This window comes from Leclercia adecarboxylata (genome assembly GCF_006171285.1).
GTDB classification, from domain to species: domain Bacteria; phylum Pseudomonadota; class Gammaproteobacteria; order Enterobacterales; family Enterobacteriaceae; genus Enterobacter; species Enterobacter barmai.
In genome coordinates, this window is the sequence record NZ_CP040889.1 from 1 (window position 1) to 56,748 (window position 56,748).

Here is a 56,748-nt window from a genome sequence, read left to right on the forward strand (position 1 = left end):
AATATGTGTGAAAACGCCGTTCGAAATAACCTCAATCGATATTAAACAAAGCGGAAATAAAGGGTTAGCAACTCTTAAATCAATATCCGATGGCCTTTAAGATAATTGCAGAATTATAAAGAGGTCTTCATCGTGTCAAATACCATCCTGCCTGTTGAGGTGCCATCAGCGCACCGTTCTTCTGTGATCATCGCCCTGGCGAAGGGTGAACTGATGCCGGGTCCGCTGTGGCATAAACGCGACTACCGGCTGAAATTCTTCCTGCGCACGTTGCTGTTCTGGTCATCCACTACCCGTATGCTGGAGACGCTCTCCCGTCGCGACGATTTTTCCCTGTTACTGCGAGCACAGAGCACCCTGCCGGTGAAAACCCAGCGTCAGTATCTGACCCGTGGGTTAAGTGCAGGGGAGCGTGCCGACGCCATTCTCCATCATTACGCCTGGGTTGATGCGCTGCCGGACGCCAGCCTGGCCCGCATCTTTACCAGCCCGACGCCGCTTGCGCTACTGCAGTTCGCCACCAAAGACGACGCCAGTTACACGATCTACGCCACCAGCGCGGTTAAGGCTGAACGCGAGGGGGAAACCACGCTCTGGCTACGCGCCGGGGATAATACCCTGCTGGCGAGCCTGACCTTCAGCGTTACCCGCGATAACGGGCAAAGCGCGCTGGTGATTGGCGGCCTGCAGGGACCGCGCCGGGATGTCGGCCGGGAGACGATCAAGAATGCCACCCGCGCCTGCTATGGCCTGTTCCCTAAACGTATTCTGTTGGAAGCGATCTTCAATCTGGCGAAACAGTCAGGCATCAGCGCTATTTACGGCGTCAGCGATGCAGGCCACGTTTTGCGTGCCCTGCGCTATCGCTTCAGTAAAGGGCGTCATCTTCACGCCAGCTACGAAGAATTCTGGCAATCGCTGGGCGCAACACCGTGCGGAGCTTTCCGCTGGACCTTGCCAGCCGGTATGGAGCGTAAATCACTGGAGAGCATTGCCAGTAAAAAACGCGCCGAATACCGCCGCCGTTTTCAACTGCTTGATGAGATTGAACTGGCCTTAAGCCAGCGGTTTAGCCGCTAATACCTGCTTTCACCCCTGACAGGCAAAAATTTAACACAACCGCTAAAAAGCGCTGGACTTCCGCCGGGCGTAGTGTGGTATGGTTTAGCGAAGAACAGAGAATGTTGCCCAACTGTTAAAGTCCGCACAAGGAAAAGGCGTTGACTTTCAACAGATAAAAAGAGACCGAATACGATTCCTGTATTCGGTCCAGGGAAATGGCTCTTGGGAGAGAGCCGTGCGCTAAAAGTTGGCATTAATGCAGGCTAAGTCGCCTTGCACTTTAAGAATAGATGACGACGCCAGGTTTTCCAGTCCGCATCAAAAGTGGCCTGAAAAAAAGCGTTAGCCTGTCCTTAAACACAAAAACCGCAATGCTTCCGAAGAGAAGCCTGCGGTTTTTTTTATTGGAAGCGGGATGCTAGCAGAGCGTATTCGCGCGCTCGATAAACGGCGCCAGGCTCATCTTCTGCCCCGGGTTTGCCGGGTCATCAATCTGGATAATCGCGATCGGCTGGCCGTTGCTCTTACCGCTGTCGACCTGCTGCTGCGCCACGTCGTTCAGGGGATACTGCACCAGGGTGCTGGGATTAATGGCATACAGGGCATGGCCCGGACGGCAGGTCAGCATCACCTCTTCGCGGTTGAACGCCCATTTGTCTTTGCCCACTTCAAACCGGCTGACGGTAATCACCTGCGGTGCTGCCAGCGCCGTGCCGGAGCAGGCCAGCAATAATAAAGAAAGTACTGTTTTTTTCATTGTGTTCCACCTCGTCAGAAGGGTTCCCAGGTCGCGAACAGGCTGACTGCCGCCAGAACCAGCGCCCCCAGCACAACCTCAGTCTGCGTCATCCTGATAAAATACCGTTGCGCACGTCCGTCGTCAGAACGAAACCGCGGCACCAGAACATACCGATTCACCAGGGCAATTACCACCATCATTGCCACCAGCGCACATTTCAACAACAGCATACGTCCCCAGGCGGAGTGCCACGGCAGCGCCCAGCCCTGGATCAGCAGCGTATTCATCACCCCGGTGAGCACCACGCCCGCCACCGCCAGATGGCCGTAGCGAGAAAAACGCATCATGGTGTATACGGCGGCACGCTGCCAGCGTCCGCGGGACAGGCGCAGGCAAAAGAGCAGCGGTAACAGGCCGCCCAGCCAGCCTGCGGCACATAAAAGATGCAGACCCTGATTGCTGCGCTGGAACAGGCCCGTCACGCCATCATGCAACGCCGCATGTCCGGTTCCTGCCAGCAGGAAAAACTGCGCGGCGGTGAACAGCAAAATCAGCGACACGGCTTTTCGCGGCTGCAGCCAGGCGATCCAGAGGGTGATCAGAGCCAGGATCATCTGCCATAGCCAGATCTGGCCAAACTGTGTCGTGAGCACCGCTTGCCAGATGGACGGGTTAATCACATCCGGCCAGCCGTTGCCCATCATTCCCCCCTGTAGCGCCAGCAGCAGCATCGCGGCGAGCAGACTGGCGAGCGCGACCTTTTTTTGCTGTTCGCGAAAACGACGCGCCATGACACGCCGCAGCGAAACAGGCGCCAGCCATGCGCCGTACAGGGCATTGCCAAACAACACCATCAGGGCGGCAAAATGGGCGAAGCGCAGCGCGACGTAGCAGAACGCCAGCATCTTATTTCACGCTAAAACGGTAGCTACCCTCGGTCTTGTGACCATCCACGGAGACGACGTGCCACTTCACCGTATAGCTCCCTGGCGTCAGCGGAGCGGCCATCGGCACAATCATCTGGGTCGGATCCTTCTCGTTGCGTTTTACCGCCCCAAGCGCGACGGGTTGCTGTTTTTCATCCGTGACGCTCACGCCGCTGAACCGGGGCTCAATCCCCTCGGAGAAGTTGAGCGTCAGCGCCTGGGGTGCCGCGTCAACGGCGGCATCTGCAGCGGGATATTGATGCTGCAGATGGGCATGAGCAAAGACAGTCGGGGTCGCGAGAGAGGTCAGCAGCAATGTAAGAGTGCTGAACGTACGGGAAAGGCGGAGTGCCATCGCATATATTCCTTTTTGTTATGCCTGATTGTCAGAGGATAACTCTGTATAATGATCCAGTCGAGGATCATCCCGTCCGGACTTGTCAACGCCCCGCCGTTTGGGTAACGTTGGCCCGCAAATGAAGGAGACGGTTATGCATATTAATCTCGCCACCCTCCCCCAGGAGGAGATGGACAAAGTGAATGTCGATTTGGCCGCCGCAGGTGTGGCATTCAAAGAGCGCTACAACATGCCGGTGATCGCCGAAGTGGTAGAGCGCGAGCAGCCCTCGCATCTGCGCGACTGGTTTCGCGAGCGGCTCATTGCTCACCGATTAACCTCCGTCAACCTTTCGCGCCTGCCGTGGGAGCCGAAAGTTAAATAAACTTACCCGCGGTTACAGTTCCTTACACTGTTTATGCCAGGATGAAAACCCCTGATACATTCAGGGGCTTTATGAATCTCTGCGACTCCGTGTATAAGGAAATCACGATGTCCCACTGGAATATTGCTGCCGCACAGTACCGTCCAAATCATCATTGCGTTGATGACCATATCACGCACCATCTACGTTTTATAACCGCCGCCGCTCGCCTGCAGTGCAATTTAGTGCTCTTTCCGGAGCTGTCGTTAACCGGCCCGGCCCTGCCCGATGGCCAGCTTCCTGCACCGCCTGACGCTCAGCAGCTGACGCCTCTTATTGATGCCGCCCATACCCATAACGTCTCGGTGATTGCCGGGATCACCGTGGAAGTCAGGGGCAAGCGCCAGCCCGGACTGGCCTGGTTTACCCCGAACCAGCCCCGGGCCACGTTTTACCCCCATGGTGCCGGTGCCTGTCTGGAGAGCAGGCTCGGCGGCCTGAGTATCGTTGATTCTCAGCCCGATCAACCCAATATTGCCCCTGATGCCGCCCTGTTCACCCGGGGCATGGCGGTGAGTGAAACCGGCTGGTCTGCCACGTTTTCGCAGTTGCAGCGTTTTGCCCATCGCTATGCTATCGCTGTTCTGATGGCGAACCGCGACGGCGGAAGCGCCCTGTGGGATGCTAAAGGGCAATTAATCGTCCGCGCCGATCGTGGCGAGCTGTTATTGACCGGGCGCTTTGTTGAGCAGGGTTGGCAAGGTGAGATCATTCCATTACGCTAAACCTTTTACGGCCAGGAGAGAGCCATGCTACGTGTCATCGACACCGAAACCTGTGACCTGCAGGGGGGCATTGTGGAAGTCGCCTCTGTCGACGTTGTGAACGGGCAGATCGTCAATCCACGCAGCCATCTGGTCCGTCCGGATCGCCCTATCAGCCCGCAGGCGATGGCTATCCACCGCATCACCGAGGCGATGGTCGCCGATAAACCCTGGATTGAAGAGGTGATCCCGCACTACCACGGCAGCCCATGGTATGTGGCGCATAACGCCAGCTTCGATCGCCGCGTGCTGCCCGAAATGCCCGGGGAGTGGATCTGCACCATGAAGCTGGCGCGGCGCTTATGGCCGGGGATCAAATACAGCAATATGGCGCTCTACAAGTCGCGCAAGCTCAGCGTAAGAACGCCGGAAGGGTTGCACCACCACCGGGCCCTGTACGACTGCTATATCACCGCCGCGTTGCTCATCGACATCATGAACACCACCGGCTGGACCCCGGACGAGATGGCCGACATCACCGGACGCCCGGCGCTGCTGACCACCTTTACCTTCGGGAAATATCGCGGCAAAGCGGTGGCGGAAATCGCGGATAAGGATCCGGGCTATCTCCGCTGGCTGTATAACAACCTCGAGCGGATGAGCCCGGAGCTGCGTCTGACGCTGAAGCACTACCTGGGTGGATCCTGATCGACCTCTGCCGCCTGGCTGGTTAACGTCTCCTGAGCCAGGCCCACCAGAAACGCGTACTCCAGGGCTACCCCTTCATAGGATTTGAAGCGTCCGGACTTCCCGCCATGCCCGGCGTCCATGTCGGTGCAGAGCAGCAGTAAATTATCGTCGGTTTTCATTTCGCGCAGCTTCGCCACCCACTTCGCGGGCTCCCAGTACTGCACCTGGGAGTCATGCAAACCGGTGGTGACCAGCATGTGCGGATAGGCCTTCGCCCCGACGTTGTCGTAGGGACTGTAGTCTTTCATGTAGCGATAGTAGGTCTCATCCTGCGGATTGCCCCATTCTTCGTATTCGCCGATGGTCAGCGGGATGGACTCGTCCAGCATGGTGGTCAGGACATCCACAAACGGCACCTGGGCGATCACTCCTTTAAACAGCCCCGGGCGTTCGTTAATCACGGTGCCCATCAGCATCCCGCCCGCGCTGCCACCCATCGCAAAGCACTGTTTACGATCGCCATAGCCCAGCCCCAGCAGCCCCTCGCAGACGTCGAGGTAGTCATTGAAGGTGTTTTTCTTTTTCAGGAATTTGCCGTCTTCGTACCATTTTTGACCCAGCTCGCCGCCGCCCCGGATATGGGCGATAGCGAAGACAAATCCCCGGTCGAGCAGGCTTAAGCGGCTACCGCTGAAATCCGCGTCGATGCTGGAGCCGTAGGAGCCATAGCCGTAGATCAGGATCGGGTTTTTGCCCTTGCGGAAATGGTGCTTGTGGTAGACCAGCGAGACCGGAACTTCGGTGCCGTCGCGGGCGACAATCCACACGTGCTCGCTGCGATAAAGTTCGGCGTCAAACCCTTTCACCTCGGCCTGCTTCAGCACCCGGCGCTGTCCGGTGTCCATATCCAGCTCAAACAGGGTGTCAGGCGTGGTCATGGAGGAGTAGCCGTAGCGCAGACGTGAGGTTTCCGGCTCGGGGTTGTAGCCAATCCAGGTGACGTAGGCGGGATCGTCGAAGGCGATACCAATCACTTCCCGGGTTTTGCGGTTGATCTGCCGCAGGCTGGTGAGCCCGCGCTGGCGCTCTTCCACCACCAGCCAGTCGGTAAACAGGGTGAACCCTTCGAGCATCACCTGATCCCTGGGCGGGATCAGCACTTCCCATTTGCGTTCATCGCGCACCTTGGTTTTGTAGAGGCCAAAGTTTTTGCCTTCCCGGTTGGAGCGCAGATAGAAGGTGTGCTGGAAGTGATCGAGACTGTACTCGTGATCCTTGCGCCGCGGCATAAAGCACAGCGGCTGGGCGTCCGGCAGTTCGGCATCCAGCAGCAGCACTTCGGTGGTGGTGGCGCTGGCAAGGAAGATAATCACATAGTGTTTTGAGGTGGTCTTATGCAGGCTGACGTAAAAGGTTTCGTCTTTCTCCTCATACACCAGTTCGTCGCTTTTCGACGGCGTGCCCACCGTGTGCCGCCAGACCTGATAAGGGTGCAGGGTGGTGGCGTGCTTTTTGATGTAGTAGATCGTTTCGGAATCGTTGGCCCAGATAAAGTCGGGTGAGACGTTATCAAGCATCTCCGGGAACCAGTTCCCGGTCTCGAGATTGCGAAAACGCAGGCCATACTGCCGTCGGGAGAGGTAATCTTCGGCCAGTGCCATAGTGGCGTTATCCGGCGATACCGCCATTCCGCCCAGGGTATAAAACTCGCTGTGCGCCGCGCGCTGGTTCGCATCCAGCAGCGTCTCCCAGTCCTCCCACTCGGCGCAGAGTACCGACTGGCGCTGATAGATGGCGTATTCGTTACCGGGTTCATAAACGTGCCGGTAACGATAGCCATTTCGACTCCAGGGGGCTGAGACGTCACGCTGCGGGACGCGTTCGACCATTTCACCAAGCAGGCGATCCTGCAGCGCCTGCTGCGTCGCCATGACCCTGCGGCCATAGTCGTTTTCCGCGTGGAGGTAGTCCAGCACCTCCGGCTGCGAGCGGGTGTCGTCCCGCAACCAGTAATAGTTGTCGATACGCGTGTCACCGTGCGCGGTGAGAGCGTGCGGTATGCGTTGGGCTTTAGGTGGCATGGCGGTATGATTCTTTTACGTTTAACACCCTATAAGGTTGGCAAAACATGCGCACGATGCAAGCGAAACGGTGCTGACAGGGGTAAAAAACTAGCCGGGTAGCGCTTGTTTTTGCTGGCGAATATCCTGCTCAATCCCTTCCCGCACGTCCGCCGGGATTTTCAGCGCATCGCCCAGCGCATTGAGATAGCTGCGCTCCATAAAGTGATCGATATCGATGGCTGCACAGCTCAGGAAGTAGAGTTCCAGGGCCTCCTCTTCATTCTGGATCCCCTGAGCCAGACGCGCAGGATCGAGCGGTTGTTCGATGGCGCGCGCCACCAGCGCCCTGCCCTGCTCCTCCACGCCCGCTTCCCGCAGCTGCTGTTCAATGGCGGCCCGCTCCTGGTCGTCGATATGGCCGTCACTCTTGGCGGCAAAGACCAGCGCCAGGATCAGCCTTTCGGTGCGCACGTCCAGCGGCGAGGCCTGCTGTCCAAACTGTGGCTCGTCCTGGTGCGCGCTGCGTATTCTGTCTTTGTACTTGTTCCACAGCACGGTACCGGCAATGGCACCACCGCCGGCAAGCAGGGCACCGGTGCCGTATTTGCTGAATAACTTACGCGAGGATTTATTCGCCACCAGCAGCCCGGCGAGGCCGCCAAGCGCGCCCGGCGTCAGCATTTTGCTTAAGCCTTCACCGGACGATGACGACCCTTTCTGCCCGAGCAGAGACTGTAGTTGATTCAACCAGTTTGACATGTTTACCCTCACTAAACGGTGGATGAATTTCTCAGCGTAAGCGAGGGGATGTCAGGAAATGTCTGCGTCAGCAAAAGAAGCGAAAATTCATCTCTTCGACGACAAATACTGCGCGCTGCCCGCTTTACAGTCGATCTTAACCTGATAGTGAATATCGGTATTTTTGCCGCGCACCGTCAGCGGTACCGTCCAATGGTCGTTCTCCCCTTTCACCTGCTTAGGATTGATCCAGGCGACCGGATCGGCCTGGCCCAGCGTTTTCTGATCGTCCGCCCAGCGCACAATGCGGTTTTGCAGATAATCCCGCTTCACGCTGGCGGCAATCCCTTCGGCATCCTGACCTTCGCAGGCCGGAAATTTCACGGTTTTTTCATCTGCAGCCTGGGCCGTCAGGCTGGCGGCCAGCAGTGCTATCGCTACCCCTGTTTTGTTCATCATGCTCTCCTGTTTTGGTTCAACAAAAGCATGGTCGAAAAATGGCGCGATGCAAATAACCGCCTGTCAGCCTGATGGATTTTCGCAACACAAGACAGACGCAAACGTTTTCGTTTATACTGCGCGCAACTTTTTCAGGGGAATTATTATGACTCGTTTAGGAACTGCGCTGCGTCCGGCAGCGACGCGTGTGATGCTGCTGGGCTCGGGTGAACTGGGCAAAGAGGTGGCCATTGAGTGCCAGCGTCTGGGTGTCGAAGTGATCGCCGTTGACCGCTATGCCGATGCGCCAGCGATGCACGTTGCTCACCGCTCACACGTCATTAATATGCTAGATGGCGATGCCCTGCGCGCCCTGATCGCCAAAGAGCAGCCGCACTTTGTGGTGCCGGAAATCGAAGCTATCGCCACCGACACCCTGCTGGCGCTGGAAGCTGAAGGCCAGCGCGTGGTGCCCTGCGCCCGCGCCGCGAAGCTGACCATGAACCGGGAAGGTATTCGTCGTCTGGCGGCGGAAGAGCTGGCTCTGCCCACCTCAAGCTACCGTTTCGCCGACAGCAAAGCTGATTTTCTGCAGGCCGTCGCCGAAATTGGCTACCCGTGCATCATTAAGCCGGTGATGAGCTCCTCCGGTAAAGGGCAGAGCTTTGTGCGCAGCCCAGAGCAGCTGGATAAAGCCTGGGATTACGCCCAACAGGGCGGCCGCGCCGGGGCCGGACGCGTGATCGTTGAGGGGGTGGTGAAGTTTGATTTTGAGATCACCCTCCTGACCGTCAGCGCCGTCGATGGCGTCCATTTCTGCGATCCTATTGGTCATCGCCAGGAAGATGGCGACTACCGTGAATCCTGGCAGCCGCAGCAGATGAGCCCGCTGGCCCGGGAACGGGCCGAGGAGATCTCCCGCAAAGTGGTGCTGGCCCTGGGCGGCCACGGCCTGTTTGGCGTGGAGCTGTTCGTCTGCGGTGACGAGGTGATCTTCAGCGAAGTCTCTCCGCGTCCGCACGACACCGGTATGGTGACCTTAATTTCGCAGGATCTCTCTGAGTTTGCCCTGCACGTTCGTGCTTTCCTCGGCCTGCCGGTCGGCGGCGTGCGTCAGTACGGCCCGGCGGCGTCGGCGGTGATCCTGCCGCAGCTGACCAGCCAGAACGTCACCTTTGATAACGTCGATGCCGCAGTGGGCGCAGGCCTGCAGCTGCGTCTGTTCGGTAAGCCGGAGATCGAGGGCTCGCGTCGTCTGGGCGTGGCGCTGGCAACGGCCGACAGCGTAGAAGACGCCGTTGAGCGGGCAAAAAAAGCCGCCGCCAGCGTGCAGGTTGCAGGATAAAAAAACGGGCCGCCTGGCCCGTTTTTATTGGCGTAGGCCGGGTAAGGCGAAGCCGCCACCCGGCAAAACAAAACCTTACTGCTGCGCGCCTTCTACCGCTTCGCGCGCCAGCTTGGTGATGCGATCCCAGTCGCCCGCTTCCATCGCGTCCGCCGGAACCAGCCAGGAGCCGCCGATGCACAGCACGCTCTTCAGCGCCAGGTAGTCACGGTAGTTCGCCGGAGAGATACCGCCAGTCGGGCAGAAACGGACGTTAGCGAACGGACCTGCGATAGCCTGCAGCGCTTTGGTGCCGCCGTTGGCTTCCGCCGGGAAGAATTTGAACTCCTGCAGGCCGTAGTCCAGACCCAGCATCAGCTCAGACACGGTGCTGATGCCCGGGATCAGCGGGATAGAGCCTTCGGTAGCGGCTTTCAGCAGAGGCTCGGTCAGGCCCGGGCTGATGGCGAACTGCGCACCGGCTTCGGTCACTTCAGCCAGCTGCTGCGGGTTCAGGACGGTGCCTGCACCGATGATCGCTTCCGGTACTTCTTTGGCGATGGCGCGAATGGCATCCATTGCACAGGCAGTACGCAGCGTGACTTCCAGTACGCGTACACCGCCCGCAACCAGCGCTTTCGCCATCGGGACTGCGTGTTCCAGCTTATTAATCACGATAACCGGCACTACCGGGCCAGTTTTCAGGATTGCTTCTGCACTTGTATTCCAGTTTTTCATCAGAGTTTTTCTCTCGCCAGATCGATAATTCTTGTCGTCTTAAAACGTAATACAGGTCGCGCCCTGTTCTGCACCCGAGAAGTTCTCGCGTAACGCGCTGAACATTTCGCGTCCCGTTCCCACGCGCGATGCGCTCAGGTCAGGAATATGCGGCTTACGTGCGGCCAGTACCGCCTCATCCACCAGTAAGGTCAACTCGCCTGTCTGACCGTTAACGCGGATGATATCGCCATCGTACACTTTCGCCAGCAGTCCACCGTCATAAGCTTCCGGGGTGACGTGGATGGCGGAAGGCACTTTACCCGATGCACCGGAGAGGCGTCCATCGGTAACTAACGCAATTTTGAAACGGCGGTCCAATAATACACCAAGTGGCGGCATTAGTTTATGTAATTCTGGCATTCCGTTCGCTTTGGGTCCCTGATGACGGACAACAACGACGCAATCTTTGTCCAGCAGACCGGCTTCAAAGGCTGGCAGCACGTCATGCTGGCTTTCGAAAACAACCGCCGGGGCTTCAATAACCTGATTTTCCACAGGAACCGCAGAAGTCTTCATCACCGCACGGCCCAGGTTGCCGTTCAGCACTTTGGTGCCGCCGTGGTGGGAGAAGGGCTTGTCAAAGGTGGCTATTACGCTGTCATCCAGCGAGGCCTGCGCCCCTTCGCGCCAGTCCAGCTCGCCGTCGTTCAGCCACGGCTCTAAGGTGTAGCGTTTCAGGCCGAAACCGGCCACAGTGTTAACATCTTCATGCAGCAGGCCGCCTTTCATCAGCTCACGCATCAGCACCGGGACGCCGCCCGCGGCCTGGAAATGGTTGATATCGGCCGGGCCATTCGGATACAGACGGGTCATCAGCGGAACCACTTCAGACAGGTCAGAGAAATCATCCCAGTTGATCTGGATCCCGGCCGCACGCGCCATCGCCACCATGTGCATGGTGTGGTTCGTAGAGCCGCCCGTCGCCAGCAGGGCCACGATACCGTTCACCACCACTTTCTCGTCGACCATTTTACCGAGCGGCATCCACTCGTTGCCGTTACCGGTCAGACGGGTCACCTGGCGGGCAGCGGCTGCGGTCAGCGCTTCGCGCAACGGGGCGTCAGGATGGACAAACGACGAACCCGGCAGCTGCATCCCCATAAACTCCACCACCATCTGGTTGGTGTTGGCGGTGCCGTAGAAGGTACAGGTACCCGGAGCATGGTAGGAGGCGGCCTCGGACTCCAGCAGCGCCATGCGATCCACTTTGCCTTCGGCATAGAGCTGGCGAATACGCACTTTCTCTTTGTTGGCAAGGCCGCTCGCCATCGGGCCTGACGGTACGAACAGCGCAGGCAGATGACCAAACGACAGCGCCGCCATCGTCAGGCCCGGGACAATCTTGTCGCACACGCCGAGGTAGAGCGCGCCATCAAACATGTTATGGGACAGCCCCACCGCCGTGGACATGGCGATCACTTCGCGGCTCAGCAGGGACAGCTCCATCCCGTCCTGGCCTTGAGTTACACCGTCGCACATGGCAGGCACACCGCCCGCGACCTGGCCTACCGCATTGGCCTGGTGCAGCGCTTTACGAATGATATCCGGGTAGGTCTCATACGGCTGGTGCGCCGAGAGCATGTCGTTGTAGGAGGTGATGATGGCGATATTGTTACGCAGCATGCTTTTCAGCGAGGCTTTATCTTCTGGCTGGCAGGCAGCAAAACCGTGCGCCAGATTGCCGCAGGCCAGCTGCGAACGATGAACCGTATCGGACTTCGCCTGCTGGATGCGAGCGAGGTAGGCAGAACGGGTCTGTTTTGAACGCTCAACGATGCGTTGTGTTACCCGTAACAATGTCGAATTCATAGAAGCTCCTGTCATTTATCTGTCCGCGCTCTGGAATTAACAAAGTGTTTAGCAGGTAGTAACATCGCTGAAACGCTTGATTGCCGGAGCTCTGGGGCAAAATCGCTGCAGGCAGTGTAATAAAAAAAGCTCCGGGTGGAAATCCACCCGGAGCTTAAATGATTAATTATTGTGCGCTGGCCTGAGCCAGATCATGTTACCGGTAAAATACCCCGTAGGGATTAGCGGTAAACCTTATTCGAACTCGTTCCAGGAACGGCCATCACGGGTGATCATCGCCACCGAGGCAACCGGTCCCCAGGTGCCCGCCTGATACGGTTTCGGTGCGTCCTGATCCGCCGCCCATGCTTCAGTGATGGAGTCGACCCACTTCCACGCCTCTTCCACTTCGTCACGGCGTACGAACAGCGCCTGAATACCGCGCATGGTTTCCAGCAGCAGACGCTCGTAAGCATCCGCCAGATGCGTCTGGTTGAAGGTTTCGGAGTAGCTCAGATCCAGCTTGGTGGTCTGAAGGTTGTGCTTGTGGTCCAGACCCGGCACCTTGTTCAGTACCTGGATGTCCACGCCTTCGTCCGGCTGCAGACGGATGGTCAGTTTGTTCTGCGGCAGCTCCTGCCAGGACTCTTTGAACAGGTTCAGTTCCGGGTTTTTGAAATACACGACCACTTCAGAGCATTTCGCAGGCAGACGTTTACCGGTACGCAGGTAGAACGGAACGCCCGCCCAGCGCCAGTCATCAATATCCACGCGGATCGCCACAAACGTCTCGGTGTTGCTGGTTTTGTTCGCGCCCTCTTCCTCAAGGTAGCCCGGTACTTTTTTGCCCTGGGCAAAGCCGGCGGTGTACTGGCCGCGGACCGTTTTTTCGCGCACGTTGGAGCGATCGATACGGCGCAGGGACTTCAGGACTTTCACTTTCGCGTCGCGGATGCTGTCCGCGCTGAGATCCGACGGCGGAGACATGGCAATCATGCACAGAACCTGCAGCAGGTGGTTCTGGATCATGTCGCGCATCTGACCGGCCTGGTCGAAGTAGCCCCAGCGCCCTTCAATACCCACCTCTTCCGCTACCGTGATCTCCACATGATCGATAGTGCGGTTATCCCAGTTATTCACGAACAGGGAGTTGGCAAAGCGCAGCGCCAGCAGGTTCAGTACCGTCTCTTTACCGAGATAGTGGTCAATACGGTAAACCTGGCACTCTTCAAAGTATTCGCCGACCTGATCGTTGATTTCGCGGGAGGTCGCCAGCGAGGTGCCCAGCGGCTTTTCCATCACCACGCGCGCAGGCTTGGCGTTCAGCTTCGCTTCGCCCAGCCCTTTGCAGATGGCGCCGAAGGTGCTTGGCGGCATGGCGAAGTAGTTAATGGTGACGCGATTTTTTTGATCGAGCATTGCGCTCAGGTTGGCAAATGCCGACGTGTCGTTCACGTCGAGGTTGCAGAAATCGAGACGTCCGCTCAGCGTATCCCACAAACTTTCATCGATTTTCTCTTTCATGAAAGTTTCCAGCGCTTCACGCACGATTTTGGTATACGCGTCTTTATCCCAGTCCGCACGGCCTACGCCCAGGATGCGGGTGTCCGGGTGGATTTGACCCGCTTTTTCCAGTTGATACAGGGAAGGCAGCAATTTACGGCGTGCAAGATCGCCTTTCGCGCCGAAAATGACCAGGTCACATGCCTGGGCTGTTTGCGTTACCGCCATGTCATTCTCCTCAGTTGGATACCCTGGTGCTTTTGCCAGAATATCGTTGTAATTTTATTACATGCACTGTACTGCTTTTACGTCATTCCCGAAACCATTTGCGCTTATCCTCGCGTGCGATACGGCGATATTTCGCCCGCGGCGCGCATCGGGTCGGGTCATGGCGGTGAAACAGGTGAAACTTTGTTCTGCCAGGCCGTTGCTAAAATCCGACAGCGATCAAGTAATGAAAAAAAACAACAACATTTTTTCCACGGTTTGACCCTTTCGGCATATCACAGGCGTATATTCTTGCTAATTCGAATCGCGATTTCACCCATTAATGAAATCGCTTCCACCGATGAGCGTCGTGTTAAAAATGAACATGCTGGAAAAAATCCAGTTTCAACTGGAACACCTTAGCAAATCCGAGCGAAAAGTGGCTGAAGTAATTCTCGCCGCCCCCGCTCAGGCCATTCATTCCAGCATTGCCGCCCTGGCGCAGGAGTCCGGGGTTAGCGAACCGACCGTCAACCGGTTCTGCCGCAGCATGGAGACACGTGGATTCCCTGATTTTAAACTGCATCTGGCGCAAAGTCTGGCGAACGGTACGCCTTATGTGAACCGTAACGTTGATGAAGACGACAGCGTGGAGGCATATACCGGCAAGATTTTCGAATCGGCCATGGCGACGCTGGATCAGGTGCGCCAGTCGCTGGATATGACCTCGGTTAACCGCGCTGTGGATCTGCTGACCCAGGCAAAGAAAATTGCCTTCTTTGGCCTCGGGTCATCCGCCGCGGTCGCCCACGATGCGATGAACAAATTTTTTCGTTTTAACGTCCCGGTTATCTATTCTGACGACATCGTGCTGCAACGCATGAGCTGTATGAATTGTAACGAAGATGACGTAGTGGTTCTGATATCGCATACTGGCCGCACCAAAAGTCTGGTTGAACTGGCGCAGCTGGCGCGTGAAAACGATGCCATGGTGATCGCGCTCACCACCACCGGTACACCGCTGGCGCGTGAAGCGACCCTGGCGATCACCCTCGACGTGCCCGAAGACACCGATATCTATATGCCGATGGTGTCGCGTCTGGCGCAGCTTACCGTCATCGATGTGCTCGCCACCGGCTTTACCCTGCGCCGCGGGGCGAAATTCAGAGATAACTTGAAGCGCGTCAAGGAAGCGCTTAAGGAATCGCGTTTTGATAAAGAATTGTTCATTAAGGGCGATGTTCCCTGATCGTCAATAACTTAGTTGTTTCTTTTTTCGGCATTCGGTAAGTTTCCAGTTTCAATAAAGACGGACAACGTGCCGAATCATCGTTCACGCAACACCAGGTTGTTTCAGACAACGGAGTATTACATGTCCAGAAGGCTTCGCAGAACCAAGATCGTTACTACCTTAGGCCCGGCAACTGACCGCGATAATAACCTCGAGAAAATCATCGCCGCAGGCGCCAACGTAGTGCGTATGAACTTCTCTCACGGTACGCCGGAAGATCATAAATTACGTGCAGACAAGGTCCGTGAGATCGCGGCAAAACTGGGACGTCATGTTGCTATCCTCGGTGATCTGCAGGGTCCAAAGATTCGTGTTTCCACCTTTAAAGAGGGCAAAGTTTTCCTCAACATCGGTGATAAGTTCCTGCTCGACGCCAACCTGAGCAAAGGCGAAGGCGATAAAGAGAAAGTCGGGATCGACTATAAAGGACTGCCTGCTGACGTGGTGCCGGGCGATATCCTGCTGCTCGACGACGGCCGCGTTCAGTTGAAAGTGCTGGAAGTGAATGGCATGAAGGTCTTCACCGAAGTGACCGTTGGCGGCCCGCTCTCTAACAATAAAGGCATTAACAAGCTGGGCGGCGGCCTCTCTGCCGAAGCCCTGACCGAAAAAGACAAAGCTGACATCATCACCGCCGCTGAAATCGGCGTGGATTACCTGGCCGTCTCCTTCCCGCGCTGCGGCGAAGATCTGAACTATGCCCGCCGCCTGGCGCGCGATGCAGGCTGCGATGCCAAAATCGTGGCAAAAGTAGAGCGTGCTGAAGCGGTCTGTAGTCAGGATGCGATGGATGACATCATCCTGGCCTCCGACGTGGTGATGGTAGCCCGTGGTGACCTGGGCGTTGAAATTGGCGACCCGGAACTGGTCGGGATCCAGAAGGCGCTGATCCGCCGCGCGCGTCAGCTTAACCGCTCTGTGATCACCGCGACCCAGATGATGGAGTCGATGATCACTAACCCAATGCCGACCCGTGCGGAAGTTATGGACGTGGCGAACGCCGTGCTCGACGGCACCGATGCCGTGATGCTGTCAGCCGAAACCGCTGCAGGTCAGTATCCGGCAGAGACCGTGGCCGCGATGGCGCGTGTCTGCCTGGGTGCAGAGAAGATCCCAAGCATCAACGTCTCCAAGCACCGTCTGGACATTCAGTTCGACAACGTGGAAGAAGCGATTGCAATGTCCGCCATGTATGCGGCAAACCACCTGAAGGGCGTTACCGCCATCATCACCATGACCGAATCCGGCCGCACCGCGCTAATGACCTCCCGTATCAGCTCCGGCCTGCCGATCTTCGCTATGTCCCGTCATGAGCGCACCCTGAACCTGACCGCCCTGTACCGTGGCGTGACGCCGGTGTTCTTCGACAGCAACAGCGACGGCGTGGCTGCGGCCAACGACGCCGTGAACCTGCTGCGCGATAAAGGCTATCTGGTCTCCGGGGATATCGTTATCGTGACTCAGGGCGATGTGATGAGCACCATCGGTTCGACCAACACCACCCGCGTGATGACCGTCGAGTAATTCGACGGTTTTGCCGGGTGGCGCTGCGCTTACCCGGCCAGGTGACTCTTCCCTCTCCCCTATGGGGAGAGGGTCAGGGTGAGGGGTATTTTTATTTCTTCATTTCTTTATTTCTTCGGATACAGCTCTTTGCGCTTGTACGGCTCTTTCTCGCCGGGCTTACGCGTCTTCAACAGCTTCAGGATCCAGGTGTACTGCTCCGCATGCGGCCCCACCAGAATCTCCACCTCTTCGTTCATCCGGCGCGCAATCGTATTGTCGTCAGCGGTGAGCAGGTCATCCATCGGCGGGCGCACTTCAATCGTCAGGCGATGGGTTTTGCCATCGTAAATCGGGAATAACGGGATCACCCGCGCCTGGCATACTTTCATTAACCGGCCAATGGCGGGCAGGGTCGCCTTATAGGTAGCAAAGAAATCAACAAACTCGCTGTGTTCAGGCCCGTGATCCTGGTCCGGCAGATAATAGCCCCAGTAGCCCTGGCGAACAGACTTAATAAAGGGTTTGATGCCGTCGTTACGGGCATGCAGGCGGCCGCCAAAGCGACGGCGCACCGTGTTCCATACGTAATCGAAGACCTTGTTCCCCTGATTGTGAAACATCGCCGCCATTTTCTGCCCCTGGGAGGCCATCAGCATCGCCGGGATATCCACGCCCCAGCCGTGCGGCACCAGGAAAATCACCTTTTCGTCGTTGCGACGCATCTCCTCAATGATCTCCAGCCCTTTCCAGTCGACACGGCTGGCCACTTTTTCTGGCCCGCGAATAGCCAGCTCGCCCATCATCGCCATCGCCTGCGGCGCGGTGGTGAACATCTCATCGATGATCGCTTCACGCTCCGCTTCGCTCTTCTCCGGGAAGCAGTAGAAGAGGTTGATCTGCGCGCGACGGCGGGCGCTTTTACCCAGCCTGCCCGTCAGGCGCCCTACTTTACCGAGGAGAGGATCGCGCACGGACGCCGGGAGCATCGCAATACCCGCAAAGGCATAGACACCCAGCCAGGCGCCCCAGAAGCGCGGGTGACGAAAGGATTTCTCAAATTCCGGAATGTATTCACTGTTGTTTTTTTGGGTTTCCATGCTTTTTCCAGGGCGGGTGATGCTTAAAAGAGTAATGCGTTAGTTTAGCGAGGCCATGCGCAAGGCACAAAAGAAAAAGCCGGTGCAGTCATGCACCGGCTTTGATTGCTGCAGAATTAATCCAGCATCAGCTGCGGAATAACCTCTTTGACCTGCGCCAGATAATCGCTGCGGTCTTTGCCGGTCAGCCCTTCCGTACGCGGCAGCTTGGCCGTTAACGGGTTGACCGCCTGCTGGTTGATCCATACTTCATAATGCAGGTGCGGACCGGTTGAACGGCCGGTATTACCGGAGAGCGCAATACGGTCGCCACGTTTAACCTTCTGGCCCGGCTTCACCAGCAGCTTACGCAGGTGCATATAGCGGGTGGTATAGGTGCGCCCGTGACGGACGGCGACATAATAGCCTGCCGCGCCGCTGCGTTTTGCCATTACCACTTCGCCGTCACCGACTGCCAGAACCGGCGTGCCCTGCGGCATGGCGAAGTCCACGCCACGGTGCGGCGCAACGCGACCGGTGACCGGATTCAGACGACGCGGGTTAAAGTTCGAAGAGACACGGAACTGTTTTGAGGTCGGGAAGCGTAAGAAGCCTTTCGCCAGACCGGTACCGTTACGATCGTAGAATTTACCGTCTTCGGCGCGGATGGCGTAATAATCTTTACCGTCCGAGCGTAAACGAACCCCCAGCAGCTGGCTCTGCTCGCGCTTGCCGTCCAGCATTTCGCGGGACATCAGCACCGAGTATGAATCGCCTTTTTTCAGCTTACGGAAGTCCATCTGCCACTGCATGGCTTTGATCACGGAACTGATTTCACCGCTGGTGAGCCCTGCGTCACGGGCGCTGGCAACAAAGCTGCCGTTGCCTAAGGTGCCTTTGATGGCGCTGTTAACCCAGTCGCCCTGCTGCATTTCGCTGCTCATCTTGAAACCGTTTTCAACGCGATCGTAGGTACGGGTTTCACGACGGGATACTTCCCAGGTCAGGCGCTGTAAATCACCGCTGTCGGTGAGGGTCCAGGAGAGCTGCTGGCCAATTTTCAGGTTTCGCAGATCTTTATCAGAGGCAGCAAGACGGCTGATTTCACCCATATCGATACCGTACTGATTCAGCACGCTGCTTAAGGTATCGCCCGTTGACACGACATATTCGTGCACGCCGACTTCGGCTTCGGTTTTTTCATCCAGCTCATCCTGAGGGATGGCTTCTTCTTCCTGTGGCGCCTGATCGATAGGTTCACTGGCTTCCGGCAGCAGCGAGCGGATTTCGTTCTTTTCCAGCTCGATGGTCCTGATAACCGGTGCGGAATTAGGATGATAGACAAAGGGTCGCCAGACGGCGACCGCTAAGGTGAGAACTGTAAGCGACCCCAGCATGACGCGGTGGGGCCGGGGCAGATTGTTAAATGCCAGGGCGACAGAGCGGGCTATCTGTTGCACGTAATCACTTCCTCGTTAATCTCCTTTCAGGCAGCTCGCATACTGGTTCGCCAGTTGGCTGAGGAACTGCGAATAGCTCGCTTTGCTCAACTGGATAGAGGTTCCCAGTGGGTCAAGGGTGCCCATACGCACGGACGTACCCCTTGCCACGGCTTCAACGACCGCTGGCCTGAACTGTGGCTCAGCAAAAACGCAGGTCGCTTTTTGCTCAACCAACTGTGTTCTGATTTCATGTAAACGCTGCGCACCAGGTTGAATTTCTGGATTCACGGTGAAGTGACCAAGCGGCGTAAGACCGTAGTGTTTTTCGTAGTAGCCGTAGGCATCATGAAAAACGAAATATCCTTTACCTTTCAATGGTGCGAGCTCGGTACCCACCTGCTTGTCGGTTGCGGCAAGTTGTGCCTCAAAATCCTTCAGGTTGGCGTCTAGTTTGGCTCGACTTTGCGGCATAAGTTCCACTAATTTTTCGTGGATTGCAACCGCCGAAAGCCGCGCTATTTCTGGTGAGAGCCAGAGGTGCATATTGTACTCACCATGATGGTGATGCTCGTCACCTTTTTCCGCGCTACCATGGTCATGATCGTGGTCGTGATCGTCGTCGTCGTCCCCTTTCATGAGAAGCGGTTTCACGCCTGCCAGATTAGAAATATTAACCTGTTTAGCCTCAGGCAACTGATTCGCTGACTTCTGCATGAAGGCTTCCATGTCGGGACCAATCCAAACAACTAAGTCCGCGTTTTGTAAGCGTTTTACATCGGAAGGACGCAGGGAATAGTCGTGTTCTGAGGCGCCATCAGGCAGTAAAACCTGCGTTTCAGTGACCCCATCAGCGATAGCTGAGGCGATAAAACCGAGCGGTTTAAGCGAAGCGACTACGGCGGCGTTAACATCTTGTGCTGTTGAACCCCAAAGTGCAGCGGATAGTGCTGCGAAAAGAAGCGTACTTTTCTGTAACATAATGCGACTTATCATCGTAATGAACGTGTGGAATGTGATATTATAACATTCGATGACTTCTGCAAGCATAAATTGACATGACGAATCTGGTATCTCTCGAAAATATTTCGGTTTCATTTGGTCAGCGCCGCGTCCTCTCTGACGTTTCGCTGGATCTGAAACCCGGCAAAATTCTGACGCTTCTGGGTCCAAACGGTGCGGGTAAGTCCACGCTGGTGCGGGTTGTACTCGGCCTGGTAGCACCGGACTCAGGCCTGATCAAGCGTGACCGGCAGCTGCGTATTGGCTATGTGCCTCAGAAGCTGCACCTTGACGCCACGCTGCCGCTGACGGTCAGCCGCTTTCTGAGACTGCGCCCCGATACGCGCAAAGAGGATATTCTTCCGGCGCTTAAGCGTGTGCAGGCCGGGCATCTGATTGAAGCGCCCCTGCAAAAGCTCTCCGGCGGCGAGACCCAACGCGTGCTGCTGGCCCGTGCGCTTTTGAACAAACCGCAGCTGCTGGTGCTCGATGAACCGACTCAGGGTGTGGATGTTAACGGACAGGTTGCGCTGTATGATCTGATCGATCAGCTGCGTAAAGAGCTGGACTGCGCCGTGCTGATGGTGTCCCACGACCTGCATCTGGTGATGGCGAAAACCGACGAAGTGCTCTGCCTGAACCACCACATCTGCTGCTCCGGCACGCCGGAAGTGGTCTCCATGCATCCCGAATTTATCTCGATGTTTGGCCCACGCGGCGCTGAACAGCTGGGCATTTATCGCCACCATCACAACCACCGCCATGATTTGCAGGGACGCATTGTCCTTCGCCGGGGAAACGGTAACTCATGATTGAACTATTACTGCCCGGCTGTCTGGCCGGGATAATGCTCGCCTGCGCGGCGGGTCCACTGGGCTCGTTTGTCGTCTGGCGCCGGATGTCCTACTTTGGCGATACGCTGGCCCATGCTTCTCTGCTGGGGGTGGCGTTTGGTTTACTGCTGGATGTGAATCCTTTTTACGCGGTGATTGCGGTGACGCTGCTGCTGGCGGCGGGTCTGGTGTGGCTTGAAAAACGCCCGCACCTTGCGGTGGATACGCTGCTTGGGATCATGGCCCACAGCGCCCTGTCGCTGGGTCTGGTGGTGGTGAGCCTGATGTCCAACATCCGCGTGGATCTGATGGCCTATCTGTTTGGCGATCTGCTGGCGGTCACGCCGGACGACCTGATTGCCATCGCCATCGGAGTGGTGATTGTTCTGGCTATCCTGCTGTGGCAGTGGCGCAACCTGCTGGCAATGACCATCAGCCCGGATTTAGCCTTTGTTGATGGCGTGAAACTGCAGCGCGTAAAACTGCTGCTGATGCTGGTGACCGCGTTGACCATTGGCGTGGCGATGAAGTTTGTCGGGGCGCTGATCATCACCTCCCTGTTGATTATCCCTGCCGCCACCGCACGTCGTTTTGCCCGTACGCCGGAGCAGATGGCCGGTGTGGCTGTGGGTGTGGGGATGATCGCGGTGACCGGCGGATTAACCTTCTCGGCATTTTATGACACCCCTGCCGGGCCGTCCGTGGTGCTGTGTGCGGCTACGCTGTTTATCTTCAGTATGATGAAGAAGCCTGCCAGCTGAGGTATTGCCCGGTGGCGCTACGCTTACCGGGCCTACGGAATTGTGCTTTTGTAGGCCGGGTAAGGCGCAGCCGCCACCCGGCAATGTCCAAAGTGATTAAGGCATCTGCGGCGGCGTAATGCCAAAGTGGTCCCAGGCTCTTACCGTCGCCATGCGCCCGCGCGGCGTACGCTGCAAAAAGCCCTGCTGGATCAGATACGGCTCCAGCACATCCTCGATAGTTTCCCGCTCTTCACCAATCGCCGCCGCCAGGTTATCCAGCCCCACCGGCCCGCCGAAGAACTTGTCCAGCACCGCCAGCAGCAGCTTACGGTCCATATAGTCAAACCCTTCGGCATCGACGTTCAGCATATCCAGCGCCTGGGCAGCAATATCCAGCGAGATGGTGCCGTCGTGCTTCACTTCGGCAAAATCGCGCACCCTGCGCAGTAGGCGGTTGGCGATACGCGGCGTGCCGCGGGAGCGCTTCGCCACTTCGAAAGCCCCCTCTTCGCTCATATCCAGCCCCATGTAGCGCGCGCTTCGGCTCACAATATGCTGGAGATCGGGCACCTGGTAAAACTCAAGGCGCTGCACGATGCCGAAACGATCGCGCAGCGGCGAGGTTAAGGAACCCGCGCGGGTGGTGGCGCCAATCAGGGTGAAAGGCGGGAGGTCGATTTTAATCGAACGCGCGGCCGGGCCTTCGCCAATCATGATATCCAGCTGGTAGTCTTCCATCGCCGGATAGAGCACCTCTTCCACCACCGGTGACAGGCGATGGATCTCATCGATAAACAGCACATCGTGGGGTTCGAGGTTGGTCAGCATCGCCGCCAGATCGCCCGCCTTTTCCAGCACCGGGCCGGAGGTGGTGCGCAGATTGACGCCCATCTCGTTGGCGACGATATTGGCGAGGGTGGTTTTCCCGAGCCCTGGCGGGCCGAAAATCAGCAGGTGATCGAGGGCGTCGCCGCGAAGTTTCGCCGCCTGGATGAAGATCTCCATCTGCGAGCGCACCTGCGGCTGGCCAATATACTCATCAAGCAGCTTCGGGCGGATCGCCCTGTCCACCAGATCTTCTGTCTGAACGCTGCCTGCTGAGACCAGACGGTCTGCTTCAATCATCCTTTACCTCACAATGCGGCGCGCAGCGCTTCACGAATCAGGGTTTCACTGGTAGCGTCCGGTTTAGCCACTTTACTGACCATTCGGCTCGCTTCCTGAGGTTTATAGCCCAGCGCCACCAGCGCGGCAACCGCTTCCTGTTCCGCATCATCTGTTGCCGGGCCCGCCGGCGAAGTCAGCACGAGGTCGGCAGCAGGGGTAAACAGATCGCCATGCAGACCTTTGAAGCGATCTTTCATCTCGACAATCAGGCGCTCGGCCGTTTTCTTACCAATGCCCGGAAGTTTAATCAGGGCGGCGGGATCTTCACGCTCAACGGCGTTAACGAACTGCGCAGCCGACATCCCGGAGAGGATCGCCAGCGCCAGCTTTGGCCCCACGCCGTTGGTTTTGATCAGCTCTTTAAACAGGGTGCGTTCCTGCTTGTTGTTAAAGCCAAACAGCAGCTGGGCATCTTCACGCACCACGAAGTGAGTAAAGATAATCGCCTCTTTGCCCGCGTCCGGCAACTCATAGAAGCAGGTCATCGGCATGTGCACTTCATAGCCCACGCCTGCGGCCTCAAGCAGCACTATCGGGGGTTGTTTTTCTAAGATGATGCCTCTGAGTCTGCCTATCACGTGACGCTCCTGCGTTAAGGGCTAAAAGTTACCGCTGCCATAATAAAAAAAGGCTGGATAAACATCCAGCCTGATTTCACACATTTAGCGTAATCGACCGCGCGCCAGGTTGAGCCGCGACTCGCTAATCTGCATCGCGTTCTGGCTAACGTGGCAATGGGTAATGGCAATTGCCAGCGCATCAGCGGCATCCGCCTGTGGATTGGCGGGCAGTTTTAGCAGGGTACGCACCATGTGCTGCACCTGGCTTTTATCTGCCCCACCGTTCCCCACCACGGTCTGCTTGACCTGCCGCGCGGCGTATTCAAACACCGGCAGATCCTGGTTCACCGCGGCGACAATCGCCACGCCGCGCGCCTGACCCAGCTTCAGCGCCGAGTCGGCGTTCTTCGCCATAAACACCTGTTCGATGGCGAAATAGTCCGGCTGGAACTGAGTGATAATCTCCGTCACGCCCGCGTAAATAAGCTTCAGGCGCGACGGCAGATCGTCCACTTTTGTACGGATACAGCCGCTGCCCAGGTAGGTTAACTGACGCCCGACCTGGCGGATAACGCCATAACCGGTGATGCGTGAGCCCGGGTCAATACCGAGAATAATCGCCATCACGCCGCTCCGGTTATCGGTTTAGGTTGGGCCATTACAGCGTAGCCGCAACCTCGTCGGAGATTTCACCGTTGTGATAAACTTCCTGCACATCGTCGCAATCTTCAAGCATGTCGATCAGACGCAGCAGTTTCGGTGCGGTTTCCGCATCCATATCCGCTTTGGTGGATGGGATCATGGTGACTTCGGCTGCGTCGGCTTTCAGGCCAGCGGCTTCCAGCGCATCACGCACGGCACCCATCTCTTCCCATGCGGTATAGACGTCAATCGCGCCGTCGTCATAGGTCACAACGTCTTCAGCACCGGCTTCCAGCGCCGCTTCCATGATCGCGTCTTCGTCGCCTTTCTCGAAGGAGATCACGCCTTTCTTGCTGAACAGGTACGCAACGGAACCGTCAGTGCCCAGGTTACCACCGGTTTTGGTGAAGGCATGACGCACTTCGGCCACGGTACGGTTACGGTTGTCGGACAAGCATTCAATCATCACCGCCGTGCCGCCAGGACCGTAACCTTCATAAATGATGGTTTCCATGTTCGCGTCTTCATCGCCGCCTACGCCACGGGCAATAGCACGGTTCAGGGTGTCACGGGTCATGTTGTTGCTCAGCGCTTTATCGATCGCTGCGCGCAGACGCGGGTTAGAGCCGGCATCGCCGCCGCCCAGACGAGCTGCGGTAACCAGCTCACGAATGATTTTGGTGAAGATCTTACCGCGTTTGGCATCCTGTGCCGCTTTGCGGTGTTTGGTGTTGGCCCACTTACTATGACCTGCCATAAAAAACTCTCCAAAAAGCGCGCCCTTTCAGGCGGCGTTAATTACAAATTCTTCAATCGCCTGCCGGTTGCTCCACGACTTGGTTAACGCTGCGGCTTCGGCTGCATTAACCCAGCGGTAGGTCAAATGTTCGGTGAACACGATCTCCCGCTCGTGGGGAAGCGCAAGGCAGAACCAGGATTCTGTATTGCGTTCGGTCCCCGGCGCATAGCGATGACGTAAATGGCTAAAGATTTCAAAATCCACCGTGCGCTGACAGTCCTTCAGGGTCAGTTGCTCGCGAGCAACATCAATGGCGACCTCTTCCTTTACTTCACGCGCGGCGGCCTGCAACGCGGTTTCACCCTCCTCCAGGCTGCCGGTAACCGACTGCCAGAAGGCGGGATCGTCGCGTCGCTGCAACATCAGCACCCGCTTCGTGTCTTCTGCATAAATGATCACTAACACGGAAACGGGAAGCTTATATGCCATATCAGTTTTTCTCTTCCTTTTTCACCACTTCGATACCCAGTTCGCTCAGGGAAGCCGGGTTAGCGAAGCTTGGCGCTTCGGTCATCAGACACGCAGCGGCGGTGGTTTTCGGGAAGGCGATAACATCACGAATGTTGTCGGTGCCGGTCAGCAGCATGGTCAGACGATCCAGACCAAACGCCAGACCTGCGTGCGGCGGTGTACCGTACTTCAGGGCATCCAGCAGGAAGCCAAACTTCTCGCGCTGTTCCTGTTCGTTAATGCCCAGAATACCAAATACGGTCTGCTGCATGTCGCCGCTGTGGATACGCACGGAACCGCCGCCCACTTCGTAGCCGTTGATCACCATGTCGTAGGCGTTAGCGACTGCCTCTTCCGGTGCTGCTTGCAGCTCTGCCGCGCTCATCTCTTTCGGGGAGGTGAACGGGTGGTGCATCGCGGTCAGACCGCCTTCGCCGTCATCTTCGAACATCGGGAAGTCGATAACCCACAGCGGCGCCCATTTGGCTTCGTCAGTGAGGTTCAGATCTTTGCCCAGCTTCAGACGCAGTGCGCCCAGCGCGTCGGCAACCACTTTCTTGTTGTCCGCGCCGAAGAAGATCATGTCGCCGTCCTGGGCTTCAGTACGCGCCAGAATGGATTCAACGATCTCAGCATTCAGGAATTTCGCCACCGGGCTGGTGATGCCTTCGATGCCTTTCGCACGCTCGGTGACTTTGATGTAAGCCAGGCCTTTCGCGCCATAAATTTTGATGAAGTTGCCGTAGTCGTCAATCTGCTTACGGCTTAAGGCAGCACCGCCAGGTACGCGCAGCGCGGCGACGCGGCCTTTCGGATCGTTAGCCGGGCCAGAGAAGACCGCGAACTCCACGCCTTTCAGCAGGTCGGCAACGTCCACCAGCTCCATCGGGTTACGCAGGTCTGGTTTGTCAGAGCCGTAGCGACGTTCCGCTTCAGCGAAGGTCATGATTGGGAAGTCGCCCAGATCCACGCCCTTCACGTCCAGCCACAGGCTGCGTACCAGCGCTTCCATCACTTCACGCACCTGCTCAGCGGTCATGAAGGAGGTCTCGACGTCGATCTGGGTAAATTCTGGCTGACGGTCAGCACGCAGGTCTTCGTCACGGAAGCATTTCACAATCTGATAGTAGCGGTCGAAACCGGACATCATCAGCAGCTGTTTGAACAGCTGAGGGGACTGTGGCAGCGCGTAGAATTTGCCTTTATGGACGCGGGATGGCACGAGGTAGTCACGCGCGCCTTCCGGGGTCGCTTTGGTCAGCATCGGGGTTTCGATATCGAGGAAACCGTGATCGTCCATAAAGCGGCGCACCAGGCTGGTGATTTTCGCGCGGGTTTTCAGGCGATCGGCCATTTCCGGGCGACGCAGATCAAGATAGCGGAATTTCAGACGCGCTTCTTCGGTGTTGACGTGGTTGAAATCCAGCGGCAGTGAGTCTGAACGGTTAATGATGGTCAGATCGGTCGCCAGCACTTCGATTTCACCGGTCGCCATGTCGCTGTTGATGTTCTTTTCGTCACGCGCACGCACGGTACCGGTCACCTGGATGCAGAACTCATTACGCAGTTCAGCTGCCAGCTTTAACGCATCGGCGCGGTCTGGATCGAAAAACACCTGCACGATGCCTTCGCGGTCGCGCATATCGATAAAGATAAGGCTGCCAAGATCACGACGACGGTTGACCCAACCACACAGGGTCACCTGCTGTCCGACGTGGGACTGACGCAGCTGCCCGCAATATTCTGTACGCATGAGATATCCCTTAACTTAGCCGCAGGCTACAAGGTCGCAGCTTTCTGTATATCAAACTGGATGAAAAAAGGCGGCTATTATACTGGAAATTCCGCCAGACGATAAGAGAGAAGCGCGCCAGACGCGCGTTTGCTGCTCGCATCTTGCATATTCTCACAAAATTTAACAAAAATATCAGACCTGGAACATGCTGGCTCAGCGTAAGGTATTAGCAAGGCTAACTATTTAACAGGAATAACCATGTTCACACTCGACGCCGCCCGTACCGCCCTTGTGGTGATTGATTTACAGGAAGGGATCCTGCCCTTTGCCGGTGGTCCGCATACCGCCCAGGATGTGGTCAGCCGCAGCGCACGTCTGGCCGAAAAATGCCGCGCCAGCGGATCGCCCGTGGTGATGGTCCGCGTGGGCTGGTCCGCCGATTTCGCCGAGGCGCTGAAACAGCCGGTGGATGCCCAGGCGCCCGCCCATGCCCTGCCGGAAAACTGGTGGCACTACCCGCTGTCTCTCGGCAAACGCGATAGCGATATCGAGGTGACCAAACGCCAGTGGGGCGCATTCTACGGCACCGACCTGGAGTTACAGCTGCGTCGTCGCGGTATCGATACTATTATTCTGTGTGGGATCTCCACCAACATCGGCGTTGAGTCCACCGCGCGTAACGCCTGGGAGCTGGGCTTTAATCTGGTGATCGCCGAAGACGCCTGCAGCGCGGCCTCGGCCGACCAGCATCTCGGCAGCATGACCAATATCTTCCCGCGCATTGGCCGGGTACGCAGCACCGACGAGATTATCAGCGCACTATGATCTATCTGGGGTTACCCCAATGGTCGCATCCGAAATGGGTGCGGCTGGGGATTACCGGTCTTGAAGAGTATGCCCGCCACTTTAACTGCATGACGCGGTAATTTTTCAAATCACTAAAGAACGCCCAAGAGCATGAGTTTTCTTTAATTTAATCAACGCATTATAAACACTCCTCATATGAAATTCGGTAAAGTTCATATGAGTTAAAATGTCCCAACCATGCCCCAAAACTGGCCTTTATGCCCCATCCCTGCCCCATAAAACACTTCAAAAATCCACGCTTCACACCGTTTACACTGTATAAAAAAACAGTATAAATTGCGTGGTAAATCATTGCTGTTTTGGAGACGTTATGTTCCTCGAACTAGTTTATGACAAACGAAATGTTGAAGGATTGGCGGGTGCCAGAGATATCATCCATGCCGAACTGACTAAGCGAGTGCACCGGATCTTTCCGGATGCAGAAGTGAAGGTTAAGCCGATGCAGGCGAATGGCTTAAACAGCGATGCCAGCAAAAGTGATCGGAAAAAGCTGAACCGAATGCTGGAGGAAATGTTTGAAGAGTCAGATATGTGGGAAGCTGAGGCTCGATTACTAACAAGCCGGATAACCGCACTATATGAAACCAAGGGGTTCATAGCGGCTATACACAGAAAAAATTAAACCATTATCCCTTTATCAAGAACGAATCTATGTTGCCTTTCGCCTAAAGGAATGCAAAGATCCGAAAAATCTTAGGTCGCCATCCTTCTTGTAAAGGATCTTATAGTTCAATAACTCCTCACTTTTATTGTGGGTACTAACGGTAGGTATAATGGAATAAACATGGATATTAAAAATTTAACAATCACCCAAGAAGATAAACCTTTAATATACACAATCATTGTTTCATTAACAATTGTATATGGCTATTCATTAGCTAATTATTCAATGTCAATTGATAATGAATTTACCGAGTTTTTTGCACAAAAACTCAGTATTGGGCGATGGGGCGGAGCATTCTTAAAAGAAACGATACTGCCAAATCCATACGCTCCATTTTTCACAAATCTAATATTCTGCATATTTCTTGGCTTTTCTGCCTTTACCACATCGAAGCTTCTTTCTTTTAAAAGAAATAAGGCTATTTTGTTTTCTGTCTTATGTATATCTTATCCTGCAATTTTTTATCAAGCTGATTTTATCATGCAAAGTGATGCGGTTAGCATTGGCATGTTTGTGGGCGTTATTTCTGCATACCTAGTGATATGTAGCTTAGAAAAAATTGATTCCACACCGAGAAAAATAGGCATATATATATTGTCAGCTTTATTCTATTGCTTTTCAATTTCCGTTTATCAGTCCATATTTAATACGGCATTAGGCATTATTGCAATTTTTTATGCTCATAATTATTATGAAGGAAGAAAAACACTTACAATCTGTAAGTTACTTGCATACATATGTTGGATTATCTCTGCTCTTTCTTTGTATGTCATTTGTACAAAGGCCCTTCAAGCTATATATCACATCGAGGGTGCCTCTTATTTAATAAATCAGATCGGATGGTTACATAATTCTTTAACAGTTAACATAACAACGATCTTAGCAGCCCTATATAAACTTACAACAGGATCTTCGTATTATGGAGCAGCTATATTTAGACTTGCTTCAGTTTGCTTCGTTTTACACGTAGTCATGTGCTTTTGGAAAAGAAGGGGGGCAGTAAGCATAATTATGGCTTTGCTGGCTTATTTATCACCTTTTGTTCTGGTAATTGCTTTAGCATCAGATGCTCCCCCTCGCACTTTTACCTTCCAACCGTTTATCCATGCTTTTTTTATTTGCACTATAGTTTTTTCATACTTTAAGGAATCAACCGCTAATTATGTCACTTATATTTTATGCATCATTGGCGTATGGTTTGGCTCAAGTACTTATAGCAAGCTTATGTTTTCTGACCATATGATTTGGCAATCTGACAAAATTACTGCTGCAGAAATCATCAGCACCATCAGGAATAAAATACCTCAATACAGTGAAGGCGAGACGCCTATTTATTTTTATGGTGCACTTAATAAAAATAATATATGGAAGCCCGGAAACTCAGATATATTTGGTAGTTCCTTTTTCGCCTGGGATGGTGGTAACTCTGAGCGAATTATTGCTTTCTATCGTTCAAATTTGATTGCTGATATCAAACCTGTTACTTATGCTCAGGCAATGAGCATAAATGATAAGATTAAAGAAGTGAAACCATGGCCGTCACGTGAGGCTATTTTCATGGAAAATGGCATCGTTGTTGTTAAATTGAGTAATAATGAAGGTTTCACAGGTAACCTTAGTAGGTAATTATGCGTACATTTTCAAAATATATTGGCATAGGCATAATTAATACTTTGTCTACTTTAGTAATCATTATTTCACTGACTGCATTTGGCGTTGACTTATACGCTGCTAATGCATGTGGATATGTTGCCGGAATACTAATCAGTTATTTATTAAACTGTACATTTACTTTTAAAAAAAATTATGCTTTCAAAAGCATATTTTTATTTTCACTTGTTTCAGCAGTATGCTATTTTGCTAACGTAATAACAATTTACCTATCTATTTCAATTGGCTCCGGGCCTTATATAGCTCAGGTAGTAGGTATGTGTGTATACACTATTACTGGATTCCTTTTAAATAAATACGTTACATTTAAATAAGGAGTAAATTAACGATGAAAAATGGTTCCAAATTAATTATCGTAGTACCTTGCTACAATGAAAGCGAGGTTTTTGAAAACACGCATCTTACTTTGCAGTCCGTTATCAATGAATTAATTGTAGATGAACTAATATCTGATAATAGTGGAATATTTTATGTGGACGATGGTAGTAAAGATGATACTTGGGAAAAAATAGCTCATGTATGCAAAATGGAAGGTTCTGGTGGGCTCAAATTGTCAAGAAATTGTGGGCACCAGGTAGCTGTAATCGCAGGCCTTCAGGAAGTTGATGCAGATGCCGTAATTACTATCGATGCTGATCTACAAGATGACGTTAAAGCAATAAAAGAAATGGTTATAAAATTTAATGAAGGTTTTGACGTTGTTTATGGTGTACGAGATGATAGAACCACTGATTCTTTTTTCAAAAGGCAGTCAGCAAAAGCATTTTATAATTTAATGTCTAAAATTGGCGTAGAACAAATTAATAATCATGCTGACTTTAGGTTGTTGAGTAGAAGAGCTAAAGAAGCCCTTCTTTCCTACAAAGAAAGTAATCTGTATCTAAGAGGTATTGTGCCAACTATCGGATTTAAAACATCCATTGTATATTATAAACGTTTAGAAAGATTAGCCGGGCAATCAAAATATCCTTTCAGAAAGATGCTAGCTTTAGCTGTTCAGGGAATTACCTCAAACACAGTATTCCCTCTACGAGCTATCGCCTTTATTGGACTACTCATTTCTTTTACATCATTCTTATTCCTCATATTTATTATTCTTAATAAGTTATTTGGAAATACTTTCCCAGGGTGGGCATCAATAAGCGCGGGCATTTACTTTTTAGGGGGGGTGCAAATGTTTTCTATCGGTATAATTGGTGAATATGTTGGAAAAATATATATTGAAACAAAAAAGCGCCCAAGATATTTTATCGAAAATAAATACGATGTTTAACCAATGCAAAAGATACGACATACATTGAACTTTGATTGTATTAAAATATAGTAAAAACTAAAGGCGTTAGCGCAAATAGATAACCAACCACGTGGAAATGGAATTATTTGCGCTACTCACCTCAAGGTTACATATTAAAATTTCTCAGCGCTATAAACGATAAAAAATTGATTGCATTAATATTTATCACTACTTATAGTCACTTGCATTGCCCCTCACATTCTAATTGAAAAAATTTCATATGGCTTACACCCTTCAATATAATTGGTTTTTTTGCTATAAAGTCATAAAGCCTAGGTTACTAAAAAAACTGACGTCTTATTTCATCTATTCAATTATGGTTTTTATGAAAATAATTAATTAATATTAATTAGTGGTTTCTCAACATCATTATAATCCCCCCCCCCTTAATTTATGGAGATAAAGGACTCGCTCTCAGGCTACGTTGATGATCCTTACTTTTTTCCCGTTTTACACCTCAGCATTCGTGCTGATATGGCAAGGGAGCTGGCACATGCATTACTCAAGTGCGCTGATAATATTGATGCGGGATTGACCCAACCCACAATTAAGTTTGTTCGATGAGCTTATCAGCAACAAAGCGGTACGCCGGGCGATAGATAACGATCCCCAAGTGTTTCACATTTGTAACGAAATTAAAAAAGTACAGACCAATAGACGGCAATCTGGGAGGCGGTAACAAATCGCAGCATCAGGAAAATAGAGATTAACTTGAGAGATACATTGCAGAAAGGACGATTATTAGCGTAACCAGAGCAACGCTAATGAGCATCAGCGGGTGCTTCGCCAGCCAAGCATCCCATCGGCCTGCTGCTTATTTATAGCCTGCTTATGTCGGTCGTAAGAATCATCAAAAAGGTCCATAAAATACTCCGTGATAATGTTTACCCGGACTATAGCAGGGTCTTTTTGACCAGGTGAACAAAAACAGTCTAAGGTTGCGACGCACTGGCATAAAGGGACACCACCGAACGAAGGGTTTGCCCTATCACATAACCCTGTCATCCTGGAGCGTGCTGTTGATGAAGTACATCAGCCTTCCATGTCCTCCACCTCTTCCGCCGCCTCCTCCTCGATCTCTTCGCCATCATCCGTGATTAGGACCCTGCCCCACAGCTTCACGAACTGCGTTCGTTCACCTGACAGAATCAGCATAACCTGAATCTGGTGACCGGTTCGATAACCGAGTATCCATATGGTCGACATGGAGCATTAAGTTTATTAAATGTACGAAAAATGTATTTATAAACATTGGATTTACTGAATAATTTGATCGAGTACGCTGTAAAATGTGTAAAATTATCGGGTAAAAGCATCGGCTTATCGATGTGAAAAGTACGTATATAAAATGGCCTGACGAGCAAGTCAGGCGATTGCTCTTAATGAGTAAATCCCAATGTCACCGCAAATTTTAAGGAATAGTAATGGACCTTCTCCAGTCGCTGCGCGCAAAAATAATCAGCTATAAGGAAAGGAAATTTATCAAGGCATTGATAGAAGAGTTGCCAGATGTCTGGCTTTCTGTCACAAAAGAAACCAGTACTGTGCGAGTCTCTAATCCGGGATTCATCCGCCCTGAAGAGTATCCAAGGGCTGTTGTTTCTGACGCTAAAGACAAGAACAACAAAATCTATTTTCTTTTCACTTTTGTGATCGGTGATGTGGATATGGAATGTGCAGAATTTTTGGTGCCCATGTGTTATGAAAAAGTGGGCAACGTTGTTTACGCATACATAGGTGAATCATCAGAACATCTTGTTGTAGATGCCGCAAACTATGAAGAGATTGTTCGCCACATCGTTAATTATGCAGAAAATCAATAGATACCGATTTTAACAGAAGCTAAAGCGTCCACCTAGCTGAAATACCAGCATACGTATCCAGCTCACGGATGAAGTTTTCCGTCCGTAAGCGCTGGTAGCCTTTGGAGTTTTGCTGTATTGCAGCCACAAATGCGGCGTGAATTTCGTATAGGCGGGGCATGATTTGCACTCCTTTCACTATTTTTATATACAGTGTTTTTAAAAGAGTGCAGCACAAAGTGGCTCTGCCTATTGATAATTACTGCTGAACATCCGGCTGTTCGTCCTGAACTGCTTCAGCCATAGCAGCCGCGGCCTCCAGCTGGTGCTGATTCCAGATGCTGTCCACCGGCATCTCCACACGGATGGAGACATACTGATCCGCTGGGATGTCGATTGGGTCACCTTCGTTAAAACCTTCCCGTTCGTTACGGGCGAACTCCGGCGCGCCCGGGTGAGTCCGATGATACGTTTTCACCAGCACTGAACCATCCGGGTTCACTTTGTAATCCAGCCAGATCAACGGCTGGCGATTGCGGTCCTTCGGTATATCAAACCCGCCATCGATACCACCCCACGCCGCATCAGCATTAAGCCCGAGACAGCCCGTGATGAGATAAACGCCTTCCCCCTGGCGCGTTACGGTCACGCCCTCAGATTCATAGTTCGTTTCCGAAGAGCCATCGGCATAAACTTTGACGATTGGGGATGCTGACTTTAACGTGCCATCTGCTGCTTTGGTGGTATTAGAATCGGTGTATACCTTACAGATTTTCCCGTCATACGTTGGAGATGAACTGAGCAACCTCAGGTATAACTCAGGCGGTACATCCAGGCGCGCCGGAAAACAAAACTGGAATGCGGTTGAGGCATCAAAGGGCATGCCCAGCACTGCAGTATTGTTGTCGATGCCGCCCAGCAGCATCTTGGCGTTATAAGCCCCAAACCCTTTGCGATCACCCTGGCTGATGCTCACCAAATTACTGCTGCCCAGTCCAAAAGCACCGACCTCCATCACGTTTCCCGAGGACGTTCCCACATCCCGCTGCGCAGCTGACTTCAGCCCAGAGATGTCCGCAGCGGCCAGGCTAATAGTATCTTTTCTGTTTGCCATGTTGTGCTCCTTATGCCCATATCCGGTACGGGCTGTCAGGGAAAACCCCAAAGGCATCAAACGATGCCAGTTCCAGCGAATCGTCTGTCACGCGCAAATTAGCGTGATATCCGGGCAGGCTGACGTATTTGATAACTTCGTTTTCCTGTCCCGGATTTGTAATTTCGCTGGGTACTGTAATAACGCCAACGACATCCAGACTGATATCAGGGTGATACAAAACACCCTGCTCTTCATCATCCACAAACCCCGCAGCGATTAATTGGATGCGCATTTCAGCAGCGTCGTTAAAACGGAGATATAAGTCTTTCATTAGCGGAGTCCATTAATTTGGTTAGGAGTTAACAGTCGATGCCATATACGGAAATTGCGAATGTGATAAACAAATCTCACAGATAGCGATTGGTTTATATTTCCTATGTAAGAAACGCCCTGAGTAGTACCGTTTGGAGGGCTGGTTTTTGAGTTAGTTGCTCCGCTGTAATAACTGGATATCTTATTTCCTTCCGTCGTATGGACAAATACGCCGTTTCCACCCTGAGGGCAAGGTACACTTATACCTCCGCCATCACGGTATGACTTGATAGTATTGTCATTGACCCACCTACAAATAATGTCATTACTTGGACCCTGAACTTTTACAACCTCGACATAACCCGCAGCGCTTTGCAAATATTTAGGGGAAAACTCAAACGCTAAAGTTCTATTAAATAAACTTGCGAGAGACGGATATCCGCAGTTTTCTTTTGGTATTTGCCATAAATCAACCCCTCTTGTAACTGTAGACTCTGCTGTTGGGATATAGGATGTTGGAAAGGAGCTATCCTCTAATTGCGCGCCCCATACATATAAGCCTGAATTCCCATCACCGGTGTAGCTTGCTGTTACTCCATTGGCCAATTGAAGACGAATAACTGTGCTCTGGCTTGCAGCGGCGGTAAACGCCATCCAGACACGATAGACACCATTACCAATATCCTCGAATCCGCGATCAACATAATCAGCCCCGCCAGCATTACCAGACCATGCTCCTGTTGCCGGGTTAAAGAAGGATTGAGACGTGCTTCCAGATGCTACGCGCAAATATAAATTTCGTGGGCTTGTATGGGCTTTAACAAAAACGGAAAAGCAATAAGTTGTTCCTGCCGTTAAAACAATATTGCGATCCTGTGTGTAGTGCTCCGCTCCAGCAGAATCCTCAATCACTAGCGCCATCGTTTTATCACCACGTGGTGAATTAGCACTATTGTTCGTCGTGGTAACTCTTGAACCCGCCCCCCACTGCTCAGAATAGGAATAAAGGTTCGTAATTTGAGGCTCAATTAAAAGCCCCTCTTTCTCGAAACGAGGTTCATTAATATCCGCGTTTCGCATTATTCCGGATTTATCGATATAAGTTGCGACAGTTGACCGGGTGAATGTTGCAGACTTCGATGATATTTCCACCATCTTTCCGGAAATAGTCAAAGTATCGTAAGGTGCGATACCTTCCATTTTCAAACTATCGTTGAATGGCACCCACACATCCGGGTACGGCGCGGCCTCATAGGGCACAGACGTCAGCAACTGCGCGGCGGCCAGTGATGCTGCGGCACTGCTGGCGCTAGCGGCGGCGTTGGTCTCCGACGTTTTGGCATTCGTCTCAGAGGTTTTCGCGGCGCTCTTTGATGCACTCGCACTGAGCGCGTCGGCAGCAGCCTGGGTTGCGTTGGCCTGAGTAGCACTCGCCAGCAACTGAATCGCACTCAAATCGGAAGCGTTAATGAGATCAGTTATTTTTTTCCATGAGGGTCCAGCTATTGGGCGGCCCGCGGGTGATCCATCAGGGAGCGTAACAGTGATATCACCAGTGCCAGTGTAGAAAGCCTGCCAGTTCGCGTTCTCCTGCAGCACCCGGCGCACTGACTCGGCAGTTTGAGCGGCCAGTGCGGCGGTAATGCGGTTGAGCGTCAGCTGCGGCACTGCAACCCAGGCCAGCCCTGACGTGGTCGGCCCGGTGAATGGATCGGTCAGTGTTAGAGCTGTGTTACTCGCCACGGCGTTAACAAACAGCGTGAAGAATACACCCCCTACTGTTGCGGTAATAACATCACCGGTTTTCAAATCTGAGGTGAAGGCTGTGCCGGTACCGACTACTGCAGTAGAGCCGTTAGTAAGCTTGATTGTGCCTGCGGACATATTTGCTCCATAAAAAAACCCAGCCTGAGCTGGGTTCTGTAAGTCGAATAAAATTGAGGAAAAGAGTACTGTTCTGGCTTAATCGTATGCTGCGGTATTAATGGCGGTGATTGTCCTGCCCGTATTGGTGCCACCTGCACCACTACCCTGGCCGATCTCGTTCGCCTGTGCGTTAATTCTCGTCGTGCTGCCGTTGAACATTGCACCGGTGTAACCCGTAACGCTGATAATGACAGGCTGGCCCTGAACGGTAACTTGATATAAGGCAGAGCCAAGGATCGTAGGGGCGACGGCATAAGAACCATTCAGCGTCTGATCGATGTTAATGCCCCCGCCAGCGCCGACCGTCCCGATGGTCACAAGATCGCTAAGTACCCGGCTTTCATTCGTCAGCACCAGCTTTCCTTGAGCATCCCACACAGCCATGCCCCAGGTGGGCTTTGTTTGCGGGAAGATGGCAAACACGTAAACGGTCAGCGTGTGCGCGTATCCGTTCGGACTCCCGGACCCGGCCCGGATAACCCCGCCGACGCGAGTCGCGGAAACGGTGGCGTAGTTAGATGTCTTGCAGAACACTATCGCCGGATAGCTCGGGTCAATCGGTATGTCAACGTTGGCAACCTGAGCACTGCCGGAAGCCGAAGAGCCAACCGCAACGCGCTGGTAAAGACAAAACGGCGTTGATTGCGGGGTTACAAAGGGGTTTCCATTTTCCAGGGAGATCATTGCACCGTAAGCCATTATGCCCTCTCCATGAACACAATAAGCTCACACTGGGACGCGGCATAGTTACCGATCCCTATTCCTGACGCTGGCGATACGGTGATGGTGTTCCCGGATACCTCAATATGACGGCCAACAGTCGTACCGCCAGCATCAAGCGATATTGCAAAGCCAACTTTCATCCCCGCTGGCACCGTATAGGGCCAGCTACCGGAAGTTTGCCCGGAAGCCAGAGGGATGACTCCAAGCACTGAAACAGGCTTGATCCCGTAGTTGTTTGGACGCCCTGCGGCGTCCCATGTCTGAACACCAAAAGCCATCAGAATACCCCGTCGAGATAACCGATCTGGACCCGCAAAACGCCGTTAGCGTCCTTCACCGAAATTTTCTGGTTTGTCTGCCGCATCGATCCTTGTCCCGCCACCGAACCGTTGTTTTCAAAACTGCCCCCCTTATCCAGTCGCCAGCCAACCGAGCCGGCGACGTAGTTATTCGACTGGATATAGCCTGCAATCATGGCGCTGGTGATCGTTCCTTCCTGGATGAATGCGCTGTTCAGGAAGACCTGGCCCCCGACGATAGCGAACGGCGAGTACATATTTGCGGTTCCGTTGCCGGACAGCATCACGAACTCGTTGGCATTAATCGCTACACGGGTAGTAATGGCACTTCCACTCGCAAGGACTGCAACACTTATCCCGGCGTCATAGTAATTGCCGTTATATTTCACCCCAGCCTTCAGGGTATAAATTGCATTGGCACTTCCCGCATCTGCGTACGCCGTCATCTTCTCGTTAATGGCTGACTGCTGATCAGAAAACTTAGCCGTTACCTGCTGCTGGTATTGTGCAAATGCCTGGTCCGCGCTGGCCTGAGCCTGCTGAATTGTGGTGATGCTGCTGTTAACGCCCTTGAAGTCTGCCGCCACAGTGAGCTTATATTCAGCAAAAGCTTGATCAGCCGTCGCCTGCGCCGTTTTAACTTCATCAATTTCTGCGGCATTATCGGCAAACTGAACAGCAACAAGCTCCCGGAACTGCGCAAATGCCTGATTAGCATCGGCAATCAGGATCTGCGCATTTGAGATTTCCGCATACGCCGCGCCGAACTGCTGGAAGGTAATTTTTGCCCCCTGAATGCCGTACAGGGTGTTCTGCAGGACACCTGCGATGTTGAAGTCGATTTGCTCCGTTAATGCTTTGCCATCCTCCGCCGACAGCACTTCGTCTTTAATGGCGTCCAGGTAATCGCTGGCCTGATCGCTCGACATTCCACGCACCCAGTCGGTGTACCCAGATTCATTACCCGTCCGATCAACCAGCTGCGCGCGGTACCAGAATATCTGTCCTGCCTTAAGGCCCATCTGCTGGTATTTGCGCTGCGGGTAAGGCACATCAGCCAGCAACATGGCATTCTCATCGCTCCCGGTCGGGCTGTACTGGATTTCAGTTTTCAGCGTATCGTCCGTATTGGCCGGGAATCCCCAGTTCAGCTCAATCCCGAAAAGAACATTGTCTGATGCTGTAAACCCTACCGGCTTTGGCGGATTGCCCACTTTCCCCGTCAGCGTTTTCTCTTCTGAATAACCCCATCCGGAGGAAATTTCGGCGGCGTTGATGGCGCGCACGCGCACCAGGTAGCGTCCGGAATAAATCCCCGGCACGTCGAAAGACGTGGTGGAGCTGCGCGGCACGTTGACCCAGTTTCCGTCGTTGCGTCGCCACTGGGCTTCATAGGCGATAGCGTTCTGCGCCTGGTCCCAGCTCACGCGCATGGTTTCGACACTGATATTCTGCTGAACCACCGAGAAAGAGCTGATCACGATGTTAGCTGGCGGCGACTGGTTCCCCGGTGGTATGACACTCACCGGCCGCTGGTCGATAATGGCTCCCGTATCGATGCGGGCATACTTATCCGGATCGTGAGCCGCGCCGGTAACAGTAAACGTTCCGTCGTTATTGTCGCTGATGCTGATCACCCGGTACTGCTGGGCGTATAGTTCGTCGGATTCCGCCACCCAGACGCTCTCTGCCTGCGGCGTCTCGCTGTAGGCGGTGCTGACCGTTACTGCTTTCCCGTTCACTGCCTGGATTGTACGGGCCTGCGATGCACCTGACGGGAGGTTGAGAATGAGGCGGTGACCTGCCTTTGCATCCGGCGCGCGGTCCAGGGTGATCACACGTCCATTCACTGAACTGATGCGCCCTCCGGTGACCTTACCGGACAGCATTTCATCGGCCACGGCGATGATGTAACCGGGTTGAGGAATGTTGCCATCCAGACCGACATCAAACGAAACGACGCGATCCTTGTTGTTGGTGAGAATGCCCCAGCGGCCTTTGCGGTTCGCCTCTGACTGCCGGGTGCAGCCGATGGCCGTCATTTCCAGCTGGTTAAACCCATAGCGCGCCACCAGCGCCTGCTCGAATACCGGTTCCATCGCGTCAGCGTAGGCGTTAGCGGGATCGGACCAGGACACCAGCGCCGTGGTATAACGCGTTTTCGTGGTACTGCTGGCGTAGGTAAAGCGGCCATCAATGACGTTGGCGCGGGTATAGCTGTAATCCACATCCCGGGGCATATCCGCCAGGGCAACAATCTGATCGCCTCCCCAGTAAGTCATACCCCGGAATATGGCCGCAAAGTCACGGAGAACGGTATAGGCGTCGTTCCGGTCCTGAATGTACACGTTGCAGATGTACCGCGGCTCGGTACCGCTGCCGCCCTTCCCGTCCGGTACCGGCTGATCGCAATACTGGGCCACCTGGTACAGCGTCCATTTGTCGATATTCGCCGCGGTGAGCCGGTGACCCAGGCCGAACCGGTCGGAAACCACCAGGTCGTAAAAAATCCACGCCGGGTTATCGGTCCACGCCCACTTAAACGCCCCGGTCCATGTTCCGGTGTAGGTACGGGTTTCCGGGTTGTAGGTGTCAGGTACACGTATCACACGCCCGCGCGGCTCGCAGGAGATCTGCGGGATAGAGCCGTTGAACTGGCTTGAGTCGAATTCGATATACAGCAGCGCGGTGTTCGGGTAGCGCAGTTTGGCATCTATCACCTCGGTGAAGCTCTGCAGCGTCATCGTGTCGCCGATCTTCGCGCTGTTTGCATCAGCGGTAAGCTTGCGCAGGCGAATGGTCCAGGTTTTGCCCGACTGCGGGAGATCGATACGGTGGCTGCGCTCATAGCCGGATGTGGTTTTACCGGTTACGCTGGTATTCAGCACCGTCTGCCAGGTACCGCCGTCGGTCTGCAGGTCAATCGCGTAGTTAACCGAGTTCCCGACCAGATCGCCGTCGTTCTCCTGTTTGAACAGCGAGGGCCACTTCAGGCGAAGGCGAACGGCTGAAAGCTGGGTATTGGTAAAGGTGCGCGTCCAGGCGGTGGTGCTGGAAACTTCGGTGCCCACGCTGATTTCATTTTCAGTACCGGGTATGCCCTGAATGTATTTTTGCGCCTGGGTACCGGGACGAAACTCCCACGTCACGCCGCTGAAGTTTTGCGAGCCGTCTGCGTTCTCAAGCGCCGTGCCATCGAGATAAATATTTTTGCCGGTGAGCTGGCCGGAAAACTCCCCCTCTCCCAGCGCTATCAGAATTTTGGCCTTCGCTACAGACTGGAGATCATCGGGTTGTTCGGTGGGTGTGCGTGATTTAGAGCCACCGCCTTTGCGGCCCCTGATAGCGGTTGCGTTTACCATATTGCGCCCATAAAAAAACCACCCTGAGGTGACCTGAATGAAAGGGTTATTTTTACTGCTGATCTTCGACGTAAATGCCTGCGGAGATGATCGCGCCGCCGATGCGCCGACGTCCGTAAAGCAGGGGAACCGGATAACCCTGTGCTGCGGTGTTCGTTACCCCGCCGAACGCATAAGAGGCGCGGTTATCGGCATCTTGTTTGCTGGCAAGGCCAGTTGGTTGAGGGGAAAGCATCTGGACTACTCCACCGAGCATCATGGCTGCACCTAATTTTGCGGCACCGTAGCCCACTGCTGAGAGCGTTCCGCCGGAAAGATAACCAACCGCTACGCCAACAACTACGAGCACTGCGCCGAGGATAGTTTGGAGTACACCAGCTTTTTTGCTGCCGATGATTACAGGCACAATTCGAATAACCTCGCCGGTCACCGGGAAGCCAAAGTCGTCTTGTCCGATATTTTTCTTATCTTTAAAAACCGCGTACGTAAGACCCCGAGCTTTACTGGTAATTAAAAACTTTTCGATCCCCTCAATTGTTTTGGTAAGAGAATTTATTGCCTCTGCTGTTGTACGTATTAAGCGATGGTGAACCTTCCCATATGTTTTTCCCAATATTCCGCCGAGTTCAATTCTAGTCATCACCTCAGACATCTTCTTTCTCCATCGGCATAGGGGACGGCCTTCATAGGCCGCTCCCCTGCCACACCACCCGGCATGCGGGTCCGCACCGGGCGGTTCGAGAGATTGAGGTTATGAGAGGCGCGCCAATCCCAGCCTGTCGAACCACGCAATATTCAGCACACGATTCAACTCAAAACGGCTATTACGCCACCAGCGATGAGAGTTACTGGCCACCCTCTGCGCCACCTGCTGGCTCGCCCCCAGTGTCCGCAGCTCTCGATAGATCGTAGGGCCACGCTTCCACTGCCTGAGCTGGATCGCTCTCAGTCGATGTCGTATCCATTCGTCCAGCTTGCGCCAGACTGCCGGTGTTTGCGACAACGTGAAGTAGGCTTTCCAGCCCAAAAGATAAGGCCGAAGATTATCTGCGACCTGTTGCAAGCTACGCCCGCAGGAGCGCCGGGTAAGCCAGCGGATACGCTGCTTGAACTGTTTCTGCGCCTTATAAGAGACCGCGCGCTTGACTTCACTTCGGGCTGACCACAACTCATAGCCCAGAAACTTGCGACCAAACGCGCTCGTCACTGCACTCTTGCTCTCGTTGACGCTCAAGTGCAGCTTTTCGTACAGCCGCCTCAGCAGGGCCATTACCCGCTGCCCCGCCTTCTGACTGCGCACATACACGTTCGCATCGTCGGCATAGCGCACGAAACAATGGCCTCGGCGTTCAAGCTCCCGATCCACTTCGTCCAGCAGCACGTTCGCCAACAACGGCGACAGTGGGCCGCCTTGCGGCGCCCGCAGCGGCTTTTCTCGACCACGCCATTGATCAGCGTTCCCGCATCCAGATAGGCGCGAATCAGCCGGATAACCGCCTGATCCGTAATCCGTTTGCGCAAACGATCCATCAAGATGTCGTGATCGACCCGGTCGAAGAACTTCTCCAGATCAACATCCACCACCACTTTACGTCCTGAAGAGGCATAGCGCTGAGCCGCTAAAACGGCGTCCTGCGCACAGCGTCCCGGACGGAAGCCGTAGCTGTGTTCACTGAAGGTCGGATCGAGTAATGGCTGCAAGGCTTGCAGCAACGCTTGTTGGATCAAACGGTCGGTGACCGTTGGGATACCCAACTCGCGTTGACCGCCGTCAGGTTTGGGAATGACCACACGCCGTACCGGACTGGGCCGGTAGACTCCTGAAAGAAGCTGTTCACGAATCCCCGCCCATTGGGTCAGCAGGTACTCGGCCGTCTGATCAATATCCAGACCGTCGACTCCCGCTGCACCTTTGTTGGCCTTGACCCGTTTCCACGCCCGTTTCAGGTTTTCTCTCGCAAAGGCCCGTTCCAGCAGCCCTTGTCCTGCGTTATCGGGTTCATTTTGCGGGCGATTGACCTCGTCGCTGACAGGATTTCTCACGGTTTCACCGCTCGTTATCTCCGTCCGCCCCGCGTTTGGCAGGCATCTGACTTCCGGTCTTTCGCATCAACATGGCCTATGACGCTTTCTCTCGTTCGGCCCTTCGTCAAAAAAAAAGACTACTACGGCCTCTGCTGACTTCTCGCTCCGACTCGCGCCGTCGCCCTTTCAGGCACAAGGCGAGATCTCCCCAGGTAAGAACGCAATCCTTCACCGCACAACCGCCGGATTTACGCTGCCTGACCCTTGACCACAAGAGCTTCGCGGTTTTATGCCCGCTCGCCCTGGTCGGCTTCGCCTTGTATCCGGTTCTTGTACATCGGCTCGCGGTTTCGATTCACGCTTCCTCCCCACACTCGGTCGCCCTCATGCAGTTGCGCTTCACTTCGTTCGCTGTGGTCAGCTTACGGCGGGACTTTCACCCACAAGATTGCGCCCATGCTGGGCGCACATAAAAAAAGCCACCCGAAGGTGGCTTAACTTATTTTCATTTTATTAAAGACATGATCTGGCAGCAGTGGCCCAGTGATCGTTCCATCCTTTTGCGACGGCATATACCTTAACATCGCTCCCGCCAGATTCTGATTTATCAATATTGACCACCGAAAGTGCCCCAAAAATATCGTCTGAGGCTGTTATTTTGTAACCTAACTCAGTTGGAATGCTGGAACTTGATGAACGAAGCTCCACCCACTTCGGAGCCAGGCATCTGTTAACCTGATCGGCGCTCTTCGAAGTATGCTCAGAAAAAATAGGCTTTTGAGATTCAAGCGAATTCACAGAGCAGCCTGCTAACCCCATAACAAGCATCAGGAATAACTTTTTCATTTTCATGCTCCTTTGAAATTTATCAGAGGTTAGCATAGAGACTTGTACCGTAGAACCTTCATCGTCCTTTCCTGCCAGTATCCACCATACGGTACTCGCTGGCTCAGGTGTCCATACAAATGGTGCAATAGCATATTACCTTCCAGCAGAATCCCCGCGTGATTCCACTTATTCGACTGTACCTGCATGATCACCATATCGCCAGGCTGCGGCGCGCCGTCGAATTCCCGGAACCCGCATTCGTACCAGCATTCCTGGTAGAAATTATCCGGGTACTCGTCCTCCCACCAGGGATAATTCACCCTGTAGTCATGCAGCTCGATGCCGTGCGTCTGCCGGAAATAGCTCATCACCAGCCCCCAGCAATCGTACACGCCCAGGACGAAAGGCCGCTCGATGAGGGGGATCTCTCCCCGGGGCATGATGGTCCGTAAGTCACCTTCCGGCCAGCTGACGATGTGCCAGGGTAGCCCGTTGATGTCACACTGGGCCTTATCCGTTTCGCTCGGCTGGGTGGTTGCATCGGGGTGGCTGTGAACGATGGCGGTCACCGGTCCCCATTCTTCGGCGGTGGCGTAGTCTTCCGGGCAAAGGACAAAATTGTCCTCTGGAGTCGTGGCCAGATTACGGCAGGGAAAATATCGCTCTACCCGGCTCTTCTGCGCTACCACGCCGCAGCACTCGCGCGGATACTCCTGCGCAGCGTGTGCCATGATGGCCGTGACAGTCTTTTTACGCATGTTAACTCCTGATCAATGAGGTACCCGGGAAACCGCCGAATGAGAGTTCGTTATTTTCACCGAACCGAAGTTTGCAGGCAGACAGAGTGCCGTTGCATTCGTCCAGAGAAGGATCGCTGACCGGATTGTTGTTTTTGTCGAAATAGCGCGTGCCGGCGTAATCGCAGCCATCACCGGTGCGGTATTTGTTACGAATGCACCACGTACACAGGGAATGAAGCTGGCGCGTCGGTATCATCAGCCCCTGCAGATCCATCGGACTGGAAAGCGTGAACTCAACCACCTCGCTGGTTTCACTGCTCTTTGCATCGATATAGAAAACCTTCAGCTTTTCCTGTGTCGGATCGGCCGTGACATTGCCGCCAGTGAAGTTTTTCGCATCCAGATAGTGCGCCAGAGTGTCATGGATCGTCACTTTTGCCTGGAGCATATCGTCATATGCCAGGCACAGAGCCGTAATAGAGCTGTCCAGATTAGCGACCGACAGCTTTGGCTTAGCGTTGCCACCACTTGTGGATGCTTCAATACCGGAGATCTGGCAGGGCCACGCTTTATATTCCTTGCCCTGCCACCAGATGGATTTGGCGGGCAGTTTCGCTTCATCTCCGCCTGCTGCCTCGATCTCCCCTGGCGTGTGGGCGATATTGTGAGCGTGAAAACGCATAACATCTGAGACGCCAAACCCGGTACCGTCGACTTCAAAAAGACGGACTTCATTACCGGGTTCCAGCTTCTGATAATCGTTATTAAGACTCATGGTGCAAAGGCCTGTTCAAAAGTGGCAGAGATGTACATTATGGTTTTGCCCTTCACTACTTTTTGCAGGCTGTCAGCTTCAACGCCCCACAGCGCCAGCTCACCGAACGGGGGCTGAAAGGAAAAGGCCTTCGTCTTGTGACGCCTGAGGAAAGCGTAAATCTGCAGCCCTTTATCCGGTCTGCCGGTAAAGGAGTATTCATAGGTTAACGTCTCGTCATTGATTCCCGATCCGCTGACCTGCGTGTACCCGTCTCCAAACTGGGCTTTCCGGATGGTGTCTTTGCTTTTCGTGGTTGGCTGACTGGCCGACTGAATGGGCCAGGGGAATTTCTCGATAGCCATTAGCGCCTCCCGTTGTTCAGATTCCAGATGATTCCGCCAGGTTCGCTTTCCCGGGCGATCCCCTCCCGGATGGATCGGTCAACCACCTGCTGGTAGGCCCTGCCGGCTGCGTCACTACTCGCCTGACTTGATGACGAACTCTGTTGAGAAGGGGTAACCGTGACGGGAGCATAAACACTCACCCCCAGAGGCGTGGCAATGCCCTTACCACCTCCCACAAGGCCACCGCTGGCATATCCCCGCATCAGGCTGTACAGGTTTCCTACGCCGATCCGGCTGGTAGCTTCTTTGGTGAAGACAAACTCCCCCCGGTGGACAACACCAGCCGGGTCATTTTTGCCGCCATAACCCGTAAATCCGCCAGCAGCAAAACCCAGCGCTGTTGTGGCTGAGTCAACCACCCCGACCATGGCTTGCTTAACGAGGATCTGCGTCATCATCGACAGAATGGATTTTGTGAAATCAGACCATTTGCCTTTCCCGGTCGTAAGCATGTCGGCCATACTCTGTCCGATTCCGTCAAACGTGGCAGCGGCCAGCGATTTCACCTGCCCGTAAGCATCGTCAGCAGAGTCAACATAGTCAGCCCAGGCCGTTTTGGCACCAGCCTGCCAGTTCTGGCGGAGGGCGTCCTGTTCACCATAATAATTCCTGAGCGCGTCCAGCTCGTTCTGGTACTGCTGATCGCCCTCATTACCCCCGGCATTTTTCCAGCCCTGTAGCAGCTGTGCTTCCTCAAGGCGACGTTGGGTCTGACGGCTGCTCATACCGGCACTATCCGCCAGTGCCTGCGTTTTCTCACCCATCTGGGTAACATATTTTTGCGAGGTATCCTGCAGGCGATTCAGGCGCTCCTGGGTGACGATCTGATCACCAAGGGCTGCATTTATTTCTGCTTGAGCGAGAACCTTATCTTTAGTGGCGAGTACAGATTTTTCATCATCAGTCAGCGTACGCGTTTTCGCAGCCTGCTCAAGTACAGTGAATTTGGCCTGCTCTTTCCATAACTGCTGGCGCTGCTGGCTGATCTGGTCGTTAATTCCAGAGTGCTGGCGTAATACCTCCAGCTGGGTTTGCAACTCGAGGGTCTGAGCGCTGGTATTGTCGGTAAGTTTCGTTCCGCCCGGCGTCCTGATTTTCGTCGGCTTCTTCAGCGAGTCGTCGTATTCCTTTTTCGCCGCGGCCAGGTTGATGTTGTAATCAGCCTGGAGGATCCGCCCCTCTTTCAGCGCTTTGTTCAGCTCGCTCTGGCGAGCGGTGTACTTCTCCAGGGCTGTCTGCGTTTTACTGTAATTCGCCTGGGCCTGTTGTGCGTACTTGAGGCGATCGGCTTCGAGTCCTGCCTCACGGGTTGCGTTTTCCTGGGCGAGTTGTGAGTTGCGGGCCTGCTGCTGAGCCATGTCCAGCGCCTGGCGGGCAGTCTCACGGTCATTCCAGAAGCGGGCGCGCGCGTCATCGTTGACATAACGATCACCCTTACGCAAATTCCAGATTTCATCCGCCCGCTTAAAGGCCGCCTCTGCCTTGCTCAGCATTTCCTGAGAGGTGTCCGGCCTGCCGATATCCAGTGCCGCATCCCACATGGATTTGAACGCTTTTTTAAGGGAATCTGCGGCGGATTCGATCGTACCCATGTTGTCACGAATACTGGCAGTCTGTTTGTCGAACCCGGCGGTTGCTGCTTCGTTGGCCGCCTGCAGGGCTCCTGCTTCATTTCCTGCGCGCTGCAGAGCAGTAACATATTCAACCTGCTCAGCCGTGACATTGTGAAACTGCTGCGCCATCGCCAGCAGCCCTGACGCCGGATCATTGGCCATGCGCCCAAATGCTTCAGCCACCTTATCGACCGGCAGACCGGATGCATCCGTGAATTTCGCAACCGAGATCGCAAGCTCTTCGAAGTTAGCACCCGCGCGAACGCCTGCAATAACAAGCGCGGTCAGCGCCTGACTGGTCTGGTTAAATGTAAGCCCCGCTTTCTCGCCGGCAGCTGCAATGGTCTGCATGCGAACAGCTGTGAGACCTGCAGTATTACCGGTCAGGGTCAGCGTTTTATTAAATTCAGAGAGCGTGCTCGATCCCTGATAATACGAATACATCAGTGCTGCGGTACCCGCGGCGAGCGCCCCGACTCCGAGCATTGTAGGTGATATCGTTCCCAGCAAAGCACTGAACATAGGCCGGAGACCACCAAACTGGTCTTTAATTTGTCCGCCCTGCTGGAGCATGATCAGCCAGGGGCTTTGCCCACCGGCCAGCTGTGTCGCGATGTCAGTAAACTGCGCTGGCAAGGTCCGCATCGCGGCACTGTATTGGCCTACAGAAATTCCGGCTCGCTTTGCGGCCAGTTCCTGCTTCGAAAATGCCTGCTGAACCTGAAGGGCAGCATCATTGGCCGCTTTACCCGTTCCTTTCAGTTGCTTATTTACGTAAGTAACCTGTTCGGTAAATTTGGCCGAATTAACGTCAAGGTTAACGACCAGATCACCCACTGACTGTGCCATAGCGCACTCCTCCCAGGCTTTCCGCCACAGACATCATCACATCGTCATCCATCGGTAAGTTTTCCGGCTCAGGCGGGTTCAGAAGGCTGAAATTAAGCGGGGTTTGTTCAGTCTCCGGCCACATCACAGAAACCACCAGATGACTGAGCCGGGAGAAGTGAGCATCCAGCAAATCGTTTTCAAAATACTGCTGCTGATAATATCGCCCCCACTCAGCCAGCTCAGTCGAAGACATGCCGGCAAGCATCGCGCGCCAGTCCGGGCGCCGGAACTCCCGCGCCAGTTTCATTACAAAACTCAGCTCACCGGCTAACGCTTTTCCGCGCTCACCTCCTCTTCCCCGACAGCGTGGCCTGTATTTTCCTCGCCGCTGGCCTGCCCGGGATCCTGAAGCGGGAGCATGTCAGAGAGCTTTTTAACAAACTGTTCCCCGGCACCAATCATCGCTGGCGACCAGCCGGATAAAACCTCATCCTGCAGAGCATCAACATGCTTTGAGGTATCTCCCTGCCACAGTGACATTGCGATCAGACGGGCACCGCGCCGGATATTGCTGGCAACCCGTAATGGAAGATAACCCTCATCTTCTTCATCTTTTGGCAGGGATTTCTCGTCCAGCGCCAGGTACTGCAAATGCTCGATACGTTGCAGCGCGGACAGCTCAAACAACTCAATAGTGTTGCCATTGAAGATAAACGGCTCTGATTTCAGAAAATTCATGGAAGACTCCAATAAAAATGACGGGGCCAGCGCCCCGCCGGTCAGGAAACGGTGACAGTACAGATCGCGACTTTCAGACCATCGTTCATCATCACGATAATCTGAGATGTGCCTGCAGCAACACCCGTCACGGTCAGTACGTTGCCGCTGGCGGTTACAGTCGCTTTAGCCGGATCAGAGGAGGCTACACGGAAGGTTTTATCAGTAGCACCGGAAGGCGTGACCGTAACATTGATTGTGTTTTTGGCACCGACAGCAACCGCAAGGGTAGACTTGTCGAGCGTTACACCGGTGACGGCCACGGCCGGGGTACGGCTTTCTTCTGCCAGCGATGGCTTGCCGTTATTGCTGATCTTCACGCTGCGGGTGATAACCTCCTTCGCCGGGATAGTTTTACCGAGGCTGCTGACCCAGCCCTTAAAGACGTCGATCGTCCCGTTCGGGTATTTAATTTTGTAGGCGCGCACATCGCCGCTGTAGAACCAGTCCACCAGCGACTGCTGCCCGGATTCACCAGGCTTCCACGCCAGGGTGAAACTGGCTTCACCGGCTGACTTCTCGCCCTGTGCTGTATTCGCCCAGTCTGCATTCGGATCGTCAAGGTAGGTGTCGTCATAGGACTCTGCGGTCAGTTCACCTGGTGTCAGGTCTTTGATTTTGGCCGTGCGGGTCCAGTCAGTGTCACTGGCCGGATTGGCATAGGGATCGCCTGTACCTGTGTAGAGCCAGAACGTTGTGCCTGCCCCTTTTACGGGTTCAAGCGGGCTTGGTGTTGGCATGATTACCTCACATTACGTATGAAATTGTGTATTTAAGGTCGGCTGATCCCCACGTCGCCATTTCGTCATCGCGCTGATAGTCATAGCCCTGGGCAGACATGGTTTCGATTAAGGGGGTAAGGCCGGGGAGTGCGTTGAGCCGGGGGTAGATTTTGCTTTCCATCCAGGTATCGAGCGCAGTATCCGTTTCGCTCGCTTTCAGGAACACTTCAATATGAAGCGTGGCGCGCCAGATATCTTCGTCTATGGATTCCTCTGTGGACTGAGCATCGGTGATATAGACGGCGATAGCCGGGAGATCTTCGGCCTCGAGTACAGCAGGGCGGCCATCAGACCACGTTATAGGGTCAGTAATGCCCGCTTTCAGGGCATCCAGCACCGCCCGGCGGATCAGGGGATGTTTCATTTAGTCAGAATTATCCTCAGTTGGTTGCGTAAAGCTGCCGAAAGCTCTTTCGGGAGATCCGTTGTCGTCAGGCGGGTACTTTCCTGCTTGAATGCCTCAGTAAGCGGGGCCGCCAGAGGAATGCTCACCACCTCGAGCGGGTAGCGGCTTTTGGTGGTCCGCCGCAACACGTGCCAGCGCCCGTTTTTAAGTTGCTGGATGAATCCGCCCGGGAAGCGAAACCGTCCGATGACAAGAACACTTCGGACGCCAGCCGTATCACGCTTACGCCTGGAAAGCCGCACGCTCGCCACACCCAGTTTTATCGCTGGCAGGTTGCCGCGGTTCACCCGGATAGTCGCCTGCGGCTTACGAACAGTAGCCTTCTTCAGGCGTGCACGCTGATTGACGAGTTTCCGCTGCACCCGGGTGTCCTTCGCAACCTGGCGGGTGCTGCGGGAGATGGCCCGTGTGGCCACACGGTTCACCGCCTGAGAGGATGCCCGCGGCACGGCAGTTTTGCTGATGCTTTCCAGGTTAGCGATCGCCTGTTCGAGCCCTTTAATGGACATAGAACCTCCGTTACTCAATCCAGATCTGTGGCTTACCGTTGAACAGCTGTTTGCGGGTAACGATGTAATCCCGTCCCTTCCAGTGGATGGCATCGCCTTTGCGCGGGGACACTGCCAGGGAGAACACCACCAGTGACAGGCCATCCCCTACCACCGCCCCCATCTCAGCGACAAACTGGCTCTCAACCGCATCAAAACTGACACCGTTGATCGTGACCTTATCCGCCATCAGGTTGACGGTGGCCGCGTCCATACGGGCCACCATTGTGTCGAAGGGGTTAGCCATTCAGCCTGACCAGTACGGAAGTAGCGTTAGCCCCTGCGGCCTGCCAGGCTTTCCCGGCCGCCGTCGCCCCGGTAGAATCCAGCTGTACTTTCCCGCTTTTGAAGTAAACGGCTTTTCCCTGGGCGATATCATCAGCCGCCAGTTTCGGCAACTGGACGACGCCACTGGTGAGGCCTGTACCGGTTTCGCCGACGGCAATATCAGCGATAGCGATCGCCAGCACATCACCCACGGCAACTGGCGTGCCGCTGGCGATCACCGCCGAACCTGAGTTGGTCAAATCAATGGTGTGACCATCCTGTACGTAATTCTTCATGAGCTCTCCATATGGCCCCTGCCAGGGCCATGTTGCAGATATAAAAAAAGCCCTTACGGGCCGGTTCAATGTCGGGGTGATTACTTACCGGATGATTTCGCCAGACCGCGATAATCCAGCGGCGCCACACCAGCATCGATGCGGACTTTCGTCGCAACACCGTCAGTGGTGAAACCTTCCTGCTGGTCGATGTACGGGGCATCAATGCCATTGAGGTACGCCACTTCGATGGTATCGGTGCCCTGTGCGGCCGCCAGATACCAGGCCGCCGGGTCGGCATCATCGAGACGCGCTTCTGCGATCACTTCGGCAAAGTTCTGCAGCGGGTTCACAACGCCGGCATTGATATCAGCCCCTTTCACGCTTGCTGACTTAATGGTCTGGCTGGCTAATGTTTCCAGACCCACCGGAACCAGCATGTAGGCCGGGCGAATGTTCAGGGCGCGTTCACCCTCTTTCTGCTTGCGCATGTTCTGGCGGGCTTTATCAAGGCTGTCTACGCTGATGGCGCCAGATGAAAGGTTGCCATGGTCAGCATGGAAGAGCGTTTTACCATCTGACAGTTTCCCGTTACCGGTCAGCACCGCATAGACCAGGTCACCAATTGTGGCTTTTGCAGCGCGCCCCATCTTCATCGGAACGTCAGTCAGCTGGTTCAGGTCATCGTTGATGATGGCCTGACGGGTAACGGAGAAAATCTCGCCGTAAGTGGCCAGCGCGATGGTTTCACCCTTATCCTGCGTGGTGATGTACTTATATTCAGCCCCCTCACGCACCTGACGCAGGGACGGGAAGCCACCCATGCCGACGCGATGCGCCGTTTTAAAGTCGGACAGCTGGCCTTTTTTGGTCCAGAGCTCGAAGGTCTCAGCCGCTTCTTCCCAGCCCTGCAGCAGTGCCTTGTTGGCGACATCGAGCAGGATATTGCCGAAATCAGAGGTGCTGTGCGTCAGCGCAAAACCGACCATCTGCATCGGGTTGTAACTGGAAACCCCGATGCCGCGCTCAGTCAGGGACATGCGGGCGTATTCGCGCAGCGTCATACCGTTATAGACGTTGTCACGCTCAACATTTTCATAGCCGGCACGCGCCATCAGCGCCTGGCGGATCCCGTCGCCGACAAAGTTACCGTTCCCGGCGTGAACATGTGGCTGGTTGGTTTTGTTGGAAGGCGTGGCGGTTTTACCCAGCTCAGCCAGCAGCAGGTCTTTTGCCTGTTCTACCGAACAATCTGGATCAGCAACGCACTTGTTTTGCAGTTCCATGTGCTTGTTGCCGAACATGGCAAAGAGATCACTGATGCCATTCACACGGGCTTTTTGCTCTGCCAGAACCTGAGCGCGAATTTCGCTCTCATTAATTGCAGGAGCAGCTGGCGGCTGTTGGTTAACTGGTTCGCGCTGGGCGGAGTTGCGCGGCGGGGTGATCATGTTACGAATGCTGTTTGGCATCTTTTCAAATTCCTCAATACGTTTCGAATGGATACAGGCCATTGCCTGCAGTGAAGGTGTCACCTGGTCAGCAAAACCCAGCTCGACACACTCGTTGCCGTTCATCCAGGTTTCATCCTCCAGCATTGCCGCAATTTCTTCAGGGCTTTTGCCAGTCTTTTGCGCGTAGGCCGGGATCAGCACCGACTCCACTTTGTCGAGCAGGTCGGCATAGTCGCGCATGTCATCAGCGTCACCGCCAGCAAAACCCCAGGGTTTGTGGATCATCATCATGGTGTTTTCCGGCATGATCACCGGGTTTCCTACCATGGCGATTACTGATGCCATTGAGGCAGCCAGACCGTCGATATAAACGGTGATCGCCGCGCCGTGGAATTTCAGGGCATTAAAAATGGCGATACCGTCAAAGACATCGCCACCAGGGGAGTTGATATGCAGTTTGATATGGGTGACGTCGCCCAGCGCCTTAAGGTTTGCGACGAACTGCTTCGCCGTTACTCCCCAGTAGCCGATCTCGTCGTAGATATAGATCTCAGCTTCGTTTTCGGAACTGGCCTGCATACGGAACCAGCTATTTTTTGCCTGGGCCTTTGGGCGATTCTTTACCCGGTTTTGTTTCCTCGACACTGGTGTCTCCTTTGTCGTTTGCCGGGTCTGTATCGAACACCAGCCCCTGTTTATGGTTTTCATCGATTTCCGCCTTACGGCGGCGTTTCACGTCATCCGGATTTGCGCCGCGGGCGCGCACCCATTCACTTTCGGTTGCCGCACCACCCCGGAGCAGAATTTTCCAGGCGTTCGCCTCTTTGACCGGGTCAATCCATGGCATAACGGGGCCGGAGAACACGGCGCTGTATAGCGTGGCTTTATCCACATTTGGCGGGATCGTGATCTCGCCTGAAGCAATCGCCATCTTGAGCCAGGCCCGGTACATCGGCCGGGTGATCGCCGCGATGAATGCGTCCTGCAGGATGAAATAGCCTTCGGTTGACTCCACGAGCTCCTGGCGCTGTGCGCTGTATGTCCCGTCGTAATTACGGGCGATACTGGAGAAGCTACCGCGCGATCCGGCGGCCACAGCACGGAGCTGCCCGTTGCGGAAAGTTTCGAGGTTAGGGTTGGGTCGGTCCGATTTGATCATCCCGATATCTTCACCGGGACGGAGATCGTCAAACAGCATACCGGGTTCAATGTTCAATTCCCGTGAGCCCTGCGCGCTGTCTTCCGGATACGACTGACCATCACCTTTCTTGATGAACATGCCCAGCGCCGCAGCGATGCGGGCAGCGGTCAGCTCGGCGTCTTCGTATTCCTTCAACGCCGAAAGACGCATCAGCACCCCGGCAAGCAGCGAATTGCCCCGGATTTGATGCAGGCGCCGCATGAATTTCAGGTGAAGCATGTTCTCCGCCTGAATATCCTTTGTGTCACCCTGGCGCATGCCTTCCGCTGGCAGGTTTTTGTAGACCATGTATCTGGTCGGACGGCCCCAGTCGTTGAGGTAAATTCCCTGGCATAACTTTTGCCCCGGCTCTGTCCGCTCCATCGGCACAAAGTCGGGTTCCAGCGCTTCAATCCAGAACGGAATTTCCGCCACAGACGACAGACCATTACCGGTGCCACTGACCAGCTGCGCGAACACCTCACCGTCCCGTAACCAGGTCCGGCACATCAGACGCTCAAGCACTGGCCGGGTAAACTGGCCGGTAACATCCGGAGAAACGGACCATTCCGCCCATTTGGCACGGATCTGCTTGGCAACGTCAGCGGCTATCTCGCCGTTTTTCATCAGTGGCTGAGGCTCAACGATGATGCCTTTCGCCCCCACGATGCGCTCTTCGAGCTTATCAAGGATGCCGATCACCAGATCGTGGTTACAGTCGAGCCACCGGGCCTGCTCGCGCAGTGAGCGCCCGCCAAATTGCGTCAGCTGATTCGCTGAGCGGTTCTCACGTTTTGCCCGGTGCGTCCGGGTAGGAATAACAGCCTCGTATGCCTGGATCATCAGGCGCGACTTCAGACGCTCTGCTTTCCAGCCCGGGGAAAACACGCCTATCAGATTATCCAGGGCGCTCATCGCGGGAACCTCGCCAGTTTAAAGGAGCCACCCCTGCCCGTTGCGGCAGCCACAGCAGCAGCCTCTTTTCGTTCCCACTCCTGACGGCCTTTCCGTATTTCGCTCAGGTTCTCCATAGTCATCTGCTGACCGTTAAACGTTATGGACTTGCCCTGCAGGATCGCCATTTCCGCTTCGGTATAGCGTCTGACCATGTCCTGAATATCATTGAGATTCACACCCAGCCTCCTGATGATGATGACCATGCCGATTCACGGGCTGGTTTCGTAGCCTTAGGCTCTGATACTGACGGTTTTGCAACCGGCGGCGGCGCCACTGCAGGCGCGTCTGGCGATGGCTCAACCACCAGATAACTCTCCCGGCGCGCCCACTCAGGGGCATCAGGCCACTTAATCTTTTCGTAACCATGAAGAATGACCAGGGCATGTGCGTAAACCATAAGGTCAAACGCTTCGTTTGCCCCCTTACCAGGCTTCGTCCATTTACCATCAGCTGATCGCTCCTCATAGGTCAGTTCGTCGTAAAACCACCCTCCCAGCCAGTCAGGGAAATGCACGTAGTTCGGCCCCGGCACATCGCGCCATAGCGCGTTGTTGATCCGGTCTTTCAGTGCGTTGGTCTGGAGAAGGTAGAGAGGGACATCACCGGCCGCCTTCGCGCGCCGTGCAGAACGCCCGGTGTTATCCGGGTAGGTTTTGGTAATCAGCTTCGCCCGGGTCTGGCTGTCACCCTTGAAAAGCCAGACTTTGCGCTGCAGACCGTCACGGCGACAGCGCCGCCAGAACTCATAGGCGTTGTCGGTAACACCATCCTCCCCGCCGGAGTCGACGGCTATTGCCAGCAGACCCATTCGCTTGCCTGGTTCACCATCAAGCGCCCAGGTTTTCTCCAGCACATCGGTGCGCAAAAGATCCCAGTCCTCCGGATAGCTGGCAGGATCGATGTGGTAGCTTTCGCCGTCAGGCGTGGTGCGCATCGACTGCATGATGTTGTACCGGTCAACCACCCACCGCTCGCCGTGGGCGCCGTAGCCAACAACCTGCACCACAAACCGCCGGTTTTTACCGCCCTGAACATCGACGGTCGCCACCAGGAAGTTGACGCCAGCAGGCACGCGCCGACGCTCAACCGGTTCGGCGCGCTGCTGCAGTTCGTCACCTTTGCGTTGCTCAATGCTGGAACGCGGGAGATACGGTAGCCCCCAGTCGGTGTTGATAACCGTCTTCAGCGTTTCTTCGCTGCCGGTCGCCTCGTACTCCTGTTCAGCGGTCAGCAGTTTATAAACCAGCTGTGCCCAGGTCTGATATGCAGCTGCCGGGCCTTCCATCCAGAACGACGCGATTCGCGACCGTCGTCCGGCGCCCGTTATTGTTCCGCTGCTGTCGATCTGCTGCTCCTCACGCAGCCAGACACCTTTCATATTCAGGGCGCGTTTCTGGTCAGCAGTGATCACCCCGGAGCAGGAAGGGCAATGTATACAGGCCGCTTCGCTGGCTTTTACCGGATCGCTGATTTCCCGGTAACCGGTCATCGCCGTCATCTCAGGCTGGAAATACTCACCGCAATGAGGACAAGGCCAGTACCAGCGGCGGCGGTCGCCGCGGTTGTACAGAGAAAGAATACCGGTTGTCGGCGGGGCTTCATGCGCCGAGCTCCGGCGCCACTTCGTATCGCGGATGTCCCGGCCTGGTGAACTCTCTACCAGCGTCATGCCGGACGACATAAACGTAGTAGTACGTTTGGAGGCCAGAGAGAATGCATCCCCTTCCCCGTCTATGTCCTCTGGAAAGCGGTCGTAATCAGTAAGGGCGACGCACTTGTAATCCGACGAGGACATGATATTGACCGACGGCCAGCCTATTTTGAGATAGTTACCCGCCCTAAAGGTCCTGTCATAAACGTTGTTATCGTTCCTGCGGGGGCTCAGGCGGGTTGCCACTTCCGGACTGCAACGGAACGTGCGA

Annotated in this window: 58 protein-coding genes and 1 pseudogene (1 of these 59 only partly in view); 16 read left to right on the plus strand and 43 right to left on the minus strand. The window is 54.4% G+C overall.

Annotated elements, in window-relative coordinates:
- Positions 1-132 precede the first annotated feature (132 nt).
- Positions 133-1,080 carry a VirK/YbjX family protein gene (locus FHN83_RS01770; protein WP_255296486.1) on the plus strand — a complete coding sequence of 316 codons (948 nt, stop codon included), beginning with the start codon at positions 133-135 and terminating at the stop codon, positions 1,078-1,080.
- A gap of 400 nt (positions 1,081-1,480) precedes the next feature.
- Here the strand turns inward: FHN83_RS01770 and FHN83_RS01775 are convergent, their stop codons facing one another.
- From FHN83_RS01775 to yobA, 3 genes are read right to left on the minus strand one after another with little or no spacing between them, the layout of a single operon-like run.
- Complete coding sequence (locus FHN83_RS01775) at positions 1,481-1,819, minus strand: YebY family protein (RefSeq protein ID WP_039030807.1); 339 nt, start codon at positions 1,817-1,819, stop codon at positions 1,481-1,483.
- 14 nt (positions 1,820-1,833) lie between these two features.
- Entirely contained in the window at positions 1,834-2,706 is an 873-nt protein-coding gene (gene copD / locus FHN83_RS01780) for a copper homeostasis membrane protein CopD (protein WP_139563073.1), read from the minus strand.
- Position 2,707: 1 nt separating this feature from the next.
- The gene (yobA, locus tag FHN83_RS01785; RefSeq protein ID WP_139563074.1) at positions 2,708-3,082 is read right to left on the minus strand and encodes a CopC domain-containing protein YobA; all 375 of its coding nucleotides are present in this window, start codon (positions 3,080-3,082) and stop codon (positions 2,708-2,710) included.
- Between the two features lie 136 nt (positions 3,083-3,218).
- Here yobA and FHN83_RS01790 point away from each other — a divergent pair, with 136 nt between their 5' ends.
- From FHN83_RS01790 to exoX, 3 genes are all read left to right on the plus strand, one after another.
- Positions 3,219-3,449: a DNA polymerase III subunit theta gene (locus tag FHN83_RS01790; RefSeq protein WP_039030810.1), complete on the plus strand. Its 231-nt coding sequence runs from the start codon at positions 3,219-3,221 to the stop codon at positions 3,447-3,449.
- A gap of 107 nt (positions 3,450-3,556) precedes the next feature.
- Positions 3,557-4,213, plus strand: a complete 657-nt coding sequence (locus FHN83_RS01795; protein ID WP_138369344.1) for a nitrilase-related carbon-nitrogen hydrolase — start codon at positions 3,557-3,559, stop codon at positions 4,211-4,213.
- A 24-nt stretch (positions 4,214-4,237) separates the two neighbouring features.
- On the plus strand, positions 4,238-4,900 hold the full coding sequence (gene exoX, locus FHN83_RS01800; protein ID WP_039030812.1) for an exodeoxyribonuclease X: 663 nt from the start codon (positions 4,238-4,240) through the stop codon (positions 4,898-4,900).
- On the opposite strand, the gene ptrB is transcribed toward exoX, so the two are convergent.
- The 3 genes from ptrB to yebF all read right to left on the minus strand — a co-directional run bounded on the left by ptrB (position 4,882) and on the right by yebF (position 8,139).
- Positions 4,882-6,963 (minus strand): oligopeptidase B, encoded by a 2,082-nt coding sequence (gene ptrB / locus FHN83_RS01805; protein ID WP_139563075.1) that lies wholly within the window; start codon positions 6,961-6,963, stop codon positions 4,882-4,884. The two genes, exoX and ptrB, sit on opposite strands and share 19 nt — an antisense overlap.
- Positions 6,964-7,053: 90 nt before the next feature.
- Positions 7,054-7,704: a tellurite resistance TerB family protein gene (locus tag FHN83_RS01810; protein ID WP_139563076.1), complete on the minus strand. Its 651-nt coding sequence runs from the start codon at positions 7,702-7,704 to the stop codon at positions 7,054-7,056.
- An 87-nt stretch (positions 7,705-7,791) separates the two neighbouring features.
- Positions 7,792-8,139, minus strand: a complete 348-nt coding sequence (yebF, locus tag FHN83_RS01815; protein WP_039030815.1) for a protein YebF — start codon at positions 8,137-8,139, stop codon at positions 7,792-7,794.
- Between the two features lie 148 nt (positions 8,140-8,287).
- Here yebF and purT point away from each other — a divergent pair, with 148 nt between their 5' ends.
- Complete coding sequence (purT, locus tag FHN83_RS01820; RefSeq protein ID WP_139563077.1) at positions 8,288-9,466, plus strand: formate-dependent phosphoribosylglycinamide formyltransferase; 1,179 nt, start codon at positions 8,288-8,290, stop codon at positions 9,464-9,466.
- 75 nt (positions 9,467-9,541) lie between these two features.
- Here purT and FHN83_RS01825 read toward each other — a convergent pair whose 3' ends face one another.
- The 3 genes from FHN83_RS01825 to zwf form a co-directional block, all read right to left on the minus strand.
- Entirely contained in the window at positions 9,542-10,183 is a 642-nt protein-coding gene (locus FHN83_RS01825) for a bifunctional 4-hydroxy-2-oxoglutarate aldolase/2-dehydro-3-deoxy-phosphogluconate aldolase (RefSeq protein WP_039030817.1), read from the minus strand.
- Positions 10,184-10,222: 39 nt separating this feature from the next.
- On the minus strand, positions 10,223-12,034 hold the full coding sequence (edd, locus tag FHN83_RS01830; RefSeq protein WP_139563078.1) for a phosphogluconate dehydratase: 1,812 nt from the start codon (positions 12,032-12,034) through the stop codon (positions 10,223-10,225).
- A 234-nt stretch (positions 12,035-12,268) separates the two neighbouring features.
- Positions 12,269-13,744, minus strand: coding sequence for a glucose-6-phosphate dehydrogenase (gene zwf / locus FHN83_RS01835; protein WP_039030819.1), 1,476 nt, complete (start codon positions 13,742-13,744; stop codon positions 12,269-12,271).
- 322 nt (positions 13,745-14,066) lie between these two features.
- Here zwf and FHN83_RS01840 point away from each other — a divergent pair, with 322 nt between their 5' ends.
- Together FHN83_RS01840 and pyk are read left to right on the plus strand one after the other, a co-directional pair.
- Positions 14,067-14,972, plus strand: coding sequence for a MurR/RpiR family transcriptional regulator (locus tag FHN83_RS01840; protein WP_072036696.1), 906 nt, complete (start codon positions 14,067-14,069; stop codon positions 14,970-14,972).
- A 123-nt stretch (positions 14,973-15,095) separates the two neighbouring features.
- A complete protein-coding gene (pyk, locus tag FHN83_RS01845) occupies positions 15,096-16,538 on the plus strand; it encodes a pyruvate kinase (protein WP_039030820.1) in 1,443 nt (480 codons plus the stop codon).
- 107 nt (positions 16,539-16,645) lie between these two features.
- Here pyk and lpxM read toward each other — a convergent pair whose 3' ends face one another.
- The 3 genes from lpxM to znuA form a co-directional block, all read right to left on the minus strand.
- Positions 16,646-17,617, minus strand: a complete 972-nt coding sequence (gene lpxM, locus FHN83_RS01850) for a lauroyl-Kdo(2)-lipid IV(A) myristoyltransferase (RefSeq protein WP_139563079.1) — start codon at positions 17,615-17,617, stop codon at positions 16,646-16,648.
- A 116-nt stretch (positions 17,618-17,733) separates the two neighbouring features.
- Positions 17,734-19,056 (minus strand): murein DD-endopeptidase MepM, encoded by a 1,323-nt coding sequence (gene mepM, locus FHN83_RS01855; protein WP_139563080.1) that lies wholly within the window; start codon positions 19,054-19,056, stop codon positions 17,734-17,736.
- Positions 19,057-19,071: 15 nt separating this feature from the next.
- The gene (znuA, locus tag FHN83_RS01860) at positions 19,072-20,016 is read right to left on the minus strand and encodes a zinc ABC transporter substrate-binding protein ZnuA (RefSeq protein ID WP_139565403.1); all 945 of its coding nucleotides are present in this window, start codon (positions 20,014-20,016) and stop codon (positions 19,072-19,074) included.
- Between the two features lie 77 nt (positions 20,017-20,093).
- Between znuA and znuC the strand changes: the two genes are divergently transcribed.
- A complete protein-coding gene (gene znuC / locus FHN83_RS01865; RefSeq protein ID WP_039030823.1) occupies positions 20,094-20,849 on the plus strand; it encodes a zinc ABC transporter ATP-binding protein ZnuC in 756 nt (251 codons plus the stop codon).
- Positions 20,846-21,631 carry a zinc ABC transporter permease subunit ZnuB gene (znuB, locus tag FHN83_RS01870; protein ID WP_139563081.1) on the plus strand — a complete coding sequence of 262 codons (786 nt, stop codon included), beginning with the start codon at positions 20,846-20,848 and terminating at the stop codon, positions 21,629-21,631. Before znuC ends, znuB begins: the two co-directional genes overlap by 4 nt.
- 96 nt (positions 21,632-21,727) lie before the next feature.
- Here the strand turns inward: znuB and ruvB are convergent, their stop codons facing one another.
- The 6 genes from ruvB to aspS all read right to left on the minus strand — a co-directional run bounded on the left by ruvB (position 21,728) and on the right by aspS (position 26,984).
- Positions 21,728-22,738 carry a Holliday junction branch migration DNA helicase RuvB gene (gene ruvB / locus FHN83_RS01875; RefSeq protein ID WP_039030825.1) on the minus strand — a complete coding sequence of 337 codons (1,011 nt, stop codon included), beginning with the start codon at positions 22,736-22,738 and terminating at the stop codon, positions 21,728-21,730.
- An 8-nt stretch (positions 22,739-22,746) separates the two neighbouring features.
- A complete protein-coding gene (gene ruvA / locus FHN83_RS01880) occupies positions 22,747-23,358 on the minus strand; it encodes a Holliday junction branch migration protein RuvA (RefSeq protein WP_039030826.1) in 612 nt (203 codons plus the stop codon).
- A gap of 84 nt (positions 23,359-23,442) precedes the next feature.
- The gene (ruvC, locus tag FHN83_RS01885; RefSeq protein WP_039030827.1) at positions 23,443-23,964 is read right to left on the minus strand and encodes a crossover junction endodeoxyribonuclease RuvC; all 522 of its coding nucleotides are present in this window, start codon (positions 23,962-23,964) and stop codon (positions 23,443-23,445) included.
- 34 nt (positions 23,965-23,998) lie between these two features.
- Entirely contained in the window at positions 23,999-24,739 is a 741-nt protein-coding gene (locus FHN83_RS01890) for a YebC/PmpR family DNA-binding transcriptional regulator (RefSeq protein WP_039030828.1), read from the minus strand.
- Between the two features lie 27 nt (positions 24,740-24,766).
- On the minus strand, positions 24,767-25,210 hold the full coding sequence (gene nudB, locus FHN83_RS01895; protein WP_039030829.1) for a dihydroneopterin triphosphate diphosphatase: 444 nt from the start codon (positions 25,208-25,210) through the stop codon (positions 24,767-24,769).
- A gap of 1 nt (position 25,211) precedes the next feature.
- Positions 25,212-26,984, minus strand: a complete 1,773-nt coding sequence (gene aspS / locus FHN83_RS01900) for an aspartate--tRNA ligase (protein ID WP_039030830.1) — start codon at positions 26,982-26,984, stop codon at positions 25,212-25,214.
- A 240-nt stretch (positions 26,985-27,224) separates the two neighbouring features.
- Here aspS and FHN83_RS01905 point away from each other — a divergent pair, with 240 nt between their 5' ends.
- From FHN83_RS01905 to FHN83_RS01930, 6 genes and pseudogenes are all read left to right on the plus strand, one after another.
- Positions 27,225-27,791 (plus strand): hydrolase, encoded by a 567-nt coding sequence (locus FHN83_RS01905; RefSeq protein WP_039030831.1) that lies wholly within the window; start codon positions 27,225-27,227, stop codon positions 27,789-27,791.
- A pseudogene (locus tag FHN83_RS28470) lies at positions 27,788-27,883 on the plus strand (hypothetical protein); the annotation flags it as partial. The gene FHN83_RS01905 and the pseudogene FHN83_RS28470, both read left to right, overlap by 4 nt.
- 260 nt (positions 27,884-28,143) lie before the next feature.
- A complete protein-coding gene (locus tag FHN83_RS01915; RefSeq protein WP_255296487.1) occupies positions 28,144-28,455 on the plus strand; it encodes a DinI family protein in 312 nt (103 codons plus the stop codon).
- Positions 28,456-28,617: 162 nt separating this feature from the next.
- Complete coding sequence (locus tag FHN83_RS01920; RefSeq protein WP_139563083.1) at positions 28,618-30,123, plus strand: glucosyltransferase domain-containing protein; 1,506 nt, start codon at positions 28,618-28,620, stop codon at positions 30,121-30,123.
- Positions 30,124-30,125: 2 nt separating this feature from the next.
- On the plus strand, positions 30,126-30,482 hold the full coding sequence (locus FHN83_RS28915) for a GtrA family protein (RefSeq protein WP_139563084.1): 357 nt from the start codon (positions 30,126-30,128) through the stop codon (positions 30,480-30,482).
- Between the two features lie 14 nt (positions 30,483-30,496).
- Positions 30,497-31,441, plus strand: a complete 945-nt coding sequence (locus FHN83_RS01930) for a glycosyltransferase family 2 protein (protein ID WP_139563085.1) — start codon at positions 30,497-30,499, stop codon at positions 31,439-31,441.
- Positions 31,442-32,494: 1,053 nt separating this feature from the next.
- Here FHN83_RS01930 and FHN83_RS28475 read toward each other — a convergent pair.
- Positions 32,495-32,617, minus strand: coding sequence for a hypothetical protein (locus FHN83_RS28475; RefSeq protein WP_255296488.1), 123 nt, complete (start codon positions 32,615-32,617; stop codon positions 32,495-32,497).
- Positions 32,618-32,886: 269 nt separating this feature from the next.
- Between FHN83_RS28475 and FHN83_RS01935 the strand changes: the two genes are divergently transcribed.
- The gene (locus FHN83_RS01935) at positions 32,887-33,285 is read left to right on the plus strand and encodes a hypothetical protein (protein ID WP_139563086.1); all 399 of its coding nucleotides are present in this window, start codon (positions 32,887-32,889) and stop codon (positions 33,283-33,285) included.
- 238 nt (positions 33,286-33,523) lie between these two features.
- On the opposite strand, the gene FHN83_RS01940 is transcribed toward FHN83_RS01935, so the two are convergent.
- The 24 genes from FHN83_RS01940 to FHN83_RS02060 all read right to left on the minus strand — a co-directional run.
- Complete coding sequence (locus FHN83_RS01940; protein WP_255296489.1) at positions 33,524-34,378, minus strand: hypothetical protein; 855 nt, start codon at positions 34,376-34,378, stop codon at positions 33,524-33,526.
- 10 nt (positions 34,379-34,388) lie between these two features.
- The gene (locus tag FHN83_RS01945; protein WP_139563087.1) at positions 34,389-34,691 is read right to left on the minus strand and encodes a hypothetical protein; all 303 of its coding nucleotides are present in this window, start codon (positions 34,689-34,691) and stop codon (positions 34,389-34,391) included.
- Entirely contained in the window at positions 34,691-36,556 is a 1,866-nt protein-coding gene (locus FHN83_RS01950) for a phage head spike fiber domain-containing protein (protein ID WP_139563088.1), read from the minus strand. Before FHN83_RS01950 ends, FHN83_RS01945 begins: the two co-directional genes overlap by 1 nt.
- 78 nt (positions 36,557-36,634) lie before the next feature.
- Positions 36,635-37,297, minus strand: a complete 663-nt coding sequence (locus tag FHN83_RS01955; RefSeq protein WP_255296490.1) for a hypothetical protein — start codon at positions 37,295-37,297, stop codon at positions 36,635-36,637.
- A gap of 301 nt (positions 37,298-37,598) precedes the next feature.
- A complete protein-coding gene (locus FHN83_RS01965; protein ID WP_139563091.1) occupies positions 37,599-40,982 on the minus strand; it encodes a host specificity protein J in 3,384 nt (1,127 codons plus the stop codon).
- A 52-nt stretch (positions 40,983-41,034) separates the two neighbouring features.
- Complete coding sequence (locus tag FHN83_RS01970; RefSeq protein ID WP_139563092.1) at positions 41,035-41,634, minus strand: tail assembly protein; 600 nt, start codon at positions 41,632-41,634, stop codon at positions 41,035-41,037.
- 99 nt (positions 41,635-41,733) lie between these two features.
- The gene (locus FHN83_RS28480) at positions 41,734-42,363 is read right to left on the minus strand and encodes a group II intron maturase-specific domain-containing protein (protein ID WP_419146402.1); all 630 of its coding nucleotides are present in this window, start codon (positions 42,361-42,363) and stop codon (positions 41,734-41,736) included.
- The gene (locus FHN83_RS28805; protein WP_419146403.1) at positions 42,252-43,025 is read right to left on the minus strand and encodes a reverse transcriptase domain-containing protein; all 774 of its coding nucleotides are present in this window, start codon (positions 43,023-43,025) and stop codon (positions 42,252-42,254) included. The genes FHN83_RS28480 and FHN83_RS28805 overlap by 112 nt, the downstream gene beginning before the upstream one ends.
- Positions 43,026-43,520: 495 nt before the next feature.
- Positions 43,521-43,853: a hypothetical protein gene (locus FHN83_RS01985; RefSeq protein WP_255296492.1), complete on the minus strand. Its 333-nt coding sequence runs from the start codon at positions 43,851-43,853 to the stop codon at positions 43,521-43,523.
- A gap of 29 nt (positions 43,854-43,882) precedes the next feature.
- Positions 43,883-44,593 carry a C40 family peptidase gene (locus tag FHN83_RS01990; RefSeq protein ID WP_139563094.1) on the minus strand — a complete coding sequence of 237 codons (711 nt, stop codon included), beginning with the start codon at positions 44,591-44,593 and terminating at the stop codon, positions 43,883-43,885.
- A gap of 1 nt (position 44,594) precedes the next feature.
- On the minus strand, positions 44,595-45,350 hold the full coding sequence (locus FHN83_RS01995) for a phage minor tail protein L (protein ID WP_139563095.1): 756 nt from the start codon (positions 45,348-45,350) through the stop codon (positions 44,595-44,597).
- The gene (locus FHN83_RS02000; RefSeq protein ID WP_139563096.1) at positions 45,347-45,694 is read right to left on the minus strand and encodes a phage tail protein; all 348 of its coding nucleotides are present in this window, start codon (positions 45,692-45,694) and stop codon (positions 45,347-45,349) included. Before FHN83_RS02000 ends, FHN83_RS01995 begins: the two co-directional genes overlap by 4 nt.
- Positions 45,694-48,198: a phage tail tape measure protein gene (locus FHN83_RS02005; RefSeq protein WP_139563097.1), complete on the minus strand. Its 2,505-nt coding sequence runs from the start codon at positions 48,196-48,198 to the stop codon at positions 45,694-45,696. The genes FHN83_RS02000 and FHN83_RS02005 overlap by 1 nt, the downstream gene beginning before the upstream one ends.
- On the minus strand, positions 48,179-48,487 hold the full coding sequence (locus tag FHN83_RS02010; protein ID WP_139563098.1) for a phage tail assembly protein T: 309 nt from the start codon (positions 48,485-48,487) through the stop codon (positions 48,179-48,181). The genes FHN83_RS02005 and FHN83_RS02010 overlap by 20 nt, the downstream gene beginning before the upstream one ends.
- 20 nt (positions 48,488-48,507) lie before the next feature.
- Positions 48,508-48,918, minus strand: a complete 411-nt coding sequence (gene gpG / locus FHN83_RS02015) for a phage tail assembly chaperone G (RefSeq protein ID WP_139563099.1) — start codon at positions 48,916-48,918, stop codon at positions 48,508-48,510.
- 41 nt (positions 48,919-48,959) lie between these two features.
- A complete protein-coding gene (locus FHN83_RS02020; protein WP_139563100.1) occupies positions 48,960-49,697 on the minus strand; it encodes a phage tail protein in 738 nt (245 codons plus the stop codon).
- A gap of 7 nt (positions 49,698-49,704) precedes the next feature.
- The gene (gene gpU / locus FHN83_RS02025) at positions 49,705-50,103 is read right to left on the minus strand and encodes a phage tail terminator protein (RefSeq protein ID WP_139563101.1); all 399 of its coding nucleotides are present in this window, start codon (positions 50,101-50,103) and stop codon (positions 49,705-49,707) included.
- Positions 50,100-50,654, minus strand: coding sequence for a phage tail protein (locus tag FHN83_RS02030; RefSeq protein WP_139563102.1), 555 nt, complete (start codon positions 50,652-50,654; stop codon positions 50,100-50,102). The genes gpU and FHN83_RS02030 overlap by 4 nt, the downstream gene beginning before the upstream one ends.
- Before the next feature lie 10 nt (positions 50,655-50,664).
- Positions 50,665-50,940, minus strand: coding sequence for an ATP-binding protein (locus FHN83_RS02035; RefSeq protein WP_139563103.1), 276 nt, complete (start codon positions 50,938-50,940; stop codon positions 50,665-50,667).
- Positions 50,933-51,256, minus strand: coding sequence for a DUF2190 family protein (locus tag FHN83_RS02040; protein ID WP_139563104.1), 324 nt, complete (start codon positions 51,254-51,256; stop codon positions 50,933-50,935). Before FHN83_RS02040 ends, FHN83_RS02035 begins: the two co-directional genes overlap by 8 nt.
- A gap of 80 nt (positions 51,257-51,336) precedes the next feature.
- Entirely contained in the window at positions 51,337-53,268 is a 1,932-nt protein-coding gene (locus FHN83_RS02045) for a ClpP-like prohead protease/major capsid protein fusion protein (protein ID WP_419146427.1), read from the minus strand.
- 10 nt (positions 53,269-53,278) lie between these two features.
- The gene (locus FHN83_RS02050) at positions 53,279-54,784 is read right to left on the minus strand and encodes a phage portal protein (RefSeq protein WP_139563106.1); all 1,506 of its coding nucleotides are present in this window, start codon (positions 54,782-54,784) and stop codon (positions 53,279-53,281) included.
- Positions 54,781-55,002 (minus strand): hypothetical protein, encoded by a 222-nt coding sequence (locus FHN83_RS02055; protein ID WP_139563107.1) that lies wholly within the window; start codon positions 55,000-55,002, stop codon positions 54,781-54,783. The genes FHN83_RS02050 and FHN83_RS02055 overlap by 4 nt, the downstream gene beginning before the upstream one ends.
- On the minus strand, positions 54,999-56,748 hold the 3' portion of the coding sequence (locus FHN83_RS02060) for a phage terminase large subunit family protein (protein WP_139563108.1). It continues 353 nt past the right edge of the window; the window shows 1,750 of its 2,103 coding nt (coding positions 354-2,103); the start codon falls outside the window, past its right edge; its stop codon occupies positions 54,999-55,001. The genes FHN83_RS02055 and FHN83_RS02060 overlap by 4 nt, the downstream gene beginning before the upstream one ends.

Bases quoted from the DNA above. Each gene is read 5' to 3' on its own strand.
- FHN83_RS01775 (WP_039030807.1), bottom strand. From the start codon at position 1,819: ATGAAAAAAACAGTACTTTCTTTATTATTGCTGGCCTGCTCCGGCACG.
- copD (WP_139563073.1), bottom strand. From the start codon at position 2,706: ATGCTGGCGTTCTGCTACGTCGCGCTGCGCTTCGCCCATTTTGCCGCC.
- yobA (WP_139563074.1), bottom strand. From the start codon at position 3,082: ATGGCACTCCGCCTTTCCCGTACGTTCAGCACTCTTACATTGCTGCTG.
- FHN83_RS01790 (WP_039030810.1), top strand. From the start codon at position 3,219: ATGCATATTAATCTCGCCACCCTCCCCCAGGAGGAGATGGACAAAGTG.
- FHN83_RS01795 (WP_138369344.1), top strand. From the start codon at position 3,557: ATGTCCCACTGGAATATTGCTGCCGCACAGTACCGTCCAAATCATCAT.
- exoX (WP_039030812.1), top strand. From the start codon at position 4,238: ATGCTACGTGTCATCGACACCGAAACCTGTGACCTGCAGGGGGGCATT.
- ptrB (WP_139563075.1), bottom strand. From the start codon at position 6,963: ATGCCACCTAAAGCCCAACGCATACCGCACGCTCTCACCGCGCACGGT.
- FHN83_RS01810 (WP_139563076.1), bottom strand. From the start codon at position 7,704: ATGTCAAACTGGTTGAATCAACTACAGTCTCTGCTCGGGCAGAAAGGG.
- yebF (WP_039030815.1), bottom strand. From the start codon at position 8,139: ATGAACAAAACAGGGGTAGCGATAGCACTGCTGGCCGCCAGCCTGACG.
- purT (WP_139563077.1), top strand. From the start codon at position 8,288: ATGACTCGTTTAGGAACTGCGCTGCGTCCGGCAGCGACGCGTGTGATG.
- FHN83_RS01825 (WP_039030817.1), bottom strand. From the start codon at position 10,183: ATGAAAAACTGGAATACAAGTGCAGAAGCAATCCTGAAAACTGGCCCG.
- edd (WP_139563078.1), bottom strand. From the start codon at position 12,034: ATGAATTCGACATTGTTACGGGTAACACAACGCATCGTTGAGCGTTCA.
- zwf (WP_039030819.1), bottom strand. From the start codon at position 13,744: ATGGCGGTAACGCAAACAGCCCAGGCATGTGACCTGGTCATTTTCGGC.
- FHN83_RS01840 (WP_072036696.1), top strand. From the start codon at position 14,067: ATGAAATCGCTTCCACCGATGAGCGTCGTGTTAAAAATGAACATGCTG.
- pyk (WP_039030820.1), top strand. From the start codon at position 15,096: ATGTCCAGAAGGCTTCGCAGAACCAAGATCGTTACTACCTTAGGCCCG.
- lpxM (WP_139563079.1), bottom strand. From the start codon at position 17,617: ATGGAAACCCAAAAAAACAACAGTGAATACATTCCGGAATTTGAGAAA.
- znuA (WP_139565403.1), bottom strand. From the start codon at position 20,016: ATGTTACAGAAAAGTACGCTTCTTTTCGCAGCACTATCCGCTGCACTT.
- znuC (WP_039030823.1), top strand. From the start codon at position 20,094: ATGACGAATCTGGTATCTCTCGAAAATATTTCGGTTTCATTTGGTCAG.
- znuB (WP_139563081.1), top strand. From the start codon at position 20,846: ATGATTGAACTATTACTGCCCGGCTGTCTGGCCGGGATAATGCTCGCC.
- ruvB (WP_039030825.1), bottom strand. From the start codon at position 22,738: ATGATTGAAGCAGACCGTCTGGTCTCAGCAGGCAGCGTTCAGACAGAA.
- ruvC (WP_039030827.1), bottom strand. From the start codon at position 23,964: ATGGCGATTATTCTCGGTATTGACCCGGGCTCACGCATCACCGGTTAT.
- FHN83_RS01890 (WP_039030828.1), bottom strand. From the start codon at position 24,739: ATGGCAGGTCATAGTAAGTGGGCCAACACCAAACACCGCAAAGCGGCA.
- nudB (WP_039030829.1), bottom strand. From the start codon at position 25,210: ATGGCATATAAGCTTCCCGTTTCCGTGTTAGTGATCATTTATGCAGAA.
- aspS (WP_039030830.1), bottom strand. From the start codon at position 26,984: ATGCGTACAGAATATTGCGGGCAGCTGCGTCAGTCCCACGTCGGACAG.
- FHN83_RS01905 (WP_039030831.1), top strand. From the start codon at position 27,225: ATGTTCACACTCGACGCCGCCCGTACCGCCCTTGTGGTGATTGATTTA.
- FHN83_RS01915 (WP_255296487.1), top strand. From the start codon at position 28,144: ATGTTCCTCGAACTAGTTTATGACAAACGAAATGTTGAAGGATTGGCG.
- FHN83_RS01920 (WP_139563083.1), top strand. From the start codon at position 28,618: ATGGATATTAAAAATTTAACAATCACCCAAGAAGATAAACCTTTAATA.
- FHN83_RS28915 (WP_139563084.1), top strand. From the start codon at position 30,126: ATGCGTACATTTTCAAAATATATTGGCATAGGCATAATTAATACTTTG.
- FHN83_RS01930 (WP_139563085.1), top strand. From the start codon at position 30,497: ATGAAAAATGGTTCCAAATTAATTATCGTAGTACCTTGCTACAATGAA.
- FHN83_RS28475 (WP_255296488.1), bottom strand. From the start codon at position 32,617: ATGCTGATTCTGTCAGGTGAACGAACGCAGTTCGTGAAGCTGTGGGGC.
- FHN83_RS01935 (WP_139563086.1), top strand. From the start codon at position 32,887: ATGGACCTTCTCCAGTCGCTGCGCGCAAAAATAATCAGCTATAAGGAA.
- FHN83_RS01940 (WP_255296489.1), bottom strand. From the start codon at position 34,378: ATGGCAAACAGAAAAGATACTATTAGCCTGGCCGCTGCGGACATCTCT.
- FHN83_RS01945 (WP_139563087.1), bottom strand. From the start codon at position 34,691: ATGAAAGACTTATATCTCCGTTTTAACGACGCTGCTGAAATGCGCATC.
- FHN83_RS01950 (WP_139563088.1), bottom strand. From the start codon at position 36,556: ATGTCCGCAGGCACAATCAAGCTTACTAACGGCTCTACTGCAGTAGTC.
- FHN83_RS01955 (WP_255296490.1), bottom strand. From the start codon at position 37,297: ATGGCTTACGGTGCAATGATCTCCCTGGAAAATGGAAACCCCTTTGTA.
- FHN83_RS01965 (WP_139563091.1), bottom strand. From the start codon at position 40,982: ATGGTAAACGCAACCGCTATCAGGGGCCGCAAAGGCGGTGGCTCTAAA.
- FHN83_RS01970 (WP_139563092.1), bottom strand. From the start codon at position 41,634: ATGTCTGAGGTGATGACTAGAATTGAACTCGGCGGAATATTGGGAAAA.
- FHN83_RS01985 (WP_255296492.1), bottom strand. From the start codon at position 43,853: ATGAAAAAGTTATTCCTGATGCTTGTTATGGGGTTAGCAGGCTGCTCT.
- FHN83_RS01990 (WP_139563094.1), bottom strand. From the start codon at position 44,593: ATGCGTAAAAAGACTGTCACGGCCATCATGGCACACGCTGCGCAGGAG.
- FHN83_RS01995 (WP_139563095.1), bottom strand. From the start codon at position 45,350: ATGAGTCTTAATAACGATTATCAGAAGCTGGAACCCGGTAATGAAGTC.
- FHN83_RS02000 (WP_139563096.1), bottom strand. From the start codon at position 45,694: ATGGCTATCGAGAAATTCCCCTGGCCCATTCAGTCGGCCAGTCAGCCA.
- FHN83_RS02005 (WP_139563097.1), bottom strand. From the start codon at position 48,198: ATGGCACAGTCAGTGGGTGATCTGGTCGTTAACCTTGACGTTAATTCG.
- FHN83_RS02010 (WP_139563098.1), bottom strand. From the start codon at position 48,487: ATGAAACTGGCGCGGGAGTTCCGGCGCCCGGACTGGCGCGCGATGCTT.
- gpG (WP_139563099.1), bottom strand. From the start codon at position 48,918: ATGAATTTTCTGAAATCAGAGCCGTTTATCTTCAATGGCAACACTATT.
- FHN83_RS02020 (WP_139563100.1), bottom strand. From the start codon at position 49,697: ATGCCAACACCAAGCCCGCTTGAACCCGTAAAAGGGGCAGGCACAACG.
- gpU (WP_139563101.1), bottom strand. From the start codon at position 50,103: ATGAAACATCCCCTGATCCGCCGGGCGGTGCTGGATGCCCTGAAAGCG.
- FHN83_RS02030 (WP_139563102.1), bottom strand. From the start codon at position 50,654: ATGTCCATTAAAGGGCTCGAACAGGCGATCGCTAACCTGGAAAGCATC.
- FHN83_RS02035 (WP_139563103.1), bottom strand. From the start codon at position 50,940: ATGGCTAACCCCTTCGACACAATGGTGGCCCGTATGGACGCGGCCACC.
- FHN83_RS02040 (WP_139563104.1), bottom strand. From the start codon at position 51,256: ATGAAGAATTACGTACAGGATGGTCACACCATTGATTTGACCAACTCA.
- FHN83_RS02045 (WP_419146427.1), bottom strand. From the start codon at position 53,268: ATGCAGGCCAGTTCCGAAAACGAAGCTGAGATCTATATCTACGACGAG.
- FHN83_RS02050 (WP_139563106.1), bottom strand. From the start codon at position 54,784: ATGAGCGCCCTGGATAATCTGATAGGCGTGTTTTCCCCGGGCTGGAAA.